This is a genomic window from Roseibium sp. HPY-6 (assembly GCF_040530035.1).
Taxonomy (GTDB): domain Bacteria; phylum Pseudomonadota; class Alphaproteobacteria; order Rhizobiales; family Stappiaceae; genus Roseibium.
In genome coordinates this window covers 3,159,890-3,216,945 of record NZ_JBEWCD010000002.1, presented here as the reverse complement: position 1 = coordinate 3,216,945, position 57,056 = coordinate 3,159,890, and the positions used below count along the sequence as shown (strand labels likewise).

Annotated in this window: 53 protein-coding genes and 1 tRNA gene (2 of these 54 running past the window's edge); 37 read left to right on the top strand and 17 right to left on the bottom strand. The window is 55.4% G+C overall.

Going from position 1 to position 57,056, the window contains the following annotated elements:
- The 6 genes from secG to ABVF61_RS25835 all read left to right on the top strand — a co-directional run.
- Positions 1 to 98, top strand: the final stretch of a protein-coding gene (gene secG / locus ABVF61_RS25860) for a preprotein translocase subunit SecG (protein WP_353996391.1). 289 nt of this gene lie to the left of the window's left edge; only the last 98 of its 387 coding nucleotides appear in the window; its start codon lies off the left edge, out of view; its stop codon occupies positions 96 to 98.
- A 132-nt stretch (positions 99 to 230) separates the two neighbouring features.
- Positions 231 to 1,859 (top strand): CTP synthase, encoded by a 1,629-nt coding sequence (gene pyrG, locus ABVF61_RS25855; RefSeq protein ID WP_353996390.1) that lies wholly within the window; start codon positions 231 to 233, stop codon positions 1,857 to 1,859.
- Between the two features lie 25 nt (positions 1,860 to 1,884).
- Entirely contained in the window at positions 1,885 to 2,712 is an 828-nt protein-coding gene (locus ABVF61_RS25850; RefSeq protein WP_353996389.1) for a VOC family protein, read from the top strand.
- 187 nt (positions 2,713 to 2,899) lie between these two features.
- Entirely contained in the window at positions 2,900 to 4,063 is a 1,164-nt protein-coding gene (locus ABVF61_RS25845; RefSeq protein WP_353996388.1) for an efflux RND transporter periplasmic adaptor subunit, read from the top strand.
- The gene (locus tag ABVF61_RS25840) at positions 4,064 to 7,213 is read left to right on the top strand and encodes an efflux RND transporter permease subunit (RefSeq protein WP_353996387.1); all 3,150 of its coding nucleotides are present in this window, start codon (positions 4,064 to 4,066) and stop codon (positions 7,211 to 7,213) included.
- Positions 7,214 to 7,374: 161 nt separating this feature from the next.
- Positions 7,375 to 7,779: a thiol-disulfide oxidoreductase DCC family protein gene (locus tag ABVF61_RS25835; protein ID WP_353996386.1), complete on the top strand. Its 405-nt coding sequence runs from the start codon at positions 7,375 to 7,377 to the stop codon at positions 7,777 to 7,779.
- Positions 7,780 to 7,786: 7 nt separating this feature from the next.
- Here ABVF61_RS25835 and ABVF61_RS25830 read toward each other — a convergent pair whose 3' ends face one another.
- Together ABVF61_RS25830 and ABVF61_RS25825 are read right to left on the bottom strand one after the other, a co-directional pair.
- Positions 7,787 to 8,359 (bottom strand): glutathione peroxidase, encoded by a 573-nt coding sequence (locus ABVF61_RS25830; protein WP_353996385.1) that lies wholly within the window; start codon positions 8,357 to 8,359, stop codon positions 7,787 to 7,789.
- Positions 8,360 to 8,438: 79 nt separating this feature from the next.
- A complete protein-coding gene (locus tag ABVF61_RS25825) occupies positions 8,439 to 8,705 on the bottom strand; it encodes a hypothetical protein (RefSeq protein WP_353996384.1) in 267 nt (88 codons plus the stop codon).
- A 563-nt stretch (positions 8,706 to 9,268) separates the two neighbouring features.
- On the opposite strand from ABVF61_RS25825, the gene ABVF61_RS25820 reads away from it, so the two are divergent.
- Complete coding sequence (locus ABVF61_RS25820) at positions 9,269 to 9,946, top strand: hypothetical protein (RefSeq protein ID WP_353996383.1); 678 nt, start codon at positions 9,269 to 9,271, stop codon at positions 9,944 to 9,946.
- A gap of 566 nt (positions 9,947 to 10,512) precedes the next feature.
- Positions 10,513 to 11,379 (top strand): hypothetical protein, encoded by an 867-nt coding sequence (locus ABVF61_RS25815; protein ID WP_353996382.1) that lies wholly within the window; start codon positions 10,513 to 10,515, stop codon positions 11,377 to 11,379.
- Positions 11,380 to 11,500: 121 nt separating this feature from the next.
- Here the strand turns inward: ABVF61_RS25815 and ABVF61_RS25810 are convergent, their stop codons facing one another.
- The gene (locus ABVF61_RS25810; RefSeq protein WP_353996381.1) at positions 11,501 to 12,010 is read right to left on the bottom strand and encodes a hypothetical protein; all 510 of its coding nucleotides are present in this window, start codon (positions 12,008 to 12,010) and stop codon (positions 11,501 to 11,503) included.
- Positions 12,011 to 12,376: 366 nt separating this feature from the next.
- Positions 12,377 to 12,452 (bottom strand) — tRNA-Lys (locus ABVF61_RS25805).
- A 369-nt stretch (positions 12,453 to 12,821) separates the two neighbouring features.
- Between ABVF61_RS25805 and ABVF61_RS25800 the strand changes: the two genes are divergently transcribed.
- The 3 genes from ABVF61_RS25800 (at position 12,822) to ABVF61_RS25790 (ending at position 15,261) form a co-directional block, all read left to right on the top strand.
- Complete coding sequence (locus ABVF61_RS25800; RefSeq protein ID WP_299484081.1) at positions 12,822 to 13,115, top strand: hypothetical protein; 294 nt, start codon at positions 12,822 to 12,824, stop codon at positions 13,113 to 13,115.
- A 212-nt stretch (positions 13,116 to 13,327) separates the two neighbouring features.
- Positions 13,328 to 14,386 carry a TAXI family TRAP transporter solute-binding subunit gene (locus tag ABVF61_RS25795; protein WP_353996380.1) on the top strand — a complete coding sequence of 353 codons (1,059 nt, stop codon included), beginning with the start codon at positions 13,328 to 13,330 and terminating at the stop codon, positions 14,384 to 14,386.
- A gap of 134 nt (positions 14,387 to 14,520) precedes the next feature.
- A complete protein-coding gene (locus ABVF61_RS25790; protein ID WP_353996379.1) occupies positions 14,521 to 15,261 on the top strand; it encodes a cytochrome c biogenesis CcdA family protein in 741 nt (246 codons plus the stop codon).
- A 99-nt stretch (positions 15,262 to 15,360) separates the two neighbouring features.
- On the opposite strand, the gene ABVF61_RS25785 is transcribed toward ABVF61_RS25790, so the two are convergent.
- A complete protein-coding gene (locus ABVF61_RS25785; protein WP_353996378.1) occupies positions 15,361 to 16,584 on the bottom strand; it encodes a hypothetical protein in 1,224 nt (407 codons plus the stop codon).
- A 181-nt stretch (positions 16,585 to 16,765) separates the two neighbouring features.
- Between ABVF61_RS25785 and glmU the strand changes: the two genes are divergently transcribed.
- From glmU to ABVF61_RS25770, 3 genes are all read left to right on the top strand, one after another.
- A complete protein-coding gene (gene glmU / locus ABVF61_RS25780; protein WP_353996377.1) occupies positions 16,766 to 18,121 on the top strand; it encodes a bifunctional UDP-N-acetylglucosamine diphosphorylase/glucosamine-1-phosphate N-acetyltransferase GlmU in 1,356 nt (451 codons plus the stop codon).
- 112 nt (positions 18,122 to 18,233) lie between these two features.
- The gene (glmS, locus tag ABVF61_RS25775; RefSeq protein WP_353996376.1) at positions 18,234 to 20,060 is read left to right on the top strand and encodes a glutamine--fructose-6-phosphate transaminase (isomerizing); all 1,827 of its coding nucleotides are present in this window, start codon (positions 18,234 to 18,236) and stop codon (positions 20,058 to 20,060) included.
- Positions 20,061 to 20,063: 3 nt separating this feature from the next.
- On the top strand, positions 20,064 to 20,501 hold the full coding sequence (locus ABVF61_RS25770; protein ID WP_353996375.1) for a GNAT family acetyltransferase: 438 nt from the start codon (positions 20,064 to 20,066) through the stop codon (positions 20,499 to 20,501).
- Between the two features lie 98 nt (positions 20,502 to 20,599).
- Here ABVF61_RS25770 and ABVF61_RS25765 read toward each other — a convergent pair whose 3' ends face one another.
- Together ABVF61_RS25765 and ABVF61_RS25760 are read right to left on the bottom strand one after the other, a co-directional pair.
- Entirely contained in the window at positions 20,600 to 21,274 is a 675-nt protein-coding gene (locus ABVF61_RS25765) for a hypothetical protein (RefSeq protein ID WP_353996374.1), read from the bottom strand.
- A gap of 59 nt (positions 21,275 to 21,333) precedes the next feature.
- Positions 21,334 to 21,729: a YbaN family protein gene (locus ABVF61_RS25760; protein WP_353996373.1), complete on the bottom strand. Its 396-nt coding sequence runs from the start codon at positions 21,727 to 21,729 to the stop codon at positions 21,334 to 21,336.
- A 123-nt stretch (positions 21,730 to 21,852) separates the two neighbouring features.
- Between ABVF61_RS25760 and ABVF61_RS25755 the strand changes: the two genes are divergently transcribed.
- Positions 21,853 to 22,590, top strand: coding sequence for a DUF502 domain-containing protein (locus tag ABVF61_RS25755; protein WP_353996372.1), 738 nt, complete (start codon positions 21,853 to 21,855; stop codon positions 22,588 to 22,590).
- On the opposite strand, the gene recG is transcribed toward ABVF61_RS25755, so the two are convergent.
- Positions 22,591 to 24,693 carry an ATP-dependent DNA helicase RecG gene (gene recG / locus ABVF61_RS25750; protein WP_353996371.1) on the bottom strand — a complete coding sequence of 701 codons (2,103 nt, stop codon included), beginning with the start codon at positions 24,691 to 24,693 and terminating at the stop codon, positions 22,591 to 22,593.
- A 245-nt stretch (positions 24,694 to 24,938) separates the two neighbouring features.
- Here recG and ABVF61_RS25745 point away from each other — a divergent pair, with 245 nt between their 5' ends.
- Together ABVF61_RS25745 and mfd are read left to right on the top strand one after the other, a co-directional pair.
- A complete protein-coding gene (locus ABVF61_RS25745; RefSeq protein WP_353996370.1) occupies positions 24,939 to 25,253 on the top strand; it encodes an FAD assembly factor SdhE in 315 nt (104 codons plus the stop codon).
- A gap of 17 nt (positions 25,254 to 25,270) precedes the next feature.
- Entirely contained in the window at positions 25,271 to 28,756 is a 3,486-nt protein-coding gene (mfd, locus tag ABVF61_RS25740; protein WP_353996369.1) for a transcription-repair coupling factor, read from the top strand.
- 30 nt (positions 28,757 to 28,786) lie between these two features.
- On the opposite strand, the gene ABVF61_RS25735 is transcribed toward mfd, so the two are convergent.
- Positions 28,787 to 29,437, bottom strand: a complete 651-nt coding sequence (locus ABVF61_RS25735; protein ID WP_353996368.1) for a protein-L-isoaspartate(D-aspartate) O-methyltransferase — start codon at positions 29,435 to 29,437, stop codon at positions 28,787 to 28,789.
- A 124-nt stretch (positions 29,438 to 29,561) separates the two neighbouring features.
- On the opposite strand from ABVF61_RS25735, the gene ABVF61_RS25730 reads away from it, so the two are divergent.
- The 11 genes from ABVF61_RS25730 (at position 29,562) to ABVF61_RS25680 (ending at position 38,919) form a co-directional block, all read left to right on the top strand.
- On the top strand, positions 29,562 to 29,903 hold the full coding sequence (locus tag ABVF61_RS25730; RefSeq protein WP_353996367.1) for an FtsB family cell division protein: 342 nt from the start codon (positions 29,562 to 29,564) through the stop codon (positions 29,901 to 29,903).
- A 174-nt stretch (positions 29,904 to 30,077) separates the two neighbouring features.
- On the top strand, positions 30,078 to 31,127 hold the full coding sequence (gene pdhA, locus ABVF61_RS25725; RefSeq protein ID WP_353996366.1) for a pyruvate dehydrogenase (acetyl-transferring) E1 component subunit alpha: 1,050 nt from the start codon (positions 30,078 to 30,080) through the stop codon (positions 31,125 to 31,127).
- A gap of 14 nt (positions 31,128 to 31,141) precedes the next feature.
- Complete coding sequence (locus ABVF61_RS25720) at positions 31,142 to 32,521, top strand: pyruvate dehydrogenase complex E1 component subunit beta (protein WP_353996365.1); 1,380 nt, start codon at positions 31,142 to 31,144, stop codon at positions 32,519 to 32,521.
- Between the two features lie 16 nt (positions 32,522 to 32,537).
- A complete protein-coding gene (locus tag ABVF61_RS25715; RefSeq protein ID WP_353996364.1) occupies positions 32,538 to 33,869 on the top strand; it encodes a pyruvate dehydrogenase complex dihydrolipoamide acetyltransferase in 1,332 nt (443 codons plus the stop codon).
- Between the two features lie 72 nt (positions 33,870 to 33,941).
- On the top strand, positions 33,942 to 35,384 hold the full coding sequence (gene lpdA / locus ABVF61_RS25710; protein WP_353996363.1) for a dihydrolipoyl dehydrogenase: 1,443 nt from the start codon (positions 33,942 to 33,944) through the stop codon (positions 35,382 to 35,384).
- A 62-nt stretch (positions 35,385 to 35,446) separates the two neighbouring features.
- Positions 35,447 to 35,911, top strand: coding sequence for a hypothetical protein (locus tag ABVF61_RS25705; RefSeq protein WP_353996362.1), 465 nt, complete (start codon positions 35,447 to 35,449; stop codon positions 35,909 to 35,911).
- Between the two features lie 18 nt (positions 35,912 to 35,929).
- Positions 35,930 to 36,178, top strand: coding sequence for a GlsB/YeaQ/YmgE family stress response membrane protein (locus tag ABVF61_RS25700; RefSeq protein WP_353996361.1), 249 nt, complete (start codon positions 35,930 to 35,932; stop codon positions 36,176 to 36,178).
- 56 nt (positions 36,179 to 36,234) lie between these two features.
- Positions 36,235 to 36,474 carry a GlsB/YeaQ/YmgE family stress response membrane protein gene (locus tag ABVF61_RS25695; protein WP_353996360.1) on the top strand — a complete coding sequence of 80 codons (240 nt, stop codon included), beginning with the start codon at positions 36,235 to 36,237 and terminating at the stop codon, positions 36,472 to 36,474.
- Positions 36,475 to 36,609: 135 nt separating this feature from the next.
- Positions 36,610 to 37,404, top strand: coding sequence for a thioesterase family protein (locus ABVF61_RS25690; RefSeq protein WP_353996359.1), 795 nt, complete (start codon positions 36,610 to 36,612; stop codon positions 37,402 to 37,404).
- 56 nt (positions 37,405 to 37,460) lie between these two features.
- The gene (gene lipA, locus ABVF61_RS25685; RefSeq protein ID WP_353996358.1) at positions 37,461 to 38,435 is read left to right on the top strand and encodes a lipoyl synthase; all 975 of its coding nucleotides are present in this window, start codon (positions 37,461 to 37,463) and stop codon (positions 38,433 to 38,435) included.
- A gap of 31 nt (positions 38,436 to 38,466) precedes the next feature.
- Positions 38,467 to 38,919, top strand: coding sequence for a type II toxin-antitoxin system RatA family toxin (locus ABVF61_RS25680; protein ID WP_353996357.1), 453 nt, complete (start codon positions 38,467 to 38,469; stop codon positions 38,917 to 38,919).
- A 20-nt stretch (positions 38,920 to 38,939) separates the two neighbouring features.
- Here the strand turns inward: ABVF61_RS25680 and ABVF61_RS25675 are convergent, their stop codons facing one another.
- The 5 genes from ABVF61_RS25675 to ABVF61_RS25655 all read right to left on the bottom strand — a co-directional run bounded on the left by ABVF61_RS25675 (position 38,940) and on the right by ABVF61_RS25655 (position 42,481).
- Positions 38,940 to 39,374 (bottom strand): hypothetical protein, encoded by a 435-nt coding sequence (locus ABVF61_RS25675; RefSeq protein ID WP_353996356.1) that lies wholly within the window; start codon positions 39,372 to 39,374, stop codon positions 38,940 to 38,942.
- A 98-nt stretch (positions 39,375 to 39,472) separates the two neighbouring features.
- Positions 39,473 to 39,949 carry a hypothetical protein gene (locus tag ABVF61_RS25670; RefSeq protein ID WP_353996355.1) on the bottom strand — a complete coding sequence of 159 codons (477 nt, stop codon included), beginning with the start codon at positions 39,947 to 39,949 and terminating at the stop codon, positions 39,473 to 39,475.
- A 188-nt stretch (positions 39,950 to 40,137) separates the two neighbouring features.
- Positions 40,138 to 40,605, bottom strand: a complete 468-nt coding sequence (locus ABVF61_RS25665) for a hypothetical protein (protein WP_353996354.1) — start codon at positions 40,603 to 40,605, stop codon at positions 40,138 to 40,140.
- Between the two features lie 90 nt (positions 40,606 to 40,695).
- Positions 40,696 to 41,220, bottom strand: a complete 525-nt coding sequence (locus ABVF61_RS25660; RefSeq protein WP_353996353.1) for a CinA family protein — start codon at positions 41,218 to 41,220, stop codon at positions 40,696 to 40,698.
- 7 nt (positions 41,221 to 41,227) lie between these two features.
- Positions 41,228 to 42,481: a bifunctional 2-C-methyl-D-erythritol 4-phosphate cytidylyltransferase/2-C-methyl-D-erythritol 2,4-cyclodiphosphate synthase gene (locus ABVF61_RS25655; RefSeq protein WP_353996352.1), complete on the bottom strand. Its 1,254-nt coding sequence runs from the start codon at positions 42,479 to 42,481 to the stop codon at positions 41,228 to 41,230.
- Between the two features lie 181 nt (positions 42,482 to 42,662).
- Here ABVF61_RS25655 and dusB point away from each other — a divergent pair, with 181 nt between their 5' ends.
- From dusB to hflX, 9 genes are all read left to right on the top strand, one after another.
- Entirely contained in the window at positions 42,663 to 43,655 is a 993-nt protein-coding gene (dusB, locus tag ABVF61_RS25650; protein WP_353996503.1) for a tRNA dihydrouridine synthase DusB, read from the top strand.
- Positions 43,656 to 43,687: 32 nt separating this feature from the next.
- Positions 43,688 to 44,803: a two-component system sensor histidine kinase NtrB gene (locus ABVF61_RS25645; RefSeq protein WP_353996502.1), complete on the top strand. Its 1,116-nt coding sequence runs from the start codon at positions 43,688 to 43,690 to the stop codon at positions 44,801 to 44,803.
- Positions 44,804 to 44,805: 2 nt separating this feature from the next.
- Positions 44,806 to 46,245, top strand: a complete 1,440-nt coding sequence (gene ntrC, locus ABVF61_RS25640) for a nitrogen regulation protein NR(I) (protein WP_353996351.1) — start codon at positions 44,806 to 44,808, stop codon at positions 46,243 to 46,245.
- A gap of 306 nt (positions 46,246 to 46,551) precedes the next feature.
- Entirely contained in the window at positions 46,552 to 48,816 is a 2,265-nt protein-coding gene (locus ABVF61_RS25635) for a sensor histidine kinase NtrY-like (RefSeq protein ID WP_353996350.1), read from the top strand.
- Positions 48,806 to 50,173 (top strand): nitrogen assimilation response regulator NtrX, encoded by a 1,368-nt coding sequence (ntrX, locus tag ABVF61_RS25630; RefSeq protein WP_353996501.1) that lies wholly within the window; start codon positions 48,806 to 48,808, stop codon positions 50,171 to 50,173. Before ABVF61_RS25635 ends, ntrX begins: the two co-directional genes overlap by 11 nt.
- A 50-nt stretch (positions 50,174 to 50,223) precedes the next feature.
- Positions 50,224 to 51,600: a Trk system potassium transporter TrkA gene (gene trkA / locus ABVF61_RS25625; RefSeq protein ID WP_299484112.1), complete on the top strand. Its 1,377-nt coding sequence runs from the start codon at positions 50,224 to 50,226 to the stop codon at positions 51,598 to 51,600.
- A 103-nt stretch (positions 51,601 to 51,703) separates the two neighbouring features.
- Complete coding sequence (locus ABVF61_RS25620) at positions 51,704 to 52,567, top strand: D-amino-acid transaminase (protein WP_353996349.1); 864 nt, start codon at positions 51,704 to 51,706, stop codon at positions 52,565 to 52,567.
- A gap of 188 nt (positions 52,568 to 52,755) precedes the next feature.
- Entirely contained in the window at positions 52,756 to 53,013 is a 258-nt protein-coding gene (hfq, locus tag ABVF61_RS25615) for an RNA chaperone Hfq (RefSeq protein WP_172670818.1), read from the top strand.
- Positions 53,014 to 54,444 carry a GTPase HflX gene (hflX, locus tag ABVF61_RS25610; protein ID WP_502949994.1) on the top strand — a complete coding sequence of 477 codons (1,431 nt, stop codon included), beginning with the start codon at positions 53,014 to 53,016 and terminating at the stop codon, positions 54,442 to 54,444.
- A 60-nt stretch (positions 54,445 to 54,504) separates the two neighbouring features.
- Here hflX and ABVF61_RS25605 read toward each other — a convergent pair whose 3' ends face one another.
- The 3 genes from ABVF61_RS25605 to mazG form a co-directional block, all read right to left on the bottom strand.
- Positions 54,505 to 55,776: an MFS transporter gene (locus tag ABVF61_RS25605; RefSeq protein WP_353996348.1), complete on the bottom strand. Its 1,272-nt coding sequence runs from the start codon at positions 55,774 to 55,776 to the stop codon at positions 54,505 to 54,507.
- A 91-nt stretch (positions 55,777 to 55,867) separates the two neighbouring features.
- The gene (locus ABVF61_RS25600) at positions 55,868 to 56,569 is read right to left on the bottom strand and encodes a transporter substrate-binding domain-containing protein (protein WP_353996347.1); all 702 of its coding nucleotides are present in this window, start codon (positions 56,567 to 56,569) and stop codon (positions 55,868 to 55,870) included.
- A 110-nt stretch (positions 56,570 to 56,679) separates the two neighbouring features.
- Positions 56,680 to 57,056, bottom strand: the 3' end of a protein-coding gene (mazG, locus tag ABVF61_RS25595) for a nucleoside triphosphate pyrophosphohydrolase (RefSeq protein WP_353996346.1). 451 nt of this gene lie beyond the right edge of the window; 377 of the gene's 828 nt are visible here — the last part of the coding sequence; the start codon falls outside the window, past its right edge; its stop codon occupies positions 56,680 to 56,682.

Genomic DNA, 57,056 nt, shown 5'->3' with positions numbered 1-57,056 from the left:
CGGGCGATGGCGCTCCTGCCGGTGGCTCGGGTGGTATTCTGGACTCGTTGAGACAACAGAGCGAACCGTCCGGTCCGCAAGTGCCAGCGGCGCAGTAAACCTGCGCCAGCGGCCTCCCGGCCCCTAAAACAACAAGTGCCCTGCGGCTTCGCCCGCAGGGTATTTTTATGTGTTAAGAACGCAACTCCCGAGTGGCCAAACGGCATTCGGCAAGGATATGGTATTGGTCCATGGCGCGATTTATTTTCATTACCGGCGGCGTGGTCTCCTCGCTTGGAAAAGGTCTTGCTTCTGCGGCTCTGGGCGCATTGCTCCAGGCGCGCGGATACAAAGTTCGCTTGAGGAAGCTTGATCCCTACCTCAACGTCGACCCTGGGACGATGAGCCCTTACCAGCATGGCGAGTGTTTCGTGACCGATGATGGCGCGGAAACAGACCTGGATCTTGGGCATTACGAACGGTTTACCGGACGGCCGGCAAACCAGCAGGACAACATCACGACCGGCCGAATCTACCAGGACATAATCGCCAAGGAACGGCGGGGCGATTATCTCGGCGGTACGGTTCAGGTGATTCCCCACGTTACCGATGCGATCAAGAATTTCGTGCTGACCGGTAATGACGGTTACGACTTCGTTCTTGTCGAAATCGGCGGCACGGTCGGCGACATCGAGGGGCTGCCGTTCTTCGAGGCGATCAGACAACTGGGTAACGATCTTCCGCGCGGAGATGTTGTTTATGTGCATTTGACCCTGATGCCCTATATTCCGAGCGCTGGCGAAATGAAGACCAAACCGACTCAGCATTCGGTCAAGGAGCTGCGCTCGATCGGTATTCAGCCGGACATCCTGATGATCAGATGTGACCGTCCGATCCCGGAAACGGAAAAACGGAAGCTTTCGCTTTTCTGTAACGTGCGTGAGAGCGCTGTCATTCCAGCCTATGATGTGAAGTCCATCTACGACGTTCCGATTGCCTATCACAATGAAGGTTTGGACGATGAAGTGCTTGCGGCGTTCGGCCTGAAAGGTGCCCCGGCACCGGTGCTTGAGCGTTGGGAAGGCATTTCCGAGGCCGTCGCCAATCCGGAAGGTGAAGTCAAGATCGCGATTGTCGGCAAGTACACGGTCCTAAAAGATGCCTATAAGTCGTTGATCGAAGCGCTGGTCCATGGCGGAATTGCCAACAGGGTCAAAGTCAATCTGGAGTGGATAGAATCGGAAACCTTCGAGAAGGAGGATCCAAGTCCCTATCTGGAAGGTGTTCACGGTATCCTGGTACCCGGCGGATTTGGTGAACGTGGTGCGGAAGGCAAGATCGCAGCAGCGCATTTCGCCCGGACACGCAATATCCCGTATTTCGGCATCTGCTTCGGAATGCAGATGGCTGTCCTTGAAGCTGCACGCAATATGGCCGGTATCGGCGATGCCAATTCGACCGAATTCGGGCCGACGGATCAACCGGTTGTCGGACTGATGACCGAATGGACCAAAGGAAACGAAAAGGAAGTTCGGAACGAAGATGGCGATCTTGGCGGCACAATGCGTCTTGGCGCTTATCCCGCAACGCTTCAACCGGGCTCACGCATTGCCGAGATCTATGGAAAGAATAACGTGTCGGAACGGCATCGGCACAGGTATGAAGTCAATATAGGTTATCGGGAAAAACTGGAAGATTGCGGGTTGATCTTTGCCGGGACATCCCCGGACGGCATCCTGCCGGAAACGGTCGAAATTGCGGATCATCCCTGGTTCATAGGCGTGCAGTATCACCCGGAACTCAAGTCCAGACCATTTGAGCCGCACCCGTTGTTCGGCTCGTTTATCGGCGCTGCTGTTCAACAAAGCCGCCTGGTCTGACGACACGGGTCTGGAGGGGAACAAAATGTTGCGTGGCCTGGATCATCTCGTTGTTGCAGTGAACGATCTCGACGCGGCAGGCCGTGCCTATGAAGCGATGGGCTTTACAATTACGCCCGAAAACAGGCATCCTTTCGGGACCGCCAACCGGCTCATTCAGTTCAACGGTTTCTTCATCGAGTTGCTGAGCGTCGCCGATCCGTCTTTGATAACGGAAACGATCGGCAGGACTTTTTCCTTCGGCGCGTTTAACCGCGACTTCCTGAAAACCGGAGAGGGCGCGAGCATGCTGGTCCTGGATAGTCAGGGCGCCGGCGGTGACCGTGATGACTTTGAAAAGTCAGGTCTGGACCTTTTTGAACCCTTTTCGTTTGAAAGAACGGCACATCTGCCTGGCGGCGAAACGGCGAAGGTGGCCTTCGATCTAACGATCCTGCGCGATCCGCTAAGCCCGAAGATCGGCTACTTCACCTGCCACAATAAATTTCCCGAGAATTTCTGGAAGCCGGCGTTTCAGCAACATGCAAATGGAGCGCAGGATATTCGCTGCATATACATGATTGCGGGCGACCCGTCGGATCACCATGAATTTCTGGGCGCCTTCACGGGTCAAAGGGAAATGCGCGCAACCAGCCTCGGCCTGGAGCTTGAAACAGCTCGTGGTAAACTCTCTGTCCTCAATCCTGAAGCATACCGCGCGCTGGTCGGTCAGGAGGCTGCTCATGCGGTCAGAAACGGTTTGCCACAGATTGCGGCAATCGAATTCGCGTCTTCGTCTATCGCCGAAAAGAAGATCACTCCAGCGAGTGAGTTGTTCGGTCTGACAGTCATTCTCACACCTGATGCTGCCTGAACGGCATTGAGCCGAGAATACACTTGTCAAAAGAACTGAGATGGCTACACGGATCAAAAACGTAACGTAATCTTCCCGAGCGCCGATACCTGGCCGCCACGAAAATTCGCTTGTTGAATCAATCAGTCCTTTTATAGTGAACTCCGATCGCGCGCGCGACCCACCGGTCTGAAAGCGGAGTTCCCGTATGCCATTTCTGCGTTTCGCCCCTTTGTCCCGTAACCTTGTTTTGACTGTAGCAGCCGCCAGTTTTCTGGCTGCCTGTTCAGACGATTCGCAGCAGTCCGAAGCACCGGCAGCGCCGCCCCCTTCCGTGACCGTGGCGAAGGTAACGTCTGAGGATGTTCGCCAGAGTGAGACATTCGTTGGTCAGATTGCAGCCGTCGATCAGGTCGATCTCGTTGCCAGGGTCAGCGGATTTCTGGAGAACAAGGCGGTGCCGGACGGGTCCTTCGTCAAGCAGGACGACCTTCTATTTACAATTGAAAAGGCCGAATACGAAGCCCAGCTGACAAAGGCAAAGGCAGATCTTGCAAGCGCAAAAGCAGATGCAGCGCTCAAGGCCGCCGATGAAAAACGGGACAAGGATCTTCTGGAAAAAGGACACGTTTCCGAGGCGGCGTACGAGGCAACGCTCGCCCAGAAACAGCAGGCCGAGGCCTCGGTGGAAGCTGCGCAGTCTGCCTTGCAGCAAGCCGAACTCAACCTGAGCTACACGGACATCTCCGCGCCGTTTCCCGGCCAGATCGGCAAAAGCGCTTATAGCGTTGGCGAGCTTGTGGGACCAAACACCAACGCCCTTGCCAAGCTGATCCGGCTCGCGCCGGTCTATGTCAATTTTTCCGTGAGCGAAGCGCAGTACCTCAATGCAGTCCAAACGCACAATATCAGTCCTGCGGATCTGTCTCCCGATGAAGCACCGTCGATTAGCCTCGTGCTTCCAAATGGGGACAAATACGGTGAAACGGGAAAGATCGTTTATATCGACAACGAGATAGATGCCTCAACCGGAACAATCTCCTTCAGGGGTGAATTTGACAACAAGGATGTCAGGCTCCTTGCCGGAACCTATGTCACCGTGCTCCTGGAAGCGCCCAACACCGAAACCGCGCTGGTTGTTCCCCAAGCCGCGATCCAGCGGGACCAGCAGGGTGCTTTTGCACTGGCGATTACCTCCGACAAGAAGGTCGAGCAGAAGTATGTCGAACTTGGCCAGCAAATCGGAACCAATTTCGTTGTCACCAAGGGTTTGTCTGAAGGCGAAGAAGTCATAACGGAAGGTCTGCAAAAGGTCCGGCCAGGTGTCGAAGTCGATCCCGTACTTGCGTCCCAGCCGGCGGAGCAAAGCTAAATGTTTTCTCGCTTTTTTATCTACCGGCCCAAATTTGCGCTGGTGATTTCCATTGTGATTACGATCGCCGGTATCCTGGGGTACGTTTCCCTGCCGGTTGAGCAGTTTCCCAACATTACGCCCCCCGTCGTGAACGTTTCGGCAACCTACACAGGTGCGAACGCTGAGGTTTTGGAGGAAACGGTTGCTGCTCCCATCGAGGGGCAGGTAAACGGCGTCGACGACATGATCTACATGCAGTCGACGAGCAATGACAGTGGCAACTATTCGCTGAACGTGACATTTGCCGTCGGAACAGATCCGGACATCGCGACGGTCAACACGCAGAACAGAGTGTCACAGGCGACCAGTCAGCTTCCGAGTGAAGTGACGGCAAATGGTGTGACTGTTCAAAAGGCCAGCACGAATATGCTGCTGGTGATCACGCTTTATTCGCCGAACGGCACCTATGATCCGGTTTTTCTGTCGAACTACGCTTCCATCAATCTGAAAGATGCACTTGCGCGCGTCCAGGGCGTTGGGCGCGCGGATGTGATGACTGATTTCGCCTATGGGATGCGTATCTGGCTGGATCCCGATCGGCTGACCAGTCTCGGCATGACGCCGAGCGACTTTATCGCTGCCGTCAAAGACCAGAATATCCAGGTTGCCGCCGGTCAGATTGGCGCACCTCCTGTTCCGGACGGACAACAGTTCCAGTACACGATCAAGGCCAAGGGCCGGCTGGCGACGCCTGAGGAATTTGAACAAATCGTCCTGAGAACAGGTGACGACGGCGCCATTGTCACGATCGGCGATGTTGCCAGGGTCGAACTCGGCGCACAGTTTTACAATGCTTCCGGTGAGTTCAACGGTCAGCCTTCAACCGTTCTGGCGATCTATCAGGCTCCGGGCGCCAACGCACTCCAGGTTTCGGAGAACGTCCTGGCGCGTCTTGAGAACCTCGCACAGGCCTTTCCGGATGATGTTGCCTATGCCGTGCCGTTCAACACAACTGATTTTGTGCAGGCTTCTCTGGACGATGTGATCGCGACGCTCTTTCTGACGTTCCTGCTTGTTGTGTCGGTGGTGTTCATCTTTCTCGGCAACTGGCGCGCGACAATCATTCCAACTGTTGCGATTCCGGTCTCGCTGATTGGAACATTCGCTGTCCTGCTTGCCCTTGGCATGTCGCTCAACACGATTTCGCTGTTTGCGCTGGTGCTTGCCATCGGCATCGTGGTCGACGATGCGATCGTCGTGGTGGAGAATGTGGAACGCATCATCGCGGAGGAGGGGCTGTCACCCAAGGAAGCAACGGCCAAGGCGATGGAGCAGATCACCAGCCCGGTCATTGCGACGACACTGGTGCTTCTGGCGGTGTTTGTGCCGACGATTTTCATGCCAGGGATTACCGGTCGTCTTTACTCGCAATTCGCGGTGACGATCTCGGTTTCGGTTGTTATTTCGTCCATCAACGCGCTGACGCTCTCACCGGCGCTTTGCGGGCTTATTCTCAAGGCAAGGTCCGGCCCTCCGAAGGGTCTCATGGGTCTGTTCGATCGCGGCATTACGGGCGTACGCGACGGTTACACTGCCATAATCCGGCGCCTGGTGAGGGTTGCCTTTATCGGTCTGATCATTGTCGGGGGGGCGATTGCCGTTATCGTGTCGCTCGGCAGCACGCTGCCGCAGGGTTTTCTGCCGTCTGAAGACCAGGGCTACCTGATGGTGGATGTTCAGCTTCCCGACGGAGCTGCCCTGCAACGGACTGAAACCGTGACAGATCGTGTGGTTGAGCTCACCCGGGCCGTCCCTGGCGTTGACAACGTTGTCATCGTGAACGGCTTTTCAATCCTGAACGGGGCGACCTCCTCAAATGCTGCGCTGGTCATTGCGACCATGAGCAACTGGGAAGACCGGCAGGAACCGAACCTTCGCATCAATGCGATCCTTGCGAAATTCTGGGCCGATTTCTCGACCATTCCGGGCGCCAATATTATCGCCTTCAACCCACCGCCGATCCCGGGCCTTGGAACGACCGGCGGTGTGCAGCTGATGCTGCAGCAGACGGGGGGCGGCACGCCGCAGGACCTCGCATCTGCGGTCGGGTCGATGGTCTATTCGGCCAACCAAAGCGAAGAAATCGCGCGCGCTTATTCGACCTTCCGGGCGAACGTGCCGCAGGTCTTTGTCGATCTCGACAGGGAAAAAGCCAAGACGCTGGGGATCGGCGTGTCCGACGTCTTCACGACGCTGCAAGCCTATCTCGGCTCGTTCTATATCAACGACTTCAACATCTTCGGCCGTGTCTACAAAGTGATGATCCAGGCCGAGGGTCAGTACCGCGACAAGGTGGAAGATATAGGACGGCTCTATGTCCGCTCTCAGGACGGCACCATGGTTCCGCTCCGCAGCATCTTGACGACCGAGAATGTGCTCGGACCGCAGATCCTGACACGCTACAACATGTTCCGGGCCGCGGCCGTCATGGCGGATCCGGCTCCGGGCGCTTCAACCGGGGTGGTCATCAACGAGATGGAATCGGCCGCGACGGGAGCCCTTCCACCCGGATACACCTATGAATGGACAGGCACCGCGCAGCAGCAACAGGGCGCGAGCAATATCGTCATGTTCATCCTGATGCTGTCGATCCTGTTCACCTATCTGTTTCTCGTTGCCCAGTATGAAAGCTGGACCATGCCCGTTGCCATTCTGATGTCGGTCTCCTTCGCGATTATGGGGGCGTTGGTTGCCGTGTTCGTGACTGGTGGTGACGTCAATCTCTATACGCAGATCGGGATGATCATGCTGGTCGGCATGGGCGCGAAGAACGCGATCCTCATTGTTGAATTCGCGATGGAACAGCGCGATACCGGCAAGTCGATTATGGAAGCTGCCACTGAGGCCGCTCACCTTCGTTTCCGGGCGGTGATGATGACGGCACTTTCGTTCCTGCTCGGTGTGGTCCCGCTCATGACGGCGTCAAGCGCGGGGGCCGCCAGTCAAAAGGCGATCGGATTTGCTGTCTTCGGCGGTATGCTGTTTGCGACGGTGATCGGCGTCCTGATGATCCCCGTGCTTTATGTCTGCCTGCAGTTCCTGCGTGAAAAGGCAAAGAGCCTCTTCGGCGGCGGGGGACATGTCAGCCGCAGTGCACCGGCCGGATGAGTCGAAGAAGATAGACACGACGTTGGGCCGGTCGATACCAGGTGTCTGACCGGCCTTGCTCTATGTGCCCCGTCACGGCATGAATGCAGATGGATATACTCCACAGCTTGCGCGATCCGTTCTTTCATCACCATCGTAGATATCCTCAGTCAGGCAAACGAATGGTGAGATTGTTGATCGAGGTTTACTACGACGGCAAATGCGGGCTCTGTTCAAGGGAGATCGGCTACTACAAACGGCTGACGCCGAGAACCAGCATTGCCTGGAACGATATCGCAACACATCCGCAGCTATTGCAGGGTACGGGCATAAGCCAGTCAGAGGCCTTGCTCTATCTTCGCGTCCGCAATGAAGATGGCACGATCGAAACCGGCTTGGACGCCTTTCTGGTCATCTGGCGCCAATTCAGGGGCTGGCGGTTGCTGGCGCGGCTCGCCGCGCTTCCCGGCATTTATCAAGGCATCTCGTTTGCGTACCGGCGGTTTGCCGATCATCGGTTCAAACGTCACACGCATTGTCAGGCAAGCCTTCGGTCCACCGTATCACCTGCAAATTCTCAGCCATAGCGGCAGCTCAACCGTCTAGCTCTGCGTCGATAGCCTTGATGATGATGGGCGATGTCGGTTTGGTCGGTGTCGAGAACCAGGCAATGATCGATCCATCCGATCCGACGAGGTATTTGTGAAAGTTCCAATAGGGACGGGCAGCGGGGCCAAGGGTCTCAGCCGCCCACCGATAGAAGGGATGAGCCGACTTGCCTTTCACCTGGGTTTTTGCGGTCATCAGGTATCTGGCGCCGTACTTGGCTTCGCAAAACCCGGCAATTTCGCTATCTTTCAAAGGTTCCTGATTGCCGAAGTCGTTTGACGGCACAGCGATCACGACGAGGCCGCGCGCAGCGTACGTTTCATGCAGCTCCTGCAGGCCGGCAAGCTGTTTGCTGAACCCACATTTCGTTGCCGTATTCACCACGAGTATAGGTTTGCCGGAGAACTGATTGAGCGGCAGAGCACTGCCGTCGGCCATCTCGAACGAAAACTGCAAGGCTTTTCCCTTGCTCTGTTTGGCGGACACCTCTGTCAGACTTGCTGTGAGGGCCAATGTTGCCCCGACAAAAAGACCCAAAGTGAATCCGGTTCGGGGCATTGTCTCTTCTCCAATCCGTCGTTTTCAGTACGCGTCCGGGAGAGAGTTTGGTTCACTGCAAGGTGACAGTTTCGATTTGCTATTGGTTCTGCGCACCCGCATTAGGGCCTGTCGGGTCGAAAATCGTTTCGATGGCTTCGAACATCGTCTTGTAGAGACCGATTTCATCTTTCGCAAAGTCGCCGTGCGGCACTGTTTTCTTGGCTTCACGCATCAGGTCAGCCTTGATGGCTACAAGGTCGACACCCGTATTCAGCAATTCGACATGAAGCCGCTTGGCGATGCCCGCATAGGCAACGATCGCGGTCACCATATGGGTCGGTTCGTCGGGAATGGGCACTTTCATCTTTCGCAGGTTCCTAAGGCGGCTTTGAGAGGGCGTTTTCAGCTTGTCTCTTCTGACGAGAACATCTTTGATCAAATCGACTGGATTTTGGCAATCCGTAAATCACGGCCGTCGCATCAGTATTACCGCGCAAGAGGCTTTCGAGGATTTCGGCGTACCGACAGAAAAAGTGCGGCTCGAAAGCGGCACTTCAAATCGCGTCACGATGTCTGGTTGCAGCCTGCTTTGCATCGGTACCAACCAGCCGGAAGCGGAAGCGGGGCGGACAGGGGGACGGCAGTCGAATACACATCTGAGACCGCCATTCCCGCAGAAATGCGAGATTTGAACGCAGTCTACACTGAATGAAGCTATTCAAAGTGACCGTAAAAAGGTCAGCCTCTTTTGCACCTTCGTTAGTTTGCAGATATACACCTGCAACTTATTTTCAGTTTTGCATGAAATAAAGTCTAGTCGTATTTTTTACGGTGCTTTGAAGCGCTTTTACGGTGATCGAAACTTGCGAATGTTATATTTTGTTGATATTCGAAACTTGTACTTTAGATTTTTGATTGGAAGTTGTTTTGGCTGAATATCCTTTCGCAGTTTACCTTCACGCGCATGATGTACCTGGTTACGGCTGTGATTTTGGTCATGATAAGAACCAGAACAGCCTCTTGTCCATCGTGACCGGTATTGGCAAATCAAGTACGTCCATCCACCTTAAAGTCCCCAAAAATGCGACCGCTACTGATGTATCAGATGCATTGCGAGCACTTGTGAAAGATAGTGGTAGAAAGATCCGCGTAGTCATCGTAAATGCACATGGAGCTCCAGGAGAAGTAAAACTTGGTGCTGGAATAAAAGAGTCAAAAGTGGATGCGTTTAGTAATATTAAAAATGTTTTTTCGGCTGTTAACAACGGCTTTATTCTATACTGCTGCAATACAGCCGCTTCAGGCTTAGACACCAATCTTATGAGAATTGAACGGGACTATGGCACAGCAGCTGCCCTAATGTATGCCGTTTTGGATGACAACAGCCCTCGTGGCAAAGGGACGGGGCATTCTTTGATTAAGAAATGGTCGCAGACCTCGGGAGTGGATGTTAGCGCGCCTTATGAGGTCCAGGTTGCTCCGGTAATGGTGCTAGGGGAAGCTGTTTGGAGACCGTCCGGCTATTTCAAAGGTAATTGGGTGCGTGCGCACCCAAACGGAAAGTTGGTCGAGCACAGTTCTTGGACCAATCCTCGAATGCGCTGAGTCACTGGGCAGGTCTGAGGTTGACGACAATGGCCAGCAGAAAAGCTTGACCTTTCGAAAACGCAGCCGACATGCTCAATAGTTGACTACAACCTTTACTATTGTTGTTGTTGTTGCGGTCGTATCGTTTGGAGCTTGTTAGTATCGAGCCGCCAAGAAAATCGAAGCAAGTGTGCGTTTGGTCAAAACAAAACTTGTATACTGGAAAGACAATCCACGTCGTTGCTCAATGGTAGCATTGCTTGCTTCAGTAACGATGTTTAATGTGAAGTCGGGCGTCCAAATCGCAGCCGAAATTCCATCTATGGCAAAGGCAGATACATTTTTCCTGAGAGTCGCGTTTGTCGGCGCATTGCAATGGATCTTGTGTGCGACGGCGGTAACGCAAGCGCTTCTGCGCTGTCGACGCTAGTTTTGCCTGAAGATGGTCGCGGTCCCCGATGGGTCGTTCGTTGAGGATGAATAGTTTTCAATTAGAGTACGACGAAACGTTGACGATGCAACCGCTTTGAACTATCGCTGATTGTGACAATGCAGCCATAAATTAGTATTAGTCTTGGTACTACATGCGATCAGTATTTGCTTGTTTATTCTCATTTTTCTTGTGTTCAGAAGTGGCGGTAGCTTCTGTTGCGGTTGAGTTGAGAGGCACGATAAAAATCGATTCATCGTCTAGCTGGGTGCCGCCTGAGTTGCAAGACGGCGACGCCTTCACTCATAGAGCGATCATCGACGACCAAGGGGCAATATCCAAAGTCGAATTTTTCTTCGGCGACACTTATGTGTCCGGTGTCAGCAGCAATGGTCCGCTTGGATGGGTTGGTATCGACGTGCCAACGCAAACTCAACAAGGCGGAATTTTACTAATCTACGGTGGTGGAACCTCAGGTATATTTTCGCGCGAAAATTTTTCTTTGCCCGAACCTAACCTCGTGGGGTTTCCATCAAACAATTTGCCACCGAGAGACTCATTTATTGAGGAGTTTCAGCATGGCTGGCCAACGAATGATCAGCTCGTCTATGCCGGTCCGCGCGCCCAACCCACCAATTCGTGGGAATTGGCGACACTGTTTTCTGAGTTCTGGAACCAAGAACCTCGCAGTGCTGTGTTCTATATGCTGTTTACGCGATATTTCTTCGAGGTTTTAACGCCCAATCCACCTCCTTACGGGCCGAATGACGGTTATTGGGTACCCAAAACAGAGCTATCAACTTTTAAACTGGAAAACATTACTGCGAACGCAACTGTTGTTCCTCTGCCAGCCGCTCTCCCTCTTCTGGCTGGTGGGCTCGGTTCCCTCTTCTTGATCGGTTGGCGCAGGAAGCGAGTTGCTCAGGCAGAGTTGAAACAGCTGAAGTTTAAGGCGGTCCTTCGGGGGCACCTTTTTGTTGGTTCGTTCATTCCTTTGGCGCTGTCAACGTCGGCTTCGTGAGAAAATGCGTTCGATCGCCAGTCAATCCTTCGGTCAGATCGTCTATCGCCTCCGCAATCTTGGTGGCAAACCGATGGACCGGCGTTTGATAAAGACTTTTAGGGGGTCACATTGAAAGAGGTTAGGGTGACTTAATCGATATCCGTAGTGACTGAGATTGATGTTGCGAGCTGGCAATTGCCAATGCCGAGTCTCCACTGATCAACAAAAAGCCGTTCCAAAACGCGGTAAGCTCCGACATAGAGAAGAACCGGTTTCTGGCTGTACCGTTCATCTTTCCGCCCGTGTATGTGACCAGTTTCGTGGACAAATTGAAGCGTAGCTCAGGGTTCGGGCCTGTTGGGTCGTGATCGGCCGAAAGACAACGTCCAAACGCTGCAGATAGGTATGCACGCGGATGGCTGGTCAACGCACCAGCTTGATGAAAACCGCACAACCAACGTGACACATCATCTTGTGTGATCTGGTTTGCCGGAACATCGACGCCTGCATCATCAGTGCCAATGACATTGAACGCGCTTTCCTTGCGGTCAATAAGATACGCTTCGCACTGGTCGGCTGTTGCGATGCCCTCAGATAGCATCTGCGTTAAAGCGAACTTGATTAGATCGCGAAGACTGCCATGCTTCACAGTGTCTTTTGACTTTTAAACGCTTGGCGATCTTGCGCCGGTAGAAGGTTGATCAGAGAGAAACCTGGCGGCCTGCAGGCTTATTTGGATATTTGCCGAGCGCAACGCGCTTTCTCCCGCCAGGGCCTCGCACAAGAGACGACCAGGACATCGATCGGCTGCCGACGCGGAGCCGTAAGCCGGGGCATATGCTGTCTGCATACTCTTGTCGTTCATTTGACGGTTTAAGTGCTTGAAGCCACCGATCCGTCATTCTCAGGGTTTCCAAAGCAATACCTCCGGAACCCAATTCGAAACCCAAAACGCAGAGAGTGTCGGTCTCTGGGTTCCAAAGCGGCTGCAATTGTTTGATTTTGTTAGAAATATTGGTGAGCCGACAGGGGTTCGAACCCTGGACCTACTGATTAAAAGTCAGTTGCTCTACCAGCTGAGCTATCGGCTCTCACCAAATTCCGGAGCAGTGGGTGCGAAAGGAGGCACCGCCGCGTTGGTGGCGTGTGTTTATGCCGACAAAAGGGACTTTGCAAGAGGCAAAATTGATTTTTTCAACAGGCCGTCGCAATTCTGACAGTAATTGGAGGTTCACTCCAAAAGTCTGCGAAATTTTCGCTTAGATAAACGTCTCTATGAGTATAAATAATGATTAATGAATACCAACTGGTAGTATAATTTACAGTGAACCTATCTTCTTCTCTAAACATTTGTTTAGAATGTTCCGAATTAAGAAGATAAAGATCATTCTCCTGCAAAAACTGTCAGGTAGCGCAATATAGTTTTGTGTTGTACCTTTATCCGTGACGAGAGAGGTTTCATGCGTACAACAACAATAGACACACATACGAACTCGGTGGAGTTCGATTTCGTGAAAGGCCACATTGCGGCGACGATGACGCTCATTCACGGATTGATCGATCAGGGCGTGGTGGATCGCGAGCAACTCGACGCGTTTTTCGCCAGCTTCATCGGTGAGCTGCCGCACAACCGGGAAACGCTCGGTCTGCGGTTGATCATTGATCAGTGGCGCCAGGGCCTTCGAGACGGTGAGTCGGAAGAAGAACTCAAGGGAATGCTCTTCGAGGTCATTCGGGGAGGGCGATCAAACTAAGATGCATGGTGCGATCAGCTTGGGGTAGGGGCCGACGCATTTACCTGAAGAGGTTCAGGTGTCAGGCGCGCTGAGGCGCCTTTTTTGATTCCAGCCTCCGCGTCTATCTATTTTGTTTGGAGGTAAACCAGGCTGGTCAAGGTCTGGAGCCTTTGATATTTCTGAAGTCTCCAATCGGTTCTTGAAGACCGTGTAGCCGGGTGTGATTGGTCATGCGTTTGTCGAACTTAGCGAAAATAGGGTCTGGCAATAACGGCCGCGCCCAGCACATGCGGCCTCCGCATGGTCTGCTTGTGGCCAGCATTCTCGCCATTTCGGGAGTGTGGACAGGAGCGCAGGGAAATGCGTCGGAGCAGCACTTCATCACGATCGGGACCGCAGGCGTGACGGGGGTCTACTACCCCTCGGGTACAGCTGCGTGCAAAATTGTCAATCTCGACAGGGCGCAGCATGGCGTGCGTTGCTCGGTTGAATCCACGCTCGGATCGATCTCGAATATCAACCAGATCCGCTCCGGGGAGCTTGATTTCGGTTTTGCACAGTCGGACTGGCAACATCATGCCTATCTCGGAACGTCCGTGTTCGAAGATGAAGGGCCTTTTGAGGACTTGCGGTCTGTCCTGTTTCTCCATCCCGAAATCGCGACGATTGTTGTGAGGGAAGGGTCGCCATATCGCTCGCTCGACGACCTGAAGGGCGCCAGGGTTGATACGGGTGGAGCCGGTTCGGGGTCGTCTGCGTCCTGGCGTGCCCTTATCGAGGATCTCGACTGGTCAGGGCCGGACAGGCAAAATTTCTCCAATCGTAACAGTTCCGAGCTTGCTGAAGCGCTCTGCTCCGATGAGATCGATGCCTATTTCCAGCTCATCGGTCACCCGGCAGCTCTGATTGAGGAGACACAGGGCCTGTGTGACATTCGCCTTGTCGGAATAGAGAGTACAGCTGTAACGCGTTTCGTTGGTGAGCAACCTTACTACATGACGGCGACCATTCCTGCTGATCTTTACCAGTTGGCTGAGCCGGTCGGATCATTCGGTGTTGTCGCCACGGTTGTCACGTCTGCCGAGATGCCGGAAGAAATCGTCACAGCGCTTGTTGCCGCCGTTCACGAAAATTTCGACAGTTTCAAAACATTGCATCCGGCTCTGAACCGCTTGAGCAACGAAGATCTTGTTTTGCTTGATGCAACCGCGCCGCTTCATCCCGGTGCCCTGACCTATTTTGAAAGCCGCGGCCTCTTGCCGCTAGATGGATTGAAAAGCGCCGACTGAAGCGGCATTCCCCTTTAGCTCTCCAAAAGGTGAGCGGCTTTTGTCTTTGTGAAAAGGCAAGTTGGGGCTAAATCAATGCTTCAGAAGCTGACCGGTCTATACCGGATTCGCATTGAACAGACCGGAAGTTTGGAATGATCCAGGACGTCACGATAATCGGAGCTCTTTTGGCGGGGGTGCTGTCTTTTGTGTCCCCGTGTGTCCTGCCGCTTGTTCCGCCCTATCTCGGGTTTCTGGCCGGAGTGTCCCTCGATCAGCTCACGGGGGAGGACGATGAAGATAAAACCGCATCGCGGCGCGTCTTCATCAGTGCCGTCTTTTTTGTGCTTGGCTTTTCGACCGTCTTTGTGATCCTCGGCGCGACGGCCAGCTTCCTTGGTCAGTTCATTCGCGCCTATCTGGATTATCTCGGCTACATTGCCGGCGCGCTGATCATCATCATGGGTCTGCACTTCCTCGGTGTTTTCCGAATAGGCCTTCTTTACAAGGAAGCGCGTGTCCACGTGGAGAAGAAACCGGCAGGGGTATTCGGTGCCTATGCAATCGGTCTTGCATTCGGTTTCGGCTGGACGCCTTGTGTTGGACCCATCCTCGCAGCGATCCTCTTCGTTGCCGGAACCGAAGACACGGTGGGGCAGGGAGCCCTGTTGCTTAGTGCCTATGCGCTTGGTCTGGGCATTCCCTTTTTGCTTGCAGCGCTTTTCGCCGGCCCGTTCCTCGGCTTCATGAAGCGGTTCCGCAGCCACATGGGCACCGTTGAAAAAGCAATGGGCGGCGTTCTCGTGCTCACCGGTGTCATGTTCCTCACCGGGCAGATGGCCGTGCTGTCCTACTGGCTTCTGGAAACTTTTCCGGGACTGCAGACGATCGGCTGACGCTTCTGCGCAAGCAGATGGTTTCGTGGATCATTGGTTCTGGAAATTTAGCCCCTTCCGAAAATTTGCCTGCGAAACCCGGCAAGGGGGCAAGGGCGTCTAAAAAGCAGAGTCCCTGAATTCTGCTGCGGTAACCAACGGATCGCCGGCATATAAGGCCGGTCTGCAAAGCTCCGTGACATCCAGTAAATGAAGGCACGCGACGGCGGCATCGGCCGCGTTCGCGAAGGGGCCGATCATGAGTGCAATTCCGCCCTCTTCGGTCTGTTTTTCCATGAGCAGAGGCCGAAGGTCCCGCATACGTTCTTCGTTCTGTTCCTTGAAATCGGCCCATGCTTTCGCGGCACCGGCACGGGATCTGTAGTGTCCAATGACAGCGCCAAAATCACTGCGCTTGACTTGGCTGTCGCCGCCGCTCCTGAGCCGACCTGCCGGATGTGAAGGAGTGATCACTGTTGGCGCAGGGGTGGTTCGTGTCGGGTTCGTGTTGAAAGGCTCGATTTCTCGCGATTGAACCGGCGGTATGGAGCCTGTTGTGAGCGATGTATCCGGTGCGGACGGAGCAGCAACAATGCGCACAGGCTCCTGTGCGGTCACTTCAGGCGTCGGCACTGCCACTGAAGGCGGTGGTTTCTGAGTGAACTCAATGCGTCTGGAGGGCTCTCCACCTTGAGGCTCAACAGTTATTGTCGGCGACCCATCCTGCAAGATTTGCACCGATCCTTCACCTGAGGGAACCATCGGGTTATTGGCAGGTTCGCCGGTATCAGGCACGACACCGACCGGAGGAGAGGGCGTTTGCGTTACAATTTTTCCAGGTTGCGGGGCAAGGGAGCGCTCTGGAAAGTCGTCCACCCTCGGAGCGGCAAATTCGGCATTCGCCAGCTTCGCTGTTGCCGCCTCCCGTTCAAGCGCGGCGATGCGCCTTGAGTAAGTAAGATTTTGTTCGGTAAGTGCCGTCAAACGGCGGCGCAGTCCGACGACTTCACGCTGCAGAACTTCGATCTGGCTTTGCTCAAGACTTCTGGCGGCTTCGTTGTCCTGGCTCAGAACGCGCGCGTCAGGAATCGGTATCGCAACCAATTGGCCAGTTGACGCCGTCGTTTCGGGTGACGTCCCGGATGGCAATTGCGTTCCGGTGGGAACGGATTGAGGGACTGCAAAGGAGGGGGAGAAAGAGGGAGCTCCGAACTGATAAGAGGCAAGACCGATCGTGCCCATGATGACCGCGGCGAACGCCCAAGACAGGAGGCCGACCCGCGGCGCGGTGAACACGTCGCGAACGATGTCTCGTTTTGTCTTTCTGGCCTGAGGTTCAAGCAAGGCGTTTCATTCCGGATCATGACTGCGAATCTGCGTAAAGGTATCGCATCTGGTGTTCATTATGGTTAACGAAACCAAAACGGAAATGCTCAGCCAGTCAGATCTTTCAATGTTCTGTGGATCGGGGCATATAGGGTCCCGATCGTTCGGCTCTTATCCGTAGTTTTAAGATGGATTGTTCATGACCACTCGCTCCTGCCTGTCAATTGTTCTCGCCGCAGGCCTTGGGACCCGTATGAAATCGGACCTGCCCAAAGTGCTCCACGAAATCGGCGGGCTGCCGATGGTCGGCCATGTCCTGAAAGCGCTGCAGGCAGCAGGTTCTGACCGGGTTTCCGTGGTCACCGGTCCTGATATGCCCGCGCTGGAAGAGCTGGTGCGCAAACTCATGCCCGCAGCCGATTGTCATATCCAGACCGAGCGCCTCGGCACAGCGCACGCCGCTTTGTCCGCCAAGCCATCTCTTGCCAGCCCTGTTGACGATGTTCTGGTCATTTTTGGTGATACGCCGCTTGTTACGTCCGGAACGATCAGGAATGTGAGGCGGCAGCTCGAGTCGGGTGCGGATCTCGTTGTGCTCGGTTTTGAAGCAAAAGATCCCTTTGGGTATGGACGGCTTTTGATCGAGGATGGCCGTCTCGTGGCCATCCGGGAAGAAAAAGATGCGACCCCGGAAGAGCGGCGTGTGACCTTCTGCAATTCCGGGATCATGGGATTTTCCGGCGAGCACGCGCTCTCGCTCATGGAGGCGATCGGCAACCAGAACGCCAAGCGTGAGTTCTACCTTACGGATGCGGTCGAAATTGCAAATCAGCGCGGCCTTACCGTGGTTGCCGTCGAAGGCTCAGAAACAGAGACACAAGGCATCAACACGCGCGTGCAGCTCGCAGCCTGCGAGGAAGACTTTCAGGATCGGATGCGCCGCTTCGTCATGGAAAACGGCTGCACGCTGCTAGCGCCCAGAACGGTGTATTTCTCCCATGACACCAGGCTGGAGCCAGGCGCTACCGTGGAGCAGAATGTTGTTTTTGCGCCGGGTGTGAGAGTTGCCGCGGACGCAACCATTCGCGCCTTTAGCCATCTTGAGGGTGCCGATGTTGGAACGGGATGCGTTGTCGGTCCCTACGCCAGGCTCAGACCGGGAACGGTCCTGGCGAGCGACGCGAAAATCGGGAACTTCGTGGAGGTCAAGAATGCCACTTTCGGGGCTGGTGCAAAGGCGAACCATCTCAGTTATGTCGGCGATGCCAGCGTGGGCTCCAGATCGAATATCGGCGCGGGTACCATCACCTGCAACTACGATGGCTATCTCAAACACCGGACGGAAATCGGTGCGGCAAGTTTCGTCGGCTCGAATTCAACCCTGGTTGCCCCAGTGCGATTGGGGAACGGTGCCTTCGTGTCGGCCGGGAGCGTCATAACCAACGATGTTTCGAAAGATTCGCTGGCTTTCGGAAGAGCACGACAGGTGGTCAAAGAAGGGGCTGCCGGGCGGCTGAGAGACAGGTTAAAGGCTGAAAAGGATGCAAAGTCCTGAAAGCATTGGGGCAGCGCGCCTGACATTTTCTGAAACACGTATTGATTTCAATACTTAGCGCTCTCTCGTCTAAAGCAGGGCAGCTAATCATCAATTTGACAGGGACCTTTTCATGTGCGGGATCGTTGGTGTTTTAGGAAATTTTGACGTTGCTCCACGCATCGTGGATTCCCTCAAGCGTCTGGAATATCGTGGGTATGATTCCGCAGGTGTTGCAACACTCGTAGACGGCGATCTCGTGCGGCGCCGGGCTGAGGGAAAGCTTCGTAATCTGGAGGCTGCACTGGAGCGTTCGCCGTTGTCGGGCACTTCGGGTATCGGTCATACCCGGTGGGCGACACACGGCGCTCCAACTGTCTCGAATGCCCATCCGCACCAGGCCGGCTCCGTTTCCATCGTGCACAACGGCATTATCGAAAACTATCTGGAACTGCGTGAGGAGGTTCTGTCTAAGGGTGCGATCTTGAGCACCGACACGGACACTGAGGTTGTCGCGCATCTGATTGATACGGCGATCAAGGAGGGCCATTCGCCGCAGGAGGCGGTTGCGCAAACGTTGCCACGCCTCAAGGGGGCGTTCGCACTTGCGATGCTTTTTGCAGGTGAAGACAACCTCATGATCGGAGCACGCAAAGGATCTCCCCTGGCGATTGGTCATGGCGACGGGGAAATGTACTTCGGATCCGACGCAATTGCGCTTTCTCCCTTCACCGACCGCATCACCTATCTGGACGAAGGGGACTGGGCGGTGCTTACCCGGTCCGGGGTTCAGGTTTTCGACCGGAACAACACGCAGGTGGAGCGCGTTGAAGCGAAGTCCTCAGTCACGTCCAATCTCATGGACAAGGGCAACTACAAGCACTTCATGGCCAAGGAAATTCACGAACAGCCTGAAGTGCTTGGGCATACGCTGTCGCGGTATTTCGATTATGCGTCAATGAGCGCGAACGTTGTCGGGGTTGAAAGACTCCGGTTCAATGATTTGTCTCGGCTCATCATTTCAGCCTGCGGTACAGCTTATCTTGCCGGTCTTGTTTCAAAATACTGGTTTGAAAAATATGCGCGTCTTCCGGTCGACATCGATATCGCGAGCGAGTTCCGCTATCGTGAAACCCCGGTAAGTGAGAAGGATGCCGCGCTTTTCATTTCGCAGTCGGGCGAAACCGCAGACACGCTCGCATCGCTCAGATACTGCAAAGAACACGGCGCTGCGATCGGTGCTGTCGTGAACGTGCCGGAGAGCACTATTGCGCGGGAAGCCGACATGGTGTTTCCAACAATCGCCGGACCGGAAATCGGTGTCGCCTCGACAAAGGCTTTTACCTGTCAGCTCGTGGTTTTGGCGGCGCTTGCCCTTCAAGCCGGGCGCGAGCGCGGTGTCCTGACTGCTGAGAGGGAAAAGGAACTCGTTTCCGAGCTGACCGAAGTGCCCAGCCTTGCGTTGAAAGCCCTTGCCGGCGAAGTCGACATTGAAAAGCTCTCGCAGCCTCTCTCCAAGGCCAACAATGCGCTTTACCTCGGTCGGTCAACCAACTTCCCGCTTGCCCTTGAGGGGGCCCTCAAGCTGAAGGAGCTCTCTTACATCCATGCCGAAGGCTATGCTGCGGGTGAGCTGAAGCATGGCCCGATTGCGCTTATTGATGAAAACATGCCGGTCTTTGTCATCGCTCCTTATGATTCCATCTATGAAAAGACCGTGTCGAATATGCAGGAAGTCGCGGCACGCGGCGGCCGCATCGTGCTGATCACAGATGCGCGCGGCGCGGATGAAAGCGGCGGTGTTGCAGAAGACGTTTTGATCCTGCCAGACATGTCGGACATCGTCGCGCCGGTCATCTACGCACTGCCGGTGCAGTTGATTGCCTACCACACCGCCGTGTTCATGGGGACGGACGTTGACCAGCCCCGCAACCTGGCAAAATCCGTCACGGTGGAATGAACGATGGTCGATGAAGCGGAAACGGTCATAACGCCATTTGAAGAGCGCTATCGGGCGCAGGTCATCGCGCTCTGGCGGTCCTGTGGACTCACACGACCCTGGAACGACCCGGACAAGGATATAGACCGCAAGCTGACCGACCCTCAGGGAGGTTTTTTTGTCCTGCTGAAGGGCAACAAGGTGATTGGGGCCGTGATGGCAGGCTACGATGGCCATCGCGGAGCGATCTACTATCTCAGTATCGATCCTGAACATCAGTCATCCGGGCTGGGCCTTCGTCTCATGGAGCACTGCGAGGAGTTTCTGATCGGACTAGGCTGTCCCAAGATCAATCTCTTCGTGAGACAAGGCAACGAGGCCGTCAAGAAATTCTACGACGGTCTCGGCTATGCACCGGAAAAAGCAGTCGCGTTAGGAAAACGGCTTATTCCGGACGACTGAAACGTGCATTGGTGGTGAATCCGAGCTTTGAATGATTGGTTCGCTCACCGTGTCTGGCATTGGCTGCGTCAAGGAAAACCGCATCCAATAAAACGAATTCAGCGCACAACCCTACAACGCGAAAGCCGCAAATAACCTTCCTTCATGTGCGCCTGTCGGATAGCCTTGATTAAGGTCTCGCTCAAAAACAGCGTGGACCGGAGTTTTGGGTCAACCCAAAGATCGGGACCATCCTCCAATGCCTTAGGTGTGACGGCGATTTGGTCGTCACCATCGGCAAACTGCCTCCAAAGCTCTTTGCCGTGTTGCTCCATTGAAAATATGGAGCGCAGGTTTACGCTCTCTGCGGCACAAAACGTTCCCTCGCGAGCAGCAATGGTGAGTGCATAGAATGGACCGGGAAGCTCGGTTTGCTTGTCGGCCTCAAAGACCGGCACACGAGTGAGCCCTCCTGTTCCAAGGTTCACCGATGCAAGCACCTCCGCCAACTTCCCTTTAACCGCCGCGAACCCGCCAAGAAAGAAGAAGTCCTTTGTTTTGCTGAAACGTTCTGGATCAAACACGTAACATGCCTCGGGAAAGTCTTCTCGCTGCAAGTCCCCCCCACGTGACTGCCGTTGCATGTCGCGCAGCACTTTTTCCGGTTCTTTGGGAACGATGTGAGTGGGCTCTTCCCAATCATGCCCATAATATTTGGAGCGAATACCCAGCTTGTTGCTGAGTTCCCCACTGGACAACGCGCCACTGATCCAGACTGCTTTATTGGTTTTCATGAAACACGTTCAATTCGAAAAGACATGAGTTCAAGGTGACACGGATCGAGATGACGCAATCATGGTTCGGTATTTGGCCCAGACGGCCGGCTGACGACATAGGTTGCGCAGGCGACTATTAATATAGCAGTAATTGCAGCCAACCAGGGTACGGGGGCGGTCGACCAGTAGAAGAAACAATAGCCGAATGCCATGCCTGCGACAGCGATAGCCTTTGCCTTCACCGGAATGGCGCCGTGCTCGCGCCAGGCAATTACCGGTGGACCGAAAACGGGGTGGTTCAGTATGCGGGCTTCAAGCGCAGGAGAAGAGCGGGCAAAACAGGCTGCCGCAAGGATAAAAAAGATTGTGCTTGGCAAAAGCGGCAGGAAAGCGCCGACAATTCCCAGGCCTACACATCCGGCTCCCAGAAGTTTGAATGTGAAACGCCGCAATCGTGCCTCCGCAATCGGCATTTTTAGGGTATATCGCTGAAAAATTAGTCAAGCGAAGGATACCGCGCTGCGATAAGAATTATTATCTAGTGTGTGTGACACAGAAAGACGAGCACTCAAAAGGACCCTGTCTGGTTTTTGCCCATGAGCCGCAACAAACATAAATCAGAAGACGCAGCGATCAAAGGACATCGCGCTGGTCCGGCAACGCGCCTCAGAAACTATTTCCTGACCGGTCTGGTGATAACAGGTCCGATCGGCATCACGCTGTGGCTGACCTGGACATTCATCAAGTGGGTGGATGGCTGGGTAAAGCCCTTCGTTCCAAAGGTCTATAACCCGGAAACCTATCTGCCGTTTCCCGTTCCGGGATTCGGGTTGATCGTTGCGATCTTCGTTCTGACGATCGTTGGTTTCCTTGCCGCAAACTTTCTGGGACGCAGTCTGATTTCCGTCGGCGAAGGCATCGTCGGCAGGATGCCGCTTGTTCGTAATATTTACAGTGGTTTGAAGCAGATTTTTGAGACAGTGCTTGATGAGCGTGGAAACAGTTTTACCAAAGCAGCGCTTGTCCAATACCCACGCAAGGGTCTTTGGGCAATCGTTTTCATCTCGACCGATACCAAAGGCGAGGTTGCCAAGCGTCTAAAGGACACGGCGGAGACGGTATCCGTGTTCCTGCCGACAACCCCGAACCCGACCTCCGGCTTTCTTTTGTTCGTGCCGAAGGAAGACGTGATCGAACTTTCCATGGGCGTTGAAGATGCAGCCAAGCTGGTGATTTCAGCCGGACTTGTCAGTCCTGACCTTCCTGAGATTTTCGAAGATGTTATTGCGGAACCGGAGAAACTGGAGCGTATCCGTGAGCGGGAAGAAGCCTGATCACCCAGCCCGCAAAAGCCTGATCGCGGCATCTCTGCCGAAAAGATAAAGCAGGCAACGAAGCGCTTCGCCGCGTTTTGATTTGAGGTCAGGATCGGTTTGAAGAATGAGTCGCGCGTCATCGCGCGCGACTTCCATAAGGTCGGCGTGTTCGTCGGCGCGCGCAATGCGAAAGCCCGGTGTGCCGGATTGCCGTGTTCCGAGAATTTCACCGCCGCCACGCAGCTTGAGATCCTCCTCTGCAATCAGGAACCCGTCATTGGTCTCGCGCATGATGTTAAGCCGGGCCCCGGCCGTTTCTCCCAAGGGCCCCTTGTAGAGAAGAACGCAGGAAGAGGGTCTGTCGCCGCGGCCGACACGGCCCCGGAGCTGGTGAAGCTGAGCCAGTCCGAAGCGTTCTGCGTGTTCGATCACGATGATGGTCGCATCTGGAACATCAACACCGACTTCAATCACGGTTGTCGCAACCAAGACTTTTGTCGCGCCCGTCTTGAACGCCGACATGGCCGCGTCTTTCTCATTGGCGCTCATGCGCCCGTGAACAAGCGAGACTGACTGCCTGAGAGCGTGCTCGAGCACGCGGTGCCGGTCCTCGACAGCGGCGAGGTCAATTTTTTCCGATTCTTCAACCAGCGGACACACCCAATAGACCTTTTGCCCCTCCGAGATGGCTGAGCCAACTCTGGAAATGATTTCATCCAACCGATCCAGCGAGACGGAAACGGTTTTGATGGGTTTGCGCCCGGCCGGTTTATCCGTGAGTCGGGAGACGTCCATATCACCGAAACAGGTGAGGACGAGCGTGCGCGGGATCGGTGTTGCCGTCATGACCAGAACGTCGACGCCCTGGCCCTTTCCGGAAAGGGCGAGGCGCTGATGGACGCCGAACCGATGCTGTTCGTCGACGACGACCATGCCAAGGTTCTTGAAGGAGACAGACCCTTGAAAGAGGGCGTGCGTGCCGACCACAAGGTCAATCTCACCGGCATCAAGCTTTTCCTGAAGAAGGCGCCGTTCCTTTTGGCTGTCCTTTCCGGTCATCAGCGCAAGGCGGATGCCAGCCTTCTGGCAAAGCGGTTCCATGGAGGCAAAGTGCTGGCGCGCGAGGATCTCGGTCGGCGCCATGAGGCCGCCCTGGGCGCCGGTTTCAATCACCTGCGCAAGCGTTGCGAGGGCTACAACCGTTTTACCGGAGCCAACATCGCCCTGAAGCAGCCTGAGCATACGAGTCGGCTCCGCAAGATCTTCATTGATTTCGCGAATCGCGTTCGCCTGGCTTTCGGTCAGTTGAAACGGCAGGGCGTCAATCACGGCCTTTTGCAAAGCGCCGGAAGGTGTTCTTGCGATGCCGCCGAGCGTTCGCATGTTGGCGCGTACCATTGCCAGTGCGAGCTGGCTTGCCAGCAATTCGTCGTAGGCAAGGCGTTGCATGTAAGGTGACTGCGGCTCAATGTCCTGGCGTTCTTTTGGCAGGTGAAGCGTCTGCAGCGCGTCCTGAAAGTCCGGCCAGCCGGTCTGATGGTGATGCGCTTCATTTTGCCATTCCGGCATTTGCGGAACGCGCTCAAGCGCTGCGCGCATGGCTTTCTGCAACGTTTTGGAAGCAAGCCCAGCCGTCAACGGATAGACCGGTTCAATCGACGGCATTTGCTCCGCTTCTTCGGGTTTGAGCGCGTAGTCCGGGTGCACCATTTGCGGTCTGTCGTTGAACCACTCCACCTTGCCAGAGACAATTCTGCGCTCGCCTTCAGGAAATGTCTTTTCAAGCCAGTCCCTGCGCGGGTGAAAAAAGACGAAATCGATCTGGCCCGTTTCATCAAAAGCCGAGATTTTGTATGGCGCTTTGGAGTGCCGGGGCGGTGCCTGATGTCTACCGACTGTGATATCAAGCGTGACGATATCGCCATTTTCCGAATATGCGATGCCAGGTCTGTGTCGACGGTCGATCAGGCTGTGCGGGACATGAAACAGAAGATCGGCAACCGTTGCATCCCTGTCGGGTTGCCCGCCAACGAGACTGGAGACGAGTTTTGCAATCTTGGGTCCTATCCCGGGCAAGGTGGAGACGGGAGCAAAAAGAGGATCAAGAACCGGCGGGCGCATTTTCTGTCGGTTTCTAACCTTTAAGACGGTGCTTTTCGGGAACCTTCCTGTTGGTTTTGCCATGAAGGGAAGTTGGAGTGCAAGCTGCAGAACATTATGTGAACAAATAAGAGCGCCAATTTCATGCAAGACGCTGACATTCTCGAATTACGGCGTTATATAACGTCACTCTTTGACTATCCCCGGCTGAACCATCGCAACTTGGATGTCCGATCCCTGCCGGAGGATTTCCTGATAGGCTTCACATGTCCGATCCAACTACAAGCAATGATAACCCGCAGGGTGACCGTGACCCGCGCCGCAAGAAAATTCTCTTCCGGTGCTGGCATCGTGGCATGAAGGAAATGGATCTCCTGCTTGGCGGCTTTGCCAACGCGCAGATTGACACGCTTTCAGAGCCAGAACTTCTGGAGCTGGAGCATCTTTTGACGGCGCATGACCAGGATCTCTATGCCTGGATGACCGGCCGCAAGCCATTGCCCCCGGAATGGGACGGGCCTCTTTACCGGCAAATCATCGCCTATCACGAAGCGTCCGGCCCTGCCGGTTTCATGAAGTAACGAAAAGGACGTTTTCTGTGTTCGACAGCCTGCTCAAGGATCGGGCCAACGTCACGCTGGCAGGTGTGCCGGACGGCGCGGAAAGTTTCGCGCTTGCCAGGATCCTTGCAGAGAGTGACGCTGATGGTCTCGCGCTTGTGTTCGTGGCGCGCGACGCAACGCGCATGGCGATGGTCAGTGAAGCGCTTGCGTTTTTCGATCCGACTATCGACGTCATTCAACTGCCTGCCTGGGACTGCCTACCTTACGACCGCGTGTCACCCAACTCGGCGATCAGTGCGCGGCGGTTGCTGGCGCTCGGTCAGCTGGCGCGCGGTATTGCGGCCGGAAAAAAGACGATCCTGCTGACGACTTTGAATGCGGCATTGCAACGCCTGCCCGAACGCAGCTTCATGGAGGAGCAGACATTTTCCATGGCGCCGGGCAACCAGGTCGATATGGCGGCGATCACCAACTGGCTGGAGATGAACGGGTTCTCTCGGACGCCAACCGTACGGGAAACCGGAGAATATGCGGTTCGCGGTGGCATTGTGGATCTTTTTGCTCCTGGTGCTGAAGAGCCCGTGCGCCTCGATTTTTTCGGCGACACGCTGGAATCCATCCGGTCGTTCAATTCCGAGACGCAGCGAACATCCAAACAACTCAAACGGCTCGACCTTGTGCCAATGAGCGAGGTAGTCTTGTCGGAGGATGCGATCTCGCGCTTCCGGCGCTCCTATCTTGCCCAATTCGGTGCAGCCAGCCGTGAGGATGTCCTATACCAGTCAATCAGTGACGGTCGTCGCTATGCCGGCATGGAGCACTGGTTGCCGCTGTTCCATGAACGGCTGGAAACACTTTTCGATTATATCGCCGACACGCCCGTCGTATTGGATACCAACTCAGCGGACGCTGTGCGTGAGCGAGCGGAACAGATCGTCGAGCACTATAACGCCCGTCAGGACGCCCGCGAGATGGGGTCTGCGTCTGGTACTGTTCCGTATATGCCGATCGAGCCGGACAGTCTCTATGTCTCGCAAGACGCTTGGACAACTGCGATCGCCGACAGGGCAAGCGCGGTGCTCGATCCGTTCACGCCGCCGCCCGGAAGCGGCAAGACCGTCGTGGAAATCGAAGGACGGCAGGGACGCAGCTTTGCGGCAGAACGTGCGGCCGGAGATGTCAACATCTTCGATGCTTTGACGGGCCATGTGCGTGCGCTTCAAAAAGAGGGCAAGCGCACCGTCATTGCCTGCTGGTCCGAAGGGTCGCGCGATCGCCTGGGTCAGATCCTGGGCGATCACGGCTTGGGCTCGGTTCAGGATGTTGAAACGCTGGACGGTGTCGAAAAACTTCCGGCAAAGACTTCGGCTTTGTGTGTTCTTGGAATCGAGCACGGCTTTGAACTCAAGGACATCGCCTTTATTGGCGAGCAGGACATTCTCGGCGACAGGCTGGTCAGAAAGTCCCGCCGCAAATCCAAGGGTGCGAATGTCATTACCGAGGCAACGGGGCTTTCCGAAGGAGATCTCGTTGTCCATGTCGAACATGGAATTGGCAGATTCATTGGCCTGAAAACCATCGAGGCCGTCGGTGCGCCGCATGATTGCCTGGAACTGCAATATGCAGGCGGTGACAAGCTTTACCTGCCGGTTGAGAATATTGAACTCCTGTCGCGCTACGGCTCCGAGGATCAGGAGGCCCAACTCGACAAGCTCGGTGGAGGCGCTTGGCAGGCGCGTAAGGCGAAACTCAAGAAGCGCATTCTTGAGATCGCGGACGGCTTGATCAAAACCGCGGCGGAGCGTGCTCTGAAGACTGCGCCGGTGGTTGAAACGCCGGAAGGGGTCTACGACGAGTTTGCAACGCGCTTTCCCTATGAAGAGACAGAAGATCAGCTGACGGCGATTGATGCGGTTTTCGATGACCTGTCATCGGGCCGGCCAATGGATCGCCTGATCTGCGGTGATGTGGGGTTTGGCAAAACCGAAGTGGCCCTGCGCGCAGCATTCATTGCCGCCATGTCCGGCCGTCAGGTCGCTGTCGTTGTGCCGACAACGCTTCTGGCGCGTCAGCACTACAAGACCTTTTCCGAACGCTTTCACGGGCTGCCGATCAATGTCGGTCACGCGTCTCGGCTTGTGCCTTCCAAACAGCTTACATTGACCAAAAAAGGCATTACCGACGGGTCCGTCGATATCGTTGTCGGAACACACGCGCTCCTTGGAAAATCGATCCAGTTCCGCGATCTCGGCCTGCTGATCATCGACGAAGAGCAGCATTTCGGCGTAAAGCACAAGGAGCGGCTGAAAGAGCTGAAGTCCGACGTCCACGTTATGACCCTGTCGGCAACCCCAATCCCGCGCACGCTGCAACTTGCCCTGACGGGCGTTCGTGAATTGTCGCTGATCGCAACGCCGCCGGTCGACAGGCTGGCCGTGCGGACTTTTGTCTCGCCTTTTGATCCTTTGGTCGTGCGTGAGGCATTGCTGCGTGAGCATTATCGCGGTGGTCAGAGTTTTTACGTTTGTCCGAGGCTCTCTGATATCGCCGACAGGCTCGCTTTCCTGGAAGAGCAGGTTCCGGAACTGAAGGTCGCGGTTGCCCACGGCCAGATGCCGCCCGGCGAGCTGGAAGATGTCATGAACGCCTTTTATGAGGGCAAGTACAACGTTCTGCTCTCAACCACGATTGTCGAATCAGGACTGGATATTCCAACAGCGAACACGCTGATCGTACACCGTGCGGACATGTTCGGCCTGGCGCAGCTTTACCAGTTGCGCGGACGAGTTGGACGCTCCAAGACACGCGCCTATGCGCTCTTCACAGTGCCTGCCAACAAAACACTCACGGCGACAGCCGAACGGCGGCTCAAGGTGCTGCAATCGCTGGAAACGCTCGGAGCCGGTTTTCAGCTCGCGAGCCACGATCTGGACATTCGCGGGGCAGGGAACCTTCTTGGCGAGGAACAGTCAGGCCACATCAAGGAGGTGGGCTTCGAACTCTACCAGCAGATGTTGGAAGAGGCGGTCGCCCAGCTCAAAGATGGCGGCGCGGATTACGGCGAGGAACAATGGTCGCCACAAATCAATATCGGTACGCCTGTTCTCATTCCAGAGGACTATGTCGCCGATCTCCAATTGCGCCTGCAGCTCTACCGCCGGTTGGGAGATGTCACTGAGGCGGAGGAAATCGACGCATTCGGTGCTGAACTCATTGACCGGTTCGGACCCTTGCCGGAAGAGGTGCAGCATCTTCTGAAGATCGTTTACATCAAGGGACTGTGCCGGAAGGCGAATGTCGAGAAAGTCGATGCCGGGCCGAAAGGCATTCTGGTCAGCTTCCGCAACAGCGAGTTTTCCAACCCGGCCGGGCTCGTTTCCTATATCGCCGAGCAGGGCGTACTCGCAAAAATCCGACCAGACCAGCGAGTTGTGCTGACGAGGGATTGGGAAAAGACGGATTCGCGGCTCAAGGGGACTGCCACCATTTTGACGAAACTCGCGCGATTGGCAGCTGCGTGATCCGCAGTTCAACAATGCGCCTATGAGAGCTTACATCGACCAACCTTCTTTGCCGACAAGGGGTACGAAGGCGACGCCGCCATGGTTCTCGGTTTCAAATTTGTCCTTGGAATGTCTGCGAATACGCAAAAGGTCCTGGGTCATTTTGCTGTTGCCGACAGGAATGACCAGGCGGCCACCCGATTTCAGCTGCTGTTTCAATCCTTCGGGAACAGCTGGTGCCCCTGCAGAAACCAGGATCGCATCGTAGGGGCTCCTGCCAGGAAAACCTACTGTTCCATCGACGCAATGGACCTCGATTGAGTCGCAGCCGAGTGTGCCGAGCACAACGCGAGCATTCTTTGCAAGTTCCGGGATTCGCTCAACAGTGACCACATGGCCGCATAACTCCGACAGAACAGCGGCGGCGTAGCCGGATCCTGTTCCAACCTCCAGAACCGTGTCAGTTGCGGAAAGGTCAAGCAGTTCACACATCAGCGCAACCATGTAGGGCTGCGAAATCGACTGGTAATGGCCGATGGTCAGTGGCATGTCCCTATAAGCATGATTGGCGAGTTTTTTCGATACAAACAGATGTCGCGGGACCGTCCTCATGGCAGCAAGTACACGTTGGTCCTGAAGACCGCGGCCTTCAAGTTGCCGCGAAACCATTTCATCCCGTTCCTTTGAAAATCGGTCCATGTCCAGTCCCCAGGTCATTCGCGATTTAGCCGACATTTGAATGACTGTCTCAAGACTCTATTAAACCTAACCCCGCATAGTGGAGAAACAAAGAGACCAACAGTTCAGCGTTAAGGTCCCAAGAGTGCCCCGAGCAGCTACCCGCCAGCGAAAACAGTCTTTCATTCGCCGCCTCATCACGCCTGTGATCGCTATTGCGGCGCTTGGTTATTTCGGATTTCACGCCATGAGCGGTGAACTCGGTCTGGTTGGCCGCGCCATGATCGAGAGCAGGGTCTCGGAGCTTGAGGCTGAGCTTGAACTTCTGTCGGAAGAACGGCAAAAACTTGTCGCTCGCGTCAGCCTGCTTCGGCCCGAAAGTCTCGATCCCGATATGCTGGATGAGCGAGCCCGGCTGAACCTCAACCTTGTGCACTCAAACGAACTTGTCGTCCTTCGGCCCGGACATCGCTACAGCATGAACTAAAAACAAGTTCATTTTTCATGATTAACAATATTCTTGTTAAATTCTATTTTTCTCATCTAAAGCAACAATTTAAATCGCTTCAGGTTCCCGTTATAATTGGATTGGATTGACAGGAGCAACAGGATAAGTTGCAGCTACCTGTCTTAGGGGAAACGTCACGCCGAGAAGAGGGTTATGGCCACAGCATCAAAGACCACTTCCGCTCGCTCCAAGAGCGCTAGCCGGACCCGCAGCACCGCCAAGAAAGCGAAGCCTGCGATCGCCGAGTTCGACAAGGACGAAGAACTTCACGCATACCGCGAAATGCTTCTGATCCGCCGATTTGAGGAAAAAGCCGGACAATTGTACGGCATGGGCCTCATCGGCGGATTTTGTCATTTGTATATCGGGCAGGAAGCTGTCGTGGTCGGTATGCAGATGGCCAAGAAGGACGGCGATCAGATGATCACCGGCTATCGTGATCACGGCCACATGCTGGCAATGGATCTCGATCCGGGCGCCGTCATGGCGGAACTCACCGGCCGGCGCGGCGGTCTTTCCAAAGGGAAGGGCGGGTCGATGCATATGTTCTCCAAAGAGAAGCATTTCTACGGCGGCCACGGCATTGTCGGTGCGCAGGTATCTCTTGGAACCGGTCTTGGTTTTGCCAACAAGTATCGCGGAAACGGCAACGTTTCGATGGCGTTTTTCGGAGATGGCGCGTCCAACCAGGGCCAGGTCTACGAGAGCTTCAACATGGCGGAACTCTGGAAGCTTCCCGTCGTTTACGTGATCGAAAACAACAAATACGGCATGGGTACGAGCGTAAATCGCGCCTCGGCAACCACGGATCTTTCCCAACGTGGTGCCTCCTTCGGTATCCCCGGTGAACAGGTTGACGGGATGGATGTCCGGGCCGTCAAGGCAGCGTCCGACAAGGCATTGGCCTGGTGCCGGGATGGCAAAGGACCGTACATCCTGGAAATGATCACCTACCGGTATCGCGGTCACTCCATGTCCGATCCCGCGAAATACCGTTCCAAGGATGAAGTTCAGAAAATGCGGACCGAGCACGATCCGATCGAGCAGGTCAGGGCCCGGATGATCGAAAAGGGTTGGGCGAGTGAAGACGACCTGAAGGCGATCGATAAAGATGTCCGCGCAAAGGTCGCCGAAGCAGCTGAATTTGCGCAGAACGATCCGGAACCGGACGCATCTGAACTCTACACCGACATCTTGCTGTAACGCCGGGGGAAGAAATGCCGATTGATATTTTGATGCCGGCTCTCTCGCCGACAATGGAAGAGGGCAAGCTCGCCAAATGGCTGAAGGCCGAAGGTGAAGCAGTCACTGCGGGCGATGTGATCGCCGAAATTGAAACCGACAAGGCAACGATGGAAGTCGAAGCCGTCGACGAGGGTACGCTTGGCAAGATCCTGGTTCCTGAAGGGACCGACAACGTCAAGGTCAACGAGAAGATCGCCGTGCTTCTTGGTGAGGGCGAGGATGCGAGCGCAATGGATGCAGCCGCTGCTGCTCCGGCAGCCGCACCTGCTCAGGCCGAGGCACCGAGCGCACCTGCAGCACCGGCTGCTCCCGTAGCGCCCGTTGTTTCCGAGCCTGCGGAAGACCCGGAAATTCCGGCCGGCACCGCAATGAAAACCTCCACTGTCCGCGAAGCGCTGCGGGATGCAATGGCGGAAGAAATGCGCCGTGACCCGGACGTTTTCGTCATGGGCGAGGAAGTGGCCGAATACCAGGGTGCCTACAAGATCACCCAGGGTCTTCTGGACGAGTTCAGCGACAAGCGCGTGATCGATACACCGATCACCGAGCATGGCTTTACCGGGCTTGGCGTCGGCGCTGCCATGGCCGGCTTGCGGCCAATCGTCGAGTTCATGACCTTCAACTTCGCCATGCAGGCGATCGATCAGATCATCAACTCCGCTGCGAAGACGCTCTATATGTCCGGTGGGCAGATGGGAGCACCGATTGTCTTCCGTGGCCCGAACGGTGCGGCGGCACGCGTTGGTGCACAGCACTCGCAGGATTATGCATCATGGTATGCCCATGTGCCGGGTCTGAAGGTGGTTCAACCTTATTCCGCGGCCGACGCGAAAGGTCTGTTGAAGGCCGCGATCCGCGATTCCAATCCGGTCATCTTCCTGGAAAACGAGATCCTTTACGGTCATTCCTTCGAAATTCCCGACATGGACGATTTCGTGCTGCCGATCGGCAAGGCGAAGATCGAACGTGGCGGTACCGATGTGACGCTTGTTTCCTGGGGCATCGGCATGACCTACACGCTGCAGGCGGCGGACGAACTGGCTGGAATGGGTATTTCGGCTGAAGTCATCAACCTGCGCACCATTCGACCGCTCGATATCGAAACGGTTCTTGCTTCGGTGCGCAAAACAGGCCGGATCGTCACTATCGAGGAAGCTTTCCCGATGTGTTCGGTCTCGTCCGAAATTGCTTATCAGGTTCAGGAAAAAGCGTTCGATTATCTTGACGCTCCCGTCTTGCGGGTGACCGGCAAGGACGTTCCGATGCCTTATGCGGCAAACCTTGAAAAGCTCGCGCTGCCGAGCGTTCCTGAAGTCATCGATGCGGTTAAGGCCGTGACCTACACAGCCTGAACCGGGGGAGACGGACATGCCAATTAATATCACCATGCCGGCCCTTTCCCCGACGATGGAAGAGGGCAACCTGGCCAAATGGCTGGTCAAGGAAGGCGATCAGGTTTCCGCTGGCGATGTGATTGCCGAGATCGAAACCGACAAGGCCACGATGGAAGTTGAGGCCGTCGACGAAGGCACCGTCGGCAAGATTGTCGTTCCTGCCGGTAGCGAAGGCGTCAAAGTCAACGAACTGATAGCGGTTTTGCTGGAAGACGGTGAAGACGCAGGTTCCATTAATACCGCAGCAGCTGCGGCTCCTGCACCGGCAGTCGCCGACGCCCCGGCCACAGCAGCGGCTCCGGCCGCCGCCGCAGCTGCCCCTGCGGTTGCTGCACCGGCCGGTCCGGCACCGGTCGCTGCCGATGGTGCCCGTATCTTTGCTTCTCCGCTTGCAAGACGGCTTGCCAAGCTGAACAGCCTTGATTTGTCCGCGCTGAGCGGGACCGGCCCGCACGGCCGGATCGTCAAGCGGGACATCGAAGCAGCGCTCGCGGCTGGCACGGGCAAAGCTGCCCCCGCGGCCGAGGCGCCAAAGGTCGCTGCTGCATCGGCCCCCGCCGCAGGTCCTTCGGCAGATCAGGTTCTGAAGCTTTTCGACGAAGACAGCTACGAACTTGTCCCGCATGACGGCATGCGCAAGACCATCGCAAAGCGCCTGACGGAGTCCAAACAGACAATCCCGCATTTTTATGTTTCCGTGGATGTCGAGCTGGACGGGCTGCTGGCGCTGAGGTCGCAGCTCAACGGAGCAGCAGCGACCGACAAAGACGGCAAACCGGCTTATAAGCTCTCCGTGAACGACATGACTATCAAGGCGCTGTCATTGGCGCTTCGCGATGTTCCGGATGCAAACGTGTCCTGGACCGACGAGAACATGGTCATGCACAAACATGCAGATGTGGGTGTTGCCGTCGCCATCCCGGGTGGCCTGATCACGCCGATCATCCGCCGGGCGGAGGAAAAGCCGCTTTCTGTCATCTCAAACGAGATGAAGGACCTCGGCAAGCGAGCCAAGGAACGCAAGCTGAAGCCGGAAGAGTACCAGGGTGGTACGACGGCGGTTTCAAACATGGGCATGATGGGCGTCAAGGACTTCTGTGCCGTCGTCAATCCGCCGCATGCAACGATCCTCGCAGTCGGTGCCGGTGAAAAGCGCCCCGTTGTCAAAAACGATGCGCTTGCTGTCGCGACCGTCATGACGGTTACGCTTTCCACGGACCATCGCTGCGTCGACGGTGCGCTTGGAGCGGAACTGCTCGCCGCGTTCAAAGGCTATATCGAAAATCCGATGAGCATGCTGGTCTGATGCATGCTTTCCGGCGCGGCGGTAACGTCGCGCCGTTTTCGAACGAAGACTTCTTTCGCCGGGGAAAACACCATGGCTGATACCAACTACGACGTGATCATCATCGGCTCGGGGCCGGGTGGCTACGTGACTGCAATCCGCGCCGCTCAACTCGGCCTGAAGACGGCGATTGTCGAACGTGAACACATGGGCGGCATCTGTCTCAACTGGGGCTGTATCCCGACCAAGGCGCTGCTTCGCTCCGCCGAAATCTACCACTATATGCAGCACGCCAAAGACTACGGCCTTTCGGCTGACAATGTTTCTTTTGACCCTTCTGCAGTGGTCAAGCGCTCGCGCGGTGTTTCCGGCCAGCTTGCCGGCGGTGTCGGCTTCCTGATGAAGAAGAACAAGGTCGATATCATCTGGGGCGAGGGTAAGGTTACCAAGGTTGGCGAAGTCACGGTTTCCAAGACATCCAAGAAAGCCATGGAACCCCAGCATCCCGCACCGAAAGGCACCAAGGGAGAGGGCGTCTACAAGGCCAAACATATCATCGTGGCGACTGGTGCACGCCCGCGTGTGATCCCGGGCATCGAACCGGACGGCAAGGATATCTGGACTTACTTCGAAGCCATGGTTCCGCCTTCCATGCCAAAGTCGCTCATCGTCATGGGCTCCGGCGCGATCGGTATCGAGTTCGCCTCGTTCTACAAAACCATGGGTGCAGACGTCACAGTTATTGAAATGATGCCGACCATCATGCCGGTCGAAGATCCGGAAATTTCGGGTCTTGCCAAGAAAAAGATGGAAAAGCAGGGCATAAATTTCCTTCTAGAAGCCAAGGTTTCGCAGGTCAAAAAGGGCGCAAAGGGCGTTACCGCAACGGTTGAGACGAAGGACGGCAAGAAGCAGGATCTGACAGCTGAAAAGCTGATTTCGGCAGTCGGTGTTGTCGGGAATATCGAGAATCTCGGTCTTGAAGTACTCGGTGTAAAAACCGACCGTGGCTGCGTTGTCATTGACGGATATGGCCGCACGAGCGTTCCGGGTATTTACGCCATTGGCGATGTCGCGGGGCCGCCGATGCTGGCGCACAAGGCAGAGCATGAAGGCGTCATCTGCGTTGAAAAAATCGCCGGCAAAGACGTTCATGCGATGGACAAGTCCATGATCCCGGGCTGCACCTATTGTCACCCGCAGGTCGCCTCCGTCGGCCTCACGGAGCCAAAGGCCAAGGAAGCAGGCTACGACATCAAGGTAGGACGCTTTCCGTTTATCGGTAACGGCAAAGCAATTGCTCTTGGTGAACCGGACGGTCTGATCAAAACGATCTTCGATGCCAAGACCGGTCAGCTTCTGGGCGCGCACATGGTCGGTGCTGAAGTCACCGAACTGATCCAGGGTTATGTCGTCGCAATGAACCTTGAAACCACCGAAGAAGACCTGATGCACACGGTCTTCCCGCATCCGACGCTTTCGGAAATGATGAAGGAATCGGTGCTCGACGCATACGGAAGAGTTCTGAACATGTAGCGCGGTACGCGGGCTGCAGCGATCTGGATGATCATGCAGTCCGTTCGGATCGGGGACAAGGCATGCTGGGCTATTTATCTGACGGGCTGCGGTTCTTGAGCTTCGAGGGAAGCTGGTCGCTGAAACCTCATGAGGCTTTGACCCTGAACGCGGCGCTCGCGTGGCTCCCCGGCGATCTTGAAAATACCGCCCGAAAACAGATCGCTCAGCGCTTCTTCGTCGAGCGGATGTCTGGCGGAAGGGTTCCGTGTTTCCGCTACTACCGGATGGACCCAGGTTTGAAGATAGAGGGACCGTTGGGGTCAGGCGATCATTTTATCAATGTCGTCCTGAAAATTGGGCGCCGTCGTCTCAACGCAAAGTGCGTCCTGCATGATGGCGTTGTGTTCGGTTTGGAATTTCCAAAGCCCGGCAGCTTTTTCAAAAATGCCGATATTGAAGTCGGTTCGGTGAGTTGTGATGAAACCGCCTTCAGTTACACTGCCGTCCTGGACCGTGCGGAACACGGCATCGACAGCGGTGATTGATCGTGAGGGGAAAGTCTGATGGATGCGAAAGCAATTTTTATCTGGATAGCCATCGGGATCGCGGCCGGTTGGCTTGCGAGTATCTTCGTCGGCGGCGGTGGCATCATTCGCTATTTGCTCACTGGCGTTCTCGGCGCTTTTGTCGGCGGGTTTATTTTCAAATTCGCCGGTATCAACATCAATCTCGGCAACACCTATGTGAACGAAATCGTGGTTGCCGCTGTCGGAGCGATCGTTGTCGTGCTGGTGGCACGTCTTCTGGCTTGAATGAAACGCCGCAGGCGGTGGTGTTCTGGTTCCACCAAAACTGAAGAGGACATGGCATGGGACTGATTGTTTCCGCAATTATAGGTTTGATCGCGGGCGCAGTTGCTCACCGTGTCCTGAACAGCCGGGGTGGTTTCCTCGGCAGCCTGGTTGTCGGTCTGATCGGTGCGCTCCTGGGCGGAGAACTGGCGTCGATCCTCAATCTGAATCTGGCCGGCGGGTTTGTCGACCGTCTGATTGTCGCGATTGTCGGCGCGATCCTGTTTTTGTTTATCTGGAAAAAGGTCTTCAAGTAGAACTCGCTCATAAAAGTATAAGGATGAGTACGCCGCACATCACGCTGCATCCCGTGCACCTGATCTGTTTGCGAGTTGTCTGGACCTGAAGAGGATCGGACAGAACCAACGGTTACTGTTTCAAGGGAACTCTGAATGGGGATCACGTCAGATAAATCGGAATTTCGGCTCGCGACGTACGGTACCCTGGCTCCGGGACGCGCCAATCATGCGCAATTGAAGGATCTTCAAGGACGTTGGACGGAAGGTACGGTGCGTGGCCGGCTCGTCCAGGCCGGCTGGGGAGCGGCACTCGGGTTTCCCGCCCTTGTCCTCGACCCTGAAGGACAAAATGTCGAGGTGTTTATCTTTGAAAGCGCCGAACTTCCTGATCACTGGGATCGCCTGGACGCTTTTGAAGGAGAAGGATATCAGCGTGTGGAAACGCTCGTGAATACCGACGACGGATCGGTATCTGCTTTCATCTATGTCGTTGCCGAACAGCCACGTGAAGCCGGGGCGGGGCGACAACGGGCAGGCATTGGCGCTTTCCCGTTAAAAACGACCGACAAGCTTCGATACGCAGACACCGATCGGCAAGGGCATATCAACAATGCGGTGTTCAACACGTTTCTCGAAACGGGCAGGGTCGAACTCCTTTATGGGGATGAACTTATGCTGGAGGGCGCGGCGTTCGTCATCGCGCGGCTGGAACTCGATTTCCTTGCCGAGATCAACTGGCCTGGAACCGTGGAGATCGGGACGGCGGTGAAGGAGGTCGGACGCAGTTCCTTCAAGCTTTTTCAGCGCGTGTTCCAGGACGGCACGCCTGTCGCAGAGGCTGTCACGATCATCGTTCAGATGAACGATACAACCCGCAGGTCGGTCCCGCTTTCAGAAAACGCTCGTGAGAGGTTGGCAGAACTGGTCAGACCTGCGCTCAGCACATAGCTGGCTCACTTCCATTATATCTTGACCTTTCATAGGAATAACGACACTTAAGGCCCATGGTTACGATCGTCGACACGCTCAATCGCCCGAAGGAAAAGTCAGATGCCCGTCCGCGGCATCCGGAAAAGGAACATCGTCCGGACAATCCTATTCAGCGCAAGCCGAAATGGATCCGCGTCAAGGCGCCGACGTCGCCCGTTTATCGCGAAACCCAGAATGTGGTGCGCGACAACAATCTCGTCACCGTTTGCGAAGAAGCAGGTTGTCCTAACATCGGTGAGTGCTGGTCAAAAAAACACGCCAGCTTCATGATCCTTGGCGATACCTGTACGCGGGCTTGCGCCTTCTGCAATGTCAGGACCGGAATGCCCGGGCCGGTTGACCAGAACGAGCCGCAAGGTGTCGCAGATGCCGTTGCGACCATGGGTTTGCAACATGTTGTCGTGACATCCGTTGATCGCGATGATCTCGACGACGGTGGCGCGCAGCACTTTGCAGATGTGATTGAAGCCATCCGGCAAACGTCACCGAGCACCACCGTCGAAGTGCTGACGCCTGACTTCCTGCGCAAGGACAGTGCCCTTGAAACAGTTGTTGCGGCCAAGCCCGACGTCTTCAATCACAATCTCGAAACCGTGCCTTCGAAGTATCTGACTGTGAGGCCGGGAGCGCGTTACTTTCATTCTATCCGCCTTCTCCAGAAGGTGAAGGAACTTGATCCGGAAATGTTCACAAAGTCCGGTATCATGGTAGGACTGGGGGAGATCCGGAACGAGGTATTGCAGCTGATGGACGACCTGCGCGCTGCTGACGTGGATTTCCTGACGATTGGTCAGTATCTGCAGCCATCCAAGAAACATCACCCGGTAATGTCGTTTGTAACGCCCGAAGAGTTCAAGGGATACGAGCGCATAGCTTATGCCAAGGGCTTCCTGAAGGTTTCAGCCAGCCCACTTACGCGCTCGTCTCACCATGCTGGTGAGGACTTCGCTGAATTGCGGGCAGCGCGAAAAGCAAAACTCGGCCACTAGGCCCTGCGGCGAACGGGATCTGACAAACTGCATGCCCAGTTTCTCTTCCAATCACAAGGTCAGTCACAAGGCGGACGATATGTTCCGCCTTGTCGCCGATGTGGAGCAGTATCCCCAATTCGTTCCCTTGTGTCAGGGACTTCATGTGCGCGGCCGCAAAGAACTTGATGACGGCCGCACGGTACTCGTTGCCGATATGACGGTCGCCTACAAGCTTTTCAAAGAGACGTTCACCAGTCGTGTCGAGTTGCGTCCCGAGGCCCGCACCATTCTCGTTGAATACCTGGATGGGCCGTTCAAGCATCTAGAAAACAAATGGACGTTTGAGGATGCGGAAGAGGGAAGCTGCAATGTCGGCTTCTTCATTTCCTACGAATTCAAAAGCCGCACGCTCGGCTCGCTCATGGGCGTCATGTTCGACAAAGCATTCAGAAAGTTCTCAAGTGCCTTCGAAGCGCGCGCAGACGAAGTCTACGGCACTTGAACCAGTGGTATCAAACCAGATTACTTGTAGTCTTTGAAGGCGTCGCGAATGGTTTGCAGGCGGCTCGATCTCATATCGAGCGGCTTGTTCGCTGCTCTGATTTTCGCCACTTCACGCTTGGATAAGCCCAGGTCTTCCAAGGTCGCGAAGGCGCTGTTGTCCTTGCAGACAATTTTTCGGGCAGCGCCTGTGTTTTCTTCCAGGATAAGGGTTCGGCCCGCAGCATTTTGCTGTTCGGTCCAAATGACGGTTGTTGATGAGACCCAAAAACTGCGATTGCAATAGCTCGCACGGTGATAGCCTGATTTCGGCTTGACGAGAATTTCATGGAACCCGGTGAACTTGCCGTTGGCATGTTGTGACCGGATATAGAAATCGCTTTTGGCGAACGCTGTCCCCGTCAGACCGGCACAGGTCATAAGCGTCAGTGCAATGCATGCCATCGAGCGTTTCATGCTTGAGATCCTCTATCGAGCCCAGCTTAACCCCATTGGATGCAAAGAATACGTGACTTAGCTTACCCCTTCGTTACCCGCCTAAGGACAATTTGACTTTATTGGTCATGAAATGACTGGGTGGCTTTTTCCTTGCCATTTTGGTTGAAGGCGTCGCGGATCGCGGCAAAGCGGCTGATCTTGTCGATTGTCAGACCGTCATTTTGAATAATAACCCTTGGGTCTTCCGTGACCCCCAGTCCCTTCAGTGTAACCTGCTCGGCGGGACGCTCACATATGGGGCGCCAGCCTTTGCCCCAGTTGAATTCAACGCGAACGGCATAGTTGCGTTCCACTTCCAGCTGCGTCCACGCGATGGTTGCATACCGAACCCAGTAGGAACGATTGCAATATTCAACTCTCACGAGGTCGTCGGCACGTCTGTTGTAAATGCGGTGGGAGCCTCGAAAGTGACGGTTCTCATCGCGCGAGATTATGTAAGTGTCGCCGACGATCGGAGTTTCCGATTGAGCGTTGGACTGCACTGCCGAAAGAACAAAAAATCCAAGTGTCAGCAATAACTTATGAAACCACATAATCTGCCTTCTCCAACGCGAGTGACCTTCGCGTCTTGCTCTGTCCAGCGATAACTCTTGGTTGTTGTTGATGCGAAGATATGTCTGCTTCTTGTAGAACTGATTGAAAGCGGGCCTGGCGTTTTATTAAAAATTTATGTTCCCTTATTTGGTGTGCCTCTAGCTTATTCAATCAAGCTGAGGGTTTATCACCTGCTGTGAAAGCTTCCCTCTGGATTGTCGGAGTTTGCGGGACGGAACATGGCGCCGAAGGCTGCCAGGCGGCTTGCTGAGGGCTTGTCATTTTCCAGGCTTGCGAGATATTCGCGGGCGGTGACGAGTACACCAACGTCCCGAAGCGTGACCTCCTGTTCGGGATTGGCGCAAATCGGACGCCATCCGCGTCCAAAATTATATTCGACGTGGACCACATTTCCGCGCTCGACTTCCAGCTGCGTCCAGGCGACCGAGCTGCTGCGCACGTAATAGTCACTCGCGCAGTAAGTCACTTCCTGCATGTCAGGCGCGAAGTCCTTGAACAGCTTGTGACTTCCGACGAATTGACCGGCGGCGTCCCTTGAAATCAGAAAATAGTCACCGGGCTGCGGGAGAGGAGAGGCAGACACGGAAGTGCCCAGGCTAAAGATGGCGATCAGTACCGCGAAAGGTTTTTTCATCTTAGAAGGCAATCGACTGAAAGTTTGGACCGGGATGAGGGGACTATAGGTCTGCCAACCCGGAAAACCCAGCAAGAACGCGCAGGATCCTTAACGATCCTTTTCGATTGTCAATGCATTTAGAACGGACGTCAAAGCTGTCTGGATCGTCTCAAGCCGGATTGATTTTCTGCCCCGGTCTGCGAACCAGCAATGGAAATGCTGCGTTGGTTTGTCGGTTTCCGCTACGGCAATGTGCACTGTTCCAACCGGCTTTTCCTCAGAGCCGCCACCAGGTCCGGCGATGCCGGTTACCGAGACGGCAATATCTGCTTCGGAGCGCGACAGGGCTCCCTCTGCCATGGCAATGGCCACATCCTTGCTGACAGCGCCGACACGGGCGATCAGGTCGGCGGCGACACCAAGCAGTTCTGTCTTGGCTTTGTTGGAATAAGTTACGAACCCCCGGTCCACTGCAGCGGAAGATCCTGCGATTTCGGTCAGCGACGCAATGATCAGCCCACCTGTGCAAGATTCCGCTGTCGCGATCAACTTGCCGTTCGATTTGAGTTCTTCCAGAACGCTGTTTGCCAACGATGTCAGATCTTCAAAGTCGTTCAGTCTTGTTTCTGGCATGGCGGTGTCACTCATTTTCGGGAAACGGGAGGCGAACGGTCACGCTTGCCAGGGCTGCAATGCCTTCCTTACGACCTGTAAATCCCAGTCTTTCGGACGTTGTTGCCTTGATGGAAACCCGGGAGGCGGGCAGTTCGCAGATTCTGGCCACCGAATTCCGGATCTCTGCGCGGTGCGGCCCTATCTTTGGCTCCTCGCATACGATCGTGATATCGATATGGGCAAGCCTGCCGCCAAGCTTTTTCACGCGTTCAAGCGCGTCTGCTTGAAATCTGTCGGATGATGCACCCTTCCATTGCGGGTCGCTCGGTGGAAAGTGCTGGCCAATATCACCGTCGCCAATCGCGCCGAGCGTTGCATCGGTAATTGCGTGAAGGACAACGTCTGCGTCCGAATGCCCCTTGAGCTTCTTTACATGCGGAACCGCAACACCGCCAAGCACCACCTGATCCCCTTTATCGAAGGCATGAACATCGTACCCGATCCCGGTCCGGATATCCTGGAGATGTGACAATGGAGGATTGAGAGCGTGCATTTTTGTCATTGATGGTGCTTTTGCCTGTTGATCTGCTCTTTTAAGGTCCGGTGCCGTGGTGATCTTAAAATTGGAGGGGTCTCCGTCGCTCAGTTCAATCCTCATTCCTGCCCATTCGGCTAAACCTGTGTCGTCGGTGAAATCGACAAGACCTTCCAGAGCGGCTTTCGAGTGTGCCTCGAGTATGGCCGGGAACGGAAACGCCTGTGGGGTTTGTGCGGCCCACAGGCCGCGCCTGTCTATGGTTTCAAGCGGCTTGTCGGGTTCGGTCGATTTTTTGAGCGTGTCAGCAACCGGTACTGCTGCGAGTGCGCCTTCGGCGCCTGCGTCGAGTTTGTCAAAGAGGGATTTCAGCACTTCAATAGAGACAAATGGTCTTGCTGCATCGTGGATGAAAACAAAATCGCAGCTCAAACTGCGGAGCGCTTTCAAACCCTCCAGAACAGATAACTGCCGTGTCTCGCCGCCAAAAGTCATTTCCAGATTGACAAGCGCGGCCGGCAAAGCCGCTTTACTTGCGGCGGTTTCGTAGAGGTCAACATCGTCCGGGTGGATGACAGTTACGATAGTTGAAATTCGGGGATGCGCCGCAAGGGCTTCCAGTGTATGGGACAGGACCGGTCTTCCGGCGATGGACCTATATTGTTTGGGCAGGGCTGTGTCAGAACCCGCCAGACGCGTGCCCCGTCCAGCCGCGACGACGAGAGCTGCTGCCGTTTTGCCCATAGGCGGTCTCCTTGCGGGTTGGTTGGCGTAAATCACTGATCGTCTTTAACGAACTTCCTATGCAAATCGCAATTTTAGACTTGTTGCGATGCAGAAATTGTCTACAATATAGGCAGATTGTTTTTTGCACAGGTAATAAGCAGAAGAAGAGAGCTGCGTGCCGGAATTCAATAAACCACTCATGATTGGGCCCCATCTGATGCCCAATCGCGCTGTTCTCGCTCCCATGTCGGGTGTGACGGATCTGCCCTTTCGTCGGATCGCCGCACGTTATGGCGCCGGTATGGTCGTCAGTGAAATGGTCGCAAGCGAATCTTTCATCAAAGGTGATGCTGAAACCCAGATGCGGGCCGAAGCCCAAAGTTCAGGCCTGCATGTTGTCCAGCTCGCCGGCAGGGAAGCGAAATGGATGGGGGAGGCTGCAAAAGTCATCGCCGATCTCGGTGCTGATGTCATAGATATCAACATGGGCTGCCCAGCGAAAAAAGTCACGTCCGGGTATTCCGGTTCTGCCCTGATGCGGGACCTAGATCACGCCCTGACCTTGATAGACGCGACTGTGGCGGCGGTTCGCATTCCGGTGACTGTCAAAATGAGGCTCGGATGGGATGACAATTCCCTCAATGCGCCTGAATTGGCGAACCGCGCAGAAGCTGCCGGTGTCCAACTGATCACGGTGCACGGACGGACCAGATGTCAGTTTTACAAGGGTACAGCAAACTGGCATGCAATCCGGTGCGTGAAGGAAGCCATTTCGATCCCGCTGATTGCCAATGGTGACTGCAAGGGCATTGAGGATGCTGAAAACATGCTCGAAGCCTCCGGTGCGGATGGCGTCATGATCGGGCGAGGGGCGTACGGCCGGCCCTGGCTTCCCGGGTGCGTCGGACACTATCTGGAAACCGGGAAATTCCTGGACGCACCCTCAATGACGGAATTTTCGGATCTTGTCTCGGAACACTATGAAGCAATTCTCAGCCACTACGGTCAGGCACAGGGCGTTCGCATAGCGCGCAAGCACCTTGGCTGGTATCTCGACGTCGCTCATAACCGCACGGATGGCATGATGCCGGGCGCTGAGCGCAGGACCCTCATGACATCGGACCGTCCGGCGGAAGTCTTGAAGCTGGTTGCGGACTGGTTTGCAACATCGAACGAACGGATAGCTGCGTGAGCGATTTGAGATCTGAGACTGGCCGCACGGCCATGCTCGCGAGCGACGGACCCAGCATTCTCGATGCCCTTCCGCACCCGGTCTTGCTGGTTGCTCCTGACGGCGTCATTGAGTCCGCAAACATGGCGGCAGAAATTTTCATGCGTTCGAGCGCGTCGGTTCTGAGGCGCCATCCGATCAGTGACTTTGTGCCTTTTGGCAGTCCGCTTCTGACGCTGATCGAACAGGTTCGCGAGCGGGCCGCACCAGTAAATGAATACAAGGTGGATATTGGTTCACCGCGCATTGGCGCACCGAAAATGGTCGATATCAATGCTGCGCCTGTCTCCGATCGGCCAGGGGCTGTGGTGCTCATGTTCCAAGAGCGCACAATGGCCGAAAAGATCGATCGGCAGCTGACATCGCGCGGGGCTGCAAGGACGGTCACCAGCCTTGCAGCCATGCTTGCGCATGAAATCAAAAATCCTCTTTCGGGGATCAGGGGGGCGGCGCAACTGCTGGAACAGTCGGTGGTGGACGACGACCGCTCACTCACACGCCTTATCATGGACGAAGCGGATCGCATCGTGAAACTGGTGGATCGCATGGAGGTCTTCTCCGACGAGCGGCCGATCGAGCGGGAACCAGTGAATATTCATGTTGTCCTCGATCGCGTGAAGAGCCTTTCGGACAACGGATTTGCCCGAAACAAGCGGATCGTCGAGATATACGACCCGTCGCTGCCGCCGGTTTTTGCAAACAAGGATCAGCTGATCCAGGTGTTCCTCAACCTGGTCAAGAATGCCAGCGAGGCGATCGGTGACGATCCGGACGGTGAAATCCGTATTTCGACGGCCTTTCGCCCTGGTGTGCGCCTGTCCGTACCAGGAACCGAGGCACGCGTGAGCCTGCCTCTGGAATTTTGTGTACAGGACAACGGCCCGGGGGTTCCGGACGATCTCTTGCCACACCTTTTCGAGCCGTTCATCACGACGAAGACAAACGGCTCAGGACTGGGATTGGCACTTGTTGCGAAGATCATCGGCGATCATGGCGGCGTCATTGAATGCGACAGCCAGCGAGAGCGTACAATTTTTCGAATTCTGATGCCCGCGTATTCAGGTGAAATGCAGCCGGACACAGACAAGACCAGCCAGGGAACCGACTAACGATGCCGACAGGTACGATCCTTGTTGCAGATGATGATGCTGCCATCCGAACGGTGCTGAATCAGGCGCTTTCCAGGGCTGGTTACACGGTCCGGCTCACATCAAACGCCTCGACGCTATGGCGATGGGTTTCTTCGGGCGATGGCGATCTTGTCATTACGGACGTGGTTATGCCGGACGAGAACATCTTCGATGTCTTGCCGCGCATGAAAAAGATGCGGCCGGAACTGCCGGTGCTGGTAATGAGTGCTCAAAACACGTTCATGACCGCGATCAAGGCGTCCGAAAAGGGTGCTTACGAATATCTGCCCAAACCTTTTGACCTGAAGGAACTCACCAACATTGTCCAAAGGGCGCTGGAAGAGCCAAAGAAGCGGCCCGCGCTTGATATGGAAGATGCGGGTGAGGGGATGCCGCTCGTTGGCAGGTCTCCAGCGATGCAGGAGATTTACCGTATTCTGGCCAGGCTTATGCAGACCGACCTGACGGTGATGATCAATGGAGAGTCCGGTACAGGCAAGGAACTCGTCGCGCGCGCGCTTCACGACTATGGCAAAAGGCGCAACGGACCGTTTGTCGCCATCAACATGGCTGCCATTCCTCGCGACCTGATCGAAGCTGAATTGTTCGGGCACGAGAAAGGGGCATTTACCGGTGCTCAAAACAGAAGCTCCGGCCGTTTCGAACAGGCGGATGGCGGAACGCTGTTCCTCGACGAGATCGGGGACATGCCGATGGAAGCCCAAACGCGGCTCCTCAGGGTCTTGCAGCAGGGAGAATACACGACCGTGGGCGGGCGCACGCCGATCAAAACGGATGTGCGTATCGTAGCGGCAACCAACAAGGATCTCCGTCACCTGATCAATCAGGGTCTCTTCCGGGAGGATCTCTATTTCAGGCTGAATGTCGTGCCCATCAGATTGCCGCCTTTGCGCGAACGCGTGGAAGATATTCCGGATCTGGTTCGGCATTTCTTCTCGCTCGTGGAAAAGGAAGGACTGCAGGCAAAGCAGATCGATCAGAACGCGCTCAACATGCTGCGCCGCTATCGTTGGCCGGGTAACGTGCGCGAACTGGAGAATCTGGTTCGCCGCCTGGCAGCGCTATATCCGCAGGACGTTATCAGCGAAAGCCTGCTTGACCAGGAACTCAGCCAGCCCAGCGTTGCCTCGGCAAACGAAGAAGCCAACGAGAGCGTCAATCTCGGAGGATCGGTTGAGAAGTATCTGACCGGCTATTTCGACACGTTCGGAGAAGCGTTGCCGCCTCCCGGGCTCTACCACCGCATTCTGCGCGAGGTGGAGTATCCGCTGATCAGCGCCGCGCTTGCGGCAACGCGCGGCAATCAGATCAAGGCTGCTGAACTTCTCGGCGTCAATCGAAACACCTTGCGGAAAAAGATCCGGGACCTGGATATTCAGGTTATGCGTTCGGCGCGCTGAAGATCAGCATAGGTTTCAAACTCATACAGGGCTGCGTTTGACGTAGCTCCCTGCGGTGCGACTGCAGCGTCTTGCAAGATGTTGGCGAAACTAGCCTTTCAGGCCGGGTAACGCTCAGGCGCAACGCAGCTGCCTTACAGATCTATTTGGCCTCTCGAAAATTTGAAAAGTCTGCTCAAATCGTCCACCGCAAAATTTTGGGCGGAGGCCAAGTCTGTCGCAATTTCGCAACATTGTGTGATAAGTTTGCAGCAAATTTCTATACCGCCGCCGGTCTCTGGCGGTGAACCTTTTTCTTGAGGCTGCATGATACTGGAAACAGTTCAGCAATCTGTTGTGCAATCGAGCTCTTCAGGCAAGCTGTGGCGGCGGGCTGGTCTCGCTGTGATGGTCGTCGCACTGATTTCTATCGCGGTGACCTTTTTCATCTTGATGGGGCTGACCTCGATAGATCCGACGCGCGACGTCATCATGACGGCAATGGCCATCAACGGCGCCCTTGCCGCCGTTCTGTTGGGTGTCGTTTCTGTTGAGATCCTGAAGCTCTGGCAGGCAAGGCGCCGAGGCCGCGCTGCGGCACGTCTCCACGTGCGCGTTGTCGCGCTATTCAGCCTGGTGGCGGCGGTACCTGCCGTCATGATGGCAATTCTCGCGGCAGTCACGCTCGACAGGGGGCTGGATCGCTGGTTCGAGGATCGCACACGTCAAATCATAGATAACGCGCTAACGGTGGCACAGGCGTATCTTCAGGAACACGCCAGAGTTCTGCGCGGCGATCTGATCGCCATGACGAAGGATATCGATCGTGCCAAGGCGATCTATGAATTCGAGCCCACCCGCTTCGATCAGTTTTTTGCAACCCAGGTTTCGCTGCGCGGCATACTTGGAGCCATGATTCTGGACGAAAAGGGAGATGTCGTCACCCGCGTCATCCTCGATCCGAATGCCCAGATCCCTTTGCCCCCAGCCGACAGCTTTTTCAAGGCCCAGTCCGGCGATCCCATATTGATCGCACCCGGTAGTTCCAATCTTGTCGGCGGCGTCATGAAGCTCTCCGCGTATGAGAATTTCTATCTTTATGCGGTGCGGGTCATTGATCCACGCGTTGTTGAATATCTGAGGCTCGCGGAGACGGGCGCCTCGCAATATCAGCAAATGGAAAACAGCCGTTTCGGTGTGCAGATCGCTTTCGCTTTCGTTTATCTCGGTGTCGCGCTGATCCTGCTCCTTTCTGCGATCTGGATCGGATTCGGGTTTGCGAACCGATTGGTTTCGCCGATCAGGGTGCTGATCTCTGCGGCGGATGAAGTGGCGAAGGGCAACTTGGCCGTAAAGGTGCATACGGAAAAATCCGGTGGCGACCTTACGAACCTCGGACTTACGTTCAACAAGATGACAGGACAGCTGCTCGGACAGAGAGATGCGCTTCTTGCCGCGAACGAACAGATCGATCGCCGACGCAGGTTCAACGAGGCAGTGCTGTCCGGCGTATCAACCGGAGTTATCGGCGTTGACGATGAAGCCTCGATCATGCTGATCAACCGATCGGCTCTGGAACTGCTCCAGCTCGACGAGGTTCAGATCCTGAACAAGCACTTGAGCGAAGTCGTGCCGGAACTGGCGGAATATATCGATAATGCCCTGGCAAACGATACGGAGAAATTGCCGGAAACCCAAGTTGAGGTAACGCGGGGCGGTCGCTTGAGAACCCTGAACGTCAGGATCACAAGCGAACAGTCCACGCGCCGCGAGCATGGCTTCGTGATCACGCTTGACGACATTACCGACCTCGTTTCCGCGCAGCGTAACTCGGCATGGGCCGATGTTGCCCGCCGGATTGCGCATGAGATCAAGAACCCGCTGACGCCTATCCAGTTGTCGGCTGAGAGGATCAGACGTCGTTACGGCAAGCGGATCGAGGAAGACCGGCAGGTTTTCGATCAGTGCATTGATACGATTGTCCGCCAAGTCGGCGATATCGGGCAAATGGTGGATGAGTTTTCGTCTTTTGCAAGGATGCGCAAACCAAACAAGGTCTCGGGTGATTTGCGCGAAGCCGTCCGCGACGCTGCCTTCATGCAGTCGGTTGCCAATCCTGAGATCTCCGTCAGCGCTGATGTGCCGAGCGAACCTGTCAAGGCGGTGTTCGATCCAAGACTGATCGGTCAGGCCCTGACGAATGTCGTAAAGAACGCAACCGAAGCCGTTGGCGCGCGCACCGGGGAGGACCTGCCGAAAGGAAGCGTGACGGTCCACCTCTACGAACAGGACGCAAACAACTCGGATCGCATCGTTGTCGATGTGATCGACAATGGCATAGGGCTGCCTGAGGAAAACAGGAGCAGGTTGCTTGAGCCTTATATGACGACGCGTGAAAAAGGTACGGGTCTCGGCCTCGCGATTGTCCGCAAAATTCTGGAAGACCATGGTGGCGGCGTCGAATTGCTCGATGCCCCCAAATCAACCCCTGACGAAACAGGCACTCTCGTGCGTTTGACCCTGGCAGCTCATGCCGAGATCGAACTGGAGAGTGATGAACAAGAGCAAGCAGTTACAGCTCATGGCGCATGATATTCTTGTCGTAGACGATGAAACCGATATCCGGGAAATGATTGCAGGTATCCTGGATGATGATGGTTACGGGACGCGGACAGCGCATGATTCCGACAGCGCTCTTGCTGCGGTCAAGGAGCGCAAGCCGTCTCTTGTGATCCTGGACATCTGGCTGCAGGGAAGCCGCCTGGACGGCCTTGCGCTGCTCGATGTCTTCAAGGAGACAGACCCGGATCTGCCGGTAGTGATCATTTCAGGTCACGGAAACATCGAAACGGCGGTCTCGGCGATCAAACGCGGCGCGTATGATTACATCGAAAAGCCGTTCAAGGCCGATCGACTGATACACATCGTCGAGCGTGCTCTTGAAGCGTCCAGCCTGAAGCGCGAGATCCGTGACCTCAAGCAGCGGAGCGGTGAGACCAGTGAGATCATAGGAGCGTCTTCTGCGGCACATAATTTACGCCAGACGATCCAGAAGATCGCCGGCACCAACAGCCGCATCCTGATTGTCGGTCCTTCGGGGTCCGGAAAGGAGCGCGCGGCACGGATGATCCATGATCAGTCGCCACGCACCAAAAGCCCTTTTGTTGTCCTGAATGCGGCGACCATCACGCCGTCCCGCATGGAAGAAGAGCTGTTCGGCATTGAAGACGAAAACGGAAATCTCAGAAAGATCGGCGCGCTGGAAGAAGCGCATGGCGGTACGCTTTACCTGGATGAAGTTGCTGACATGCCCGCGGAAACCCAGGGCAAGATTCTGCGCGTTCTCGTTGAGCAGAGTTTTGCCCGCGTCGGCGGAACGCAAAAGGTGCAAGTCGACATCAGGATCCTGTCTTCAACGTCCAAGAACCTTGAAGAACATATTGCGTCCGGTCTTTTCCGTCAGGATCTTTATCACCGCTTGAGCGTTGTGCCGCTTCGCGTTCCCGGTCTGGCCGAACGCAGGGAAGATATTCCGGTGCTTGTGCATCATTTCATGGAACAGATCTCAGGAGCGTCCGGAATTCCGCTTCGGCCGATCGGTGATGACGCGATGGCGGTACTGCAAACGCATGACTGGCCCGGAAACGTGCGTCAGTTGCGCAACAACGTCGAGCGGCTGATGATCCTGAGCCGGGGAGAGCCTGACAGCACGATCACCGCGGATCTTCTGCCTGCCGAGATAGGTGAAACGCTTCCCAACCTGCCGACATCTGGAACCGGTGAACATCTGATGTCCGTGCCGCTCCGCGAAGCGCGGGAAATTTTTGAGCGCGAATATCTGCAGGCGCAGATCAAGCGTTTTGACGGCAACATCTCACGGACCGCAGAGTTTGTCGGCATGGAACGGTCCGCCCTGCACCGAAAACTAAAAACCCTCGGAATGACATGAAAGCGATGATAACCGGTCGTGCCATTGTCTAGCGGGAAAGGGGTCTTCCCATGAAAATCGTCATTTGCGGTGCAGGCCAGGTCGGCTACGGCATTGCCGAGCGCCTTGCGGCGGAGCAGAACGATGTCTCTGTGATCGATTCCTCGCCGCAACTGATCAATGCGATCGGTGACCAACTCGATGTGCGCGGCTTTGTCGGGCACGGCGCGCATCCCGATATACTTGCACAGGCGGGTGCCGAAGAAGCGGATATGATCGTCGCCGTAACGCTCTATGACGAGGTCAACATGGTTGCCTGCCAGGTGGCCCACTCCTTGTTCAACGTGCCGACCAAGGTTGCCCGCATTCGCGCCCAGTCCTACCTTCAGGGCCGTTGGCGCAACCTCTTTTCGCGCGACAACATGCCGATCGACGTGATCATTTCACCTGAAATCGAGGTGGGTGAAATGGTCCTGCGGCGCCTTGCGTTGCCGGGTGCTGTGGAAACGGTTCGTTTTGCGGACGACCAGGTCGTCGTTGTCGGGATCATGTGTGAAGAGGATTGCCCCGTCGTCGATACGCCTCTACGGCAGCTGACGGAACTTTTTCCTGATCTGGGTGCGGTGGTTGTCGGGCTCTATCGGAACAATCGGCTGTTCGTACCCAAAAGCAGCGATTCAATCCTGACAGGCGATCTGGCCTATGTCGTCGCGAGGCGTGACCAGGTGCGCAGGACGCTCAGCATCTTTGGTCATGAGGAACCGGAGGCTGCCAAGGTTATCATCGCGGGTGGCGGCAATATCGGGCTCTATGTCGCCAAGGCACTCGAACAACGCCAAACGGGCACAAAGATCAAACTGATCGAGGCCTCGCGAGAACGGGCCATGTCGGTCGCCGACGATCTCAAGCGCTCCGTTATTCTGCACGGCAGCGCTCTGGACCAGATCATCCTCAACGAGGCGGACGCAGGCGACGCGGACACGATGGTCGCACTTACCAATGAGGACGAGGTCAACATCTTGTCGTCCGTCATGGCAAAGAAACTCGGCTGCAGACGCTCTTTGTCGCTCCTGAACAATCCAAGTTACCCGGCATTTGCAAATGCGCTTGGGATCGATGCGTTCATCAATCCGCGTGCCGTAACAATTTCCCGCATCCTGCAGCATGTGCGCCGAGGCCGTATCCGCGGTGTCCATTCTCTCCAGAACGGGGCTGCAGAAATAGTCGAGGCGGAAGCCCTCGACACCTCACCATTGGTTGGCAAGCCATTGCGCGTAATTGACTTGCCGTCCGGCATCCGGGTAGGGGCCGTTTTTCGAGGTGGCGAAGTCCTCACGCCGAACGGGGAGCTTCAGATTCAGGCACAGGATCGGATTGTCATTTTTGCAGTGGCGAACCGCGTGAGGCAGGTCGAGCAAATGTTCCGGGTCAGTCTTGACTTTTTTTAGGGCTATTTGTGTCTTTTCTGACCTTGCAAATACCTGACCGAACGTTCAAAACTGCGTTAAAGGCCAGTTGGCTGGCTTGGTTTGTATTTCGTTTGGAGGGCTCATGAGCCGGATCGCCTATGTCAACGGCCAGTATGTGCGGCACGCCGATGCTGCGGTGCACGTGGAAGATCGCGGGTACCAGTTCGCCGATGGTGTCTATGAAGTCTGCGAAGTCTGGCGCGGCAAGATTGTCGACATGCCAAGACATCTGGACCGCCTCGGCAGATCCTTGGGCGAACTTAAGATTGACTGGCCGATCTCACGCAGCGCAGTGGAGTTCGTGCTGCGGCAGGTTATACGGCGCAATCGGGTTGTAAACGGGCTTGTTTATATTCAGGTGACACGCGGTGTTGCCAAGCGGGACCACTTTTTCCCATCTGAAGACGTTGCGCCCTCTATTGTTGTCACGGCGAAGTCGACAAATCCGCTCGCGGCTGAAACGCAAGCTGAAAAGGGAATTGCCGTCGTAAGCTATCCGGAAAACAGATGGCCTCGCGTAGATATCAAGACAGTGGCACTTTTACCAAATGTGCTGGCCAAACAGCATGCAAAGGAAAACGGCGGCAAGGAAGCGTGGTACACCGATCAGGACGGCAACGTCACTGAAGGTGGGTCGACCAACGCATGGATTGTGACGAAGGACGGGGCGCTTGTGACGCGGCCGGCAGAAAGCGGGATCCTTCGCGGCATAACCCGCGCTGTTGTGCTTGACCTGGTTCAAAGAGAAGGGCTGACCTTTGAAGAAAGGCCATTTAGTCTGGAAGAAGCCTTTGAAGCTAAGGAAGCATTTGTCACCGCTGCGTCAACTTTGGTAATGCCGGTAACGCGGGTTGATGGCAAAATTATCGGCAACGGGCACCCGGGATCTGTCGCAACCCGATTGCGCGAACTGTTCCATACTGCTACTGATTTGCAGACGGCATGATTCGATTGGCCAAATATGGCTGTATGAATGGTACTGAAAGAGCAGAGGCAGACTGGTCTTTCTGGTGGGCAATACAAAAAGCGGGCAGTTCGTCAAACCTTAGCGTTTGAAATTGAAGAGCTTTTGACGGTAAGCTGCCGATACGCCGGATGCTCGGCCGCATCCGGGGATTTAACAGGATAAAAAGACTGATGGCTGAGCGCGCACAAAATCTCCAAGACACTTTCCTTAATCACGTTCGTAAACAAAAAACTCCTCTGACAATTTTTCTCATCAACGGTGTGAAATTGCAGGGTGTCGTGACCTGGTTTGACAATTTTTGTGTCCTCCTACGGCGCGACGGTCATTCCCAGCTCGTTTACAAGCATGCGATTTCCACAATTATGCCAAACGGTCCTGTTCAACTGTTCGATCAGGCTGAGGAAAACGCTGAAAAGGCTGGCTGATTGAAACCGAAGTCTCGCGCAGACGATTTTTCAAAATCAAACGGTGGCGAAGAACCGGGGCACAAAACACTCAGAATAAAAGATACTGGGGTAGATCGGCTGCCCCAGCCCTTTCGTGCGATGATCATTGAGCCGATCCTGCAGCTGCGGGGCGAGGGTGGCCAGCAGGATCTGCGCGGCAACCGTAGTCCGGAAGCACGGCTTGACGAGGCTATTGGGCTGAGCGCTGCAATTAATCTGGAAATTCTGCATTCTGGCGTTGTCAAGGTGAACAACCCGAAGCCCGGGACCTTGTTTGGTGAGGGAAAAGTATCCGAACTCGCCGGCATTGTTGCGAGCGATGACCTGGATCTCGTTGTCATCGATCATCCGCTTTCGCCGGTTCAGCAACGCAACCTTGAACGCAGGCTGCATACCAAGGTCATTGACCGGACGGGTCTCATTCTGGAAATTTTCGGCGACAGGGCCCGTACGAAGGAGGGGCGGCTGCAGGTCGATCTTGCCCATCTGACATGGCAGAAAAGCCGCCTTGTCCGGTCTTGGACGCACCTTGAGCGCCAGCGTGGCGGCGCAGGGTTCATGGGCGGGCCTGGGGAAACCCAGATCGAGGCCGACCGCCGCCAGATCCAGGACCGTATCATTGCCCTCCAGAAGCAGCTCGAAAGCGTCAGGCGCACACGCGAACTGCATCGCAAGAAACGCAAGAAAATTCCTCAGCCCGTGGTCGCGTTAGTCGGTTACACGAATGCTGGAAAGTCGACGCTTTTCAACCGGTTGACGGAGTCGGAAGTGTTCGCGAAAGACCTTTTGTTTGCGACACTGGATCCGACCCTTCGCAAGGTGACGCTGCCGCATGGTAAGGAGGTCATTCTTTCAGATACGGTCGGTTTCATTTCCGATCTGCCGACCCACCTTGTCGCCGCGTTTCGCGCCACACTGGAAGAGGTTCTGGAGGCCGACCTCATCCTTCATATCCGCGACATTGCCCATCCGGACACGGATGCACAAGCTCAAGACGTGAAGAAGACGCTTGAAGAGCTTGGTGTGGATGCGCACACCGGCGCGCCTATCATCGAAGTTTGGAACAAGATCGACTGCCTCGACGCGGCATACCGGGAGAAGTTGCTCGAAGAGGTGACGGACGATGGATCGGTTTCCGTCTCCGCTCTCACCGGAGCAGGCGTGGATCAGCTTTCCGCTAGGATCGATGCGTTTATCGCGCAGCATGACGACATCTTGAGTGTCCGGTTGCCCGTTTCCGATGGCGCGCTCCTGGCAAAGCTTTACCAGATGTCCGAAGTGCTTGAGCGAAATGACACGGAAGAATTCGTGATCGCGGACGTGCGGGTCTCAGACAAGCAGCGCGGACCCTTCCGGGACCAGTTTTCGGATTTTGTTCTGCCGGACGAGCTCGACGAAAACCCTGAATAGCGGCTACGTCGTCGCCTTTCAAAAAAAGCCGGGTAGAGAGACCACTCGGCGCTTTGCAAATTATTGTCTTTTCCCTTTTTGAGGCTTTTCGGTCAGGATCACACTGACGATAGCCGCAATCACGCTCGCAAACGTGATGAATATTATAGCCCAGACAGTCTCATGAAGATGCGCGATCGCAGCGAGAGCGGCCGACAGGACAATCATCACAAGGCGTACGAAGGACCGGGCAACGGCAATCCCGTTCACACGCTGATCCTTCGGCGCGATATCCATGTAGTAAAGGCTGAGAACCGCAGTGATACCTCTGACCGCGACTGTAACAATGAAGATCGCGACTGCATGGATCCTTACGTCATGATCGATGTCATAGATGTGCAGTATCGCGAGCGTCAAACCGGCCACGCCGATCATCAGAGCGCTTGTCATCATCACGAAGCGATGTGAAATGCTGTTGAGAGCGCCCCACAATGGTCCTGCAACGATGTATCCGAGAGCATAGGAAATTATAAGTGCCGTCAGGCCCCTGTTCGAAGTGTGATGCGCCTCGGCCGAAATCAGCGAAAAGAAAGGAACGGATAGAACCACGCTCGCAAAGACAAGCCTCAAAGCAATGAACTTCCGGAACCAGCCATTCTGCAGCATGCTGTAGACGTTGGTGAAATAGTTCGAAAGAGCCTTGAGCGGAGACCTGATAGGTGTGTCTTCGCGTGTCAGTCTTGGTGCCAGATCCTGAACCGCCAGCAGTGCGCAAGCTGAGAGCGTGAAGCACGTGATGCCGATTGCGACGAAAATCGAATGCCGGCTTACGGGAAGCAGCTCAAGTGTCAATTCATGCGCGGCCCAGGTGAGCGCGACCGCGAATGCACCTCCCAATGCCATTTGAACGTATTTGAGCGTCAGTCTCGACTTGGAGGCGAGATTGTCGCTAATGAAGTCCGTAAGCAACAATTGCTGAAACTCGTCGATCATTCCCATCACGAAGACGCAGACGACAAAAACAACCATCGTTTGAGATTTGCTGCCAAAGAGCACGGCGACGATGGTTGCTCCGAAACACACCGCGAGGGCTATGTCTGCAAGAGACAGCGCAAGTTTCCGGTTTCGGATACGGGAAATCGTGTCGAACAGAAAAATATCGGTCAGCGAGCTGGCCAATTGCCTTATGGACACAAGCGCGCCCACCATGAAGACCGGCATTCCAAGGGAAACGGCGAGAAACGTGAGGACAATGGACGGGCTTGCCATCATCCAGGCTGCAGTTGCCAACGTGCTCTGCCCGGCCAGTACCGGCAGATTTCGTTTTTCGGAAGTGTCGTCGTGAAGGGTCATGCAGCGATCAGGATCCTATTTGAGTCCTGAGGTAGCAAACCAGCACATTTTTTGAAACTGCTCGGCTGTCAAAACCGACCGGGTCAGTCCTTCATTGCGCCGAGGCTTCGTTCAGCAGCGCATTCAGAAGGTTCATGCGGCGCTCATAACCTTCCGATTTGAAGAGTGCCAGCACCAAGGGCAGCTGTTCAAGGATCCTGGGGTCGGGGTCAATACCGTTCAACGACAATCGATCGGCGATATGAAACAGCACTTCCGGGTCCATCAGCGCTGCTTCCACGCGTCCAGCGGACAGAATGCGCGCCAAGTCTTCTTCGTTTTCGGTTCCGTCTTCGGGCTGGTAGTGACGGTAGATCTGGCGTTGTATTTCCGGCGGATAGACGTGGCTCGCGACAAATCCAATGCGATAGTTCTCAAAGAGAACATCAAGCCCGGACCATTCAAGTGTTGTCTCTTCCCGTTTGATGACCCCGACTTTTGAAAAGATCACTGGATGCGTCGTTGCGAACTCCTCGCAGACATCTTGCTCCCGGGCAGGAAAATATCCGACATAGTCGGCTGAGGCCGCGATCGATTGTGCCCGTGACCAGGGCATAAACTCAACGACCAGCGTTACGCCTGCATTGCGCAAAATAGTGCGCAGCTTTTCAATAGCGCGGCCGTTTTCAGGAAGCTGCGCTCCGGCATAAGGTGGCCATTCCGGACTTGCGATCTTCCAGGTTTCCGCGCCTGCAGTCGTGGCCGCAAGACTGATTGCGAAAAACCAATAGGACAGAAACCGAATCAAGCGCATAAACTATCCTGTCAAACAACTGCAACCAGTATTACACAGCTCTGCCGCTACGGAACAGAAAAATATTTTAAAGCTATTATTATCAGATATTTAACTATGCAATCTATTATCTACTTTTGATTGTTTTTTGCGCTTTGCCAGGTTGCTTCCATTTGCTCCAGGCTCATGCTTTCCAGAGTTGTCCCCGTCTCCACGGCATGTTCTTCAATGGCGCGAAATCTGCTTCTGAACTTTCTGTTCGTGCGCCTGAGCGCTTCCTCAGGATCGATATCAAGATGCCGCGCCAGATTGGCAAGCGCAAAGAGCGTATCGCCGAGTTCGTCTTCGATACGGTCTTTGTCCGGGTCGGCCTTTGAGAGCTCCTCGTCAAGTTCGTGCGTCTCTTCGCGAATTTTGTCGAGCACCAGCCGGGCATCGTTCCAGTCAAAACCGACCTTGGAAGCGCGGCGTTGCAGCTTGTCCGCTTCCTGAAGCGCAGGGAAGGCCG

Excerpts from the sequence above, each read along its gene's own strand:
- pyrG (WP_353996390.1), top strand. The coding sequence starts at position 231 with ATGGCGCGATTTATTTTCATTACCGGCGGCGTGGTCTCCTCGCTTGGA.
- ABVF61_RS25850 (WP_353996389.1), top strand. The coding sequence starts at position 1,885 with ATGTTGCGTGGCCTGGATCATCTCGTTGTTGCAGTGAACGATCTCGAC.
- ABVF61_RS25845 (WP_353996388.1), top strand. The coding sequence starts at position 2,900 with ATGCCATTTCTGCGTTTCGCCCCTTTGTCCCGTAACCTTGTTTTGACT.
- ABVF61_RS25840 (WP_353996387.1), top strand. The coding sequence starts at position 4,064 with ATGTTTTCTCGCTTTTTTATCTACCGGCCCAAATTTGCGCTGGTGATT.
- ABVF61_RS25835 (WP_353996386.1), top strand. The coding sequence starts at position 7,375 with ATGGTGAGATTGTTGATCGAGGTTTACTACGACGGCAAATGCGGGCTC.
- ABVF61_RS25830 (WP_353996385.1), bottom strand. The coding sequence starts at position 8,359 with ATGCCCCGAACCGGATTCACTTTGGGTCTTTTTGTCGGGGCAACATTG.
- ABVF61_RS25825 (WP_353996384.1), bottom strand. The coding sequence starts at position 8,705 with ATGAAAGTGCCCATTCCCGACGAACCGACCCATATGGTGACCGCGATC.
- ABVF61_RS25815 (WP_353996382.1), top strand. The coding sequence starts at position 10,513 with ATGCGATCAGTATTTGCTTGTTTATTCTCATTTTTCTTGTGTTCAGAA.
- ABVF61_RS25800 (WP_299484081.1), top strand. The coding sequence starts at position 12,822 with ATGCGTACAACAACAATAGACACACATACGAACTCGGTGGAGTTCGAT.
- ABVF61_RS25795 (WP_353996380.1), top strand. The coding sequence starts at position 13,328 with ATGCGTTTGTCGAACTTAGCGAAAATAGGGTCTGGCAATAACGGCCGC.
- ABVF61_RS25790 (WP_353996379.1), top strand. The coding sequence starts at position 14,521 with ATGATCCAGGACGTCACGATAATCGGAGCTCTTTTGGCGGGGGTGCTG.
- glmU (WP_353996377.1), top strand. The coding sequence starts at position 16,766 with ATGACCACTCGCTCCTGCCTGTCAATTGTTCTCGCCGCAGGCCTTGGG.
- glmS (WP_353996376.1), top strand. The coding sequence starts at position 18,234 with ATGTGCGGGATCGTTGGTGTTTTAGGAAATTTTGACGTTGCTCCACGC.
- ABVF61_RS25770 (WP_353996375.1), top strand. The coding sequence starts at position 20,064 with ATGGTCGATGAAGCGGAAACGGTCATAACGCCATTTGAAGAGCGCTAT.
- ABVF61_RS25765 (WP_353996374.1), bottom strand. The coding sequence starts at position 21,274 with ATGAAAACCAATAAAGCAGTCTGGATCAGTGGCGCGTTGTCCAGTGGG.
- ABVF61_RS25760 (WP_353996373.1), bottom strand. The coding sequence starts at position 21,729 with ATGCCGATTGCGGAGGCACGATTGCGGCGTTTCACATTCAAACTTCTG.
- ABVF61_RS25755 (WP_353996372.1), top strand. The coding sequence starts at position 21,853 with ATGAGCCGCAACAAACATAAATCAGAAGACGCAGCGATCAAAGGACAT.
- recG (WP_353996371.1), bottom strand. The coding sequence starts at position 24,693 with ATGCGCCCGCCGGTTCTTGATCCTCTTTTTGCTCCCGTCTCCACCTTG.
- ABVF61_RS25745 (WP_353996370.1), top strand. The coding sequence starts at position 24,939 with ATGTCCGATCCAACTACAAGCAATGATAACCCGCAGGGTGACCGTGAC.
- ABVF61_RS25735 (WP_353996368.1), bottom strand. The coding sequence starts at position 29,437 with ATGGACCGATTTTCAAAGGAACGGGATGAAATGGTTTCGCGGCAACTT.
- pdhA (WP_353996366.1), top strand. The coding sequence starts at position 30,078 with ATGGCCACAGCATCAAAGACCACTTCCGCTCGCTCCAAGAGCGCTAGC.
- ABVF61_RS25720 (WP_353996365.1), top strand. The coding sequence starts at position 31,142 with ATGCCGATTGATATTTTGATGCCGGCTCTCTCGCCGACAATGGAAGAG.
- ABVF61_RS25715 (WP_353996364.1), top strand. The coding sequence starts at position 32,538 with ATGCCAATTAATATCACCATGCCGGCCCTTTCCCCGACGATGGAAGAG.
- lpdA (WP_353996363.1), top strand. The coding sequence starts at position 33,942 with ATGGCTGATACCAACTACGACGTGATCATCATCGGCTCGGGGCCGGGT.
- ABVF61_RS25705 (WP_353996362.1), top strand. The coding sequence starts at position 35,447 with ATGCTGGGCTATTTATCTGACGGGCTGCGGTTCTTGAGCTTCGAGGGA.
- ABVF61_RS25700 (WP_353996361.1), top strand. The coding sequence starts at position 35,930 with ATGGATGCGAAAGCAATTTTTATCTGGATAGCCATCGGGATCGCGGCC.
- ABVF61_RS25695 (WP_353996360.1), top strand. The coding sequence starts at position 36,235 with ATGGGACTGATTGTTTCCGCAATTATAGGTTTGATCGCGGGCGCAGTT.
- ABVF61_RS25690 (WP_353996359.1), top strand. The coding sequence starts at position 36,610 with ATGGGGATCACGTCAGATAAATCGGAATTTCGGCTCGCGACGTACGGT.
- lipA (WP_353996358.1), top strand. The coding sequence starts at position 37,461 with ATGGTTACGATCGTCGACACGCTCAATCGCCCGAAGGAAAAGTCAGAT.
- ABVF61_RS25680 (WP_353996357.1), top strand. The coding sequence starts at position 38,467 with ATGCCCAGTTTCTCTTCCAATCACAAGGTCAGTCACAAGGCGGACGAT.
- ABVF61_RS25675 (WP_353996356.1), bottom strand. The coding sequence starts at position 39,374 with ATGAAACGCTCGATGGCATGCATTGCACTGACGCTTATGACCTGTGCC.
- ABVF61_RS25670 (WP_353996355.1), bottom strand. The coding sequence starts at position 39,949 with ATGTGGTTTCATAAGTTATTGCTGACACTTGGATTTTTTGTTCTTTCG.
- ABVF61_RS25665 (WP_353996354.1), bottom strand. The coding sequence starts at position 40,605 with ATGAAAAAACCTTTCGCGGTACTGATCGCCATCTTTAGCCTGGGCACT.
- ABVF61_RS25660 (WP_353996353.1), bottom strand. The coding sequence starts at position 41,220 with ATGCCAGAAACAAGACTGAACGACTTTGAAGATCTGACATCGTTGGCA.
- ABVF61_RS25655 (WP_353996352.1), bottom strand. The coding sequence starts at position 42,481 with ATGGGCAAAACGGCAGCAGCTCTCGTCGTCGCGGCTGGACGGGGCACG.
- dusB (WP_353996503.1), top strand. The coding sequence starts at position 42,663 with ATGATTGGGCCCCATCTGATGCCCAATCGCGCTGTTCTCGCTCCCATG.
- ABVF61_RS25645 (WP_353996502.1), top strand. The coding sequence starts at position 43,688 with ATGCTCGCGAGCGACGGACCCAGCATTCTCGATGCCCTTCCGCACCCG.
- ntrC (WP_353996351.1), top strand. The coding sequence starts at position 44,806 with ATGCCGACAGGTACGATCCTTGTTGCAGATGATGATGCTGCCATCCGA.
- ABVF61_RS25635 (WP_353996350.1), top strand. The coding sequence starts at position 46,552 with ATGATACTGGAAACAGTTCAGCAATCTGTTGTGCAATCGAGCTCTTCA.
- ntrX (WP_353996501.1), top strand. The coding sequence starts at position 48,806 with ATGGCGCATGATATTCTTGTCGTAGACGATGAAACCGATATCCGGGAA.
- trkA (WP_299484112.1), top strand. The coding sequence starts at position 50,224 with ATGAAAATCGTCATTTGCGGTGCAGGCCAGGTCGGCTACGGCATTGCC.
- ABVF61_RS25620 (WP_353996349.1), top strand. The coding sequence starts at position 51,704 with ATGAGCCGGATCGCCTATGTCAACGGCCAGTATGTGCGGCACGCCGAT.
- ABVF61_RS25605 (WP_353996348.1), bottom strand. The coding sequence starts at position 55,776 with ATGACCCTTCACGACGACACTTCCGAAAAACGAAATCTGCCGGTACTG.
- ABVF61_RS25600 (WP_353996347.1), bottom strand. The coding sequence starts at position 56,569 with ATGCGCTTGATTCGGTTTCTGTCCTATTGGTTTTTCGCAATCAGTCTT.